This window comes from Paenibacillus sp. NPDC056722, from assembly GCF_042790635.1.
GTDB lineage: Bacteria > Bacillota > Bacilli > Paenibacillales > Paenibacillaceae > Paenibacillus_AQ > Paenibacillus_AQ agri.
On sequence record NZ_JBHTYV010000018.1, the window covers coordinates 1 to 55,231 of the forward strand.

73 protein-coding genes and 1 other annotated feature (1 of these 74 cut by a window edge) are annotated in these 55,231 nt (G+C 47.1%); of the genes, 4 read left to right on the forward strand and 69 right to left on the reverse strand.

All coding sequences use genetic code 11. The features are described from left to right. Positions 1-367: 367 nt before the first annotated feature. Both ACFRAM_RS26390 and ACFRAM_RS26395 read right to left on the reverse strand, forming a co-directional pair. Positions 368-598: a hypothetical protein gene (locus ACFRAM_RS26390; RefSeq protein ID WP_066367494.1), complete on the reverse strand. Its 231-nt coding sequence runs from the start codon at positions 596-598 to the stop codon at positions 368-370. A gap of 172 nt (positions 599-770) precedes the next feature. After that, positions 771-1,382, reverse strand: a complete 612-nt coding sequence (locus ACFRAM_RS26395) for a stage II sporulation protein M (protein ID WP_379469827.1) — start codon at positions 1,380-1,382, stop codon at positions 771-773. Positions 1,383-1,492: 110 nt separating this feature from the next. Between ACFRAM_RS26395 and pdaB the strand changes: the two genes are divergently transcribed. Beyond that, entirely contained in the window at positions 1,493-2,299 is an 807-nt protein-coding gene (pdaB, locus tag ACFRAM_RS26400; RefSeq protein WP_379469829.1) for a polysaccharide deacetylase family sporulation protein PdaB, read from the forward strand. Between the two features lie 62 nt (positions 2,300-2,361). On the opposite strand, the gene ACFRAM_RS26405 is transcribed toward pdaB, so the two are convergent. Next, positions 2,362-3,183 (reverse strand): PPK2 family polyphosphate kinase, encoded by an 822-nt coding sequence (locus tag ACFRAM_RS26405; protein ID WP_379469831.1) that lies wholly within the window; start codon positions 3,181-3,183, stop codon positions 2,362-2,364. 150 nt (positions 3,184-3,333) lie between these two features. Continuing rightward, on the reverse strand, positions 3,334-3,924 hold the full coding sequence (locus ACFRAM_RS26410; protein WP_379469913.1) for a KinB-signaling pathway activation protein: 591 nt from the start codon (positions 3,922-3,924) through the stop codon (positions 3,334-3,336). 129 nt (positions 3,925-4,053) lie between these two features. Here ACFRAM_RS26410 and gerD point away from each other — a divergent pair, with 129 nt between their 5' ends. Continuing rightward, positions 4,054-4,737 carry a spore germination lipoprotein GerD gene (gene gerD, locus ACFRAM_RS26415; RefSeq protein ID WP_175370331.1) on the forward strand — a complete coding sequence of 228 codons (684 nt, stop codon included), beginning with the start codon at positions 4,054-4,056 and terminating at the stop codon, positions 4,735-4,737. A 74-nt stretch (positions 4,738-4,811) separates the two neighbouring features. Here gerD and ACFRAM_RS26420 read toward each other — a convergent pair whose 3' ends face one another. The 40 genes from ACFRAM_RS26420 to ACFRAM_RS26615 all read right to left on the reverse strand — a co-directional run bounded on the left by ACFRAM_RS26420 (position 4,812) and on the right by ACFRAM_RS26615 (position 28,643). Then, on the reverse strand, positions 4,812-5,924 hold the full coding sequence (locus ACFRAM_RS26420; protein WP_379469834.1) for an Mrp/NBP35 family ATP-binding protein: 1,113 nt from the start codon (positions 5,922-5,924) through the stop codon (positions 4,812-4,814). 63 nt (positions 5,925-5,987) lie between these two features. Then, positions 5,988-6,761: an N-acetylmuramoyl-L-alanine amidase CwlD gene (cwlD, locus tag ACFRAM_RS26425; protein WP_379469836.1), complete on the reverse strand. Its 774-nt coding sequence runs from the start codon at positions 6,759-6,761 to the stop codon at positions 5,988-5,990. Between the two features lie 76 nt (positions 6,762-6,837). Then, positions 6,838-8,010 carry a sulfate adenylyltransferase gene (gene sat / locus ACFRAM_RS26430; protein ID WP_379469838.1) on the reverse strand — a complete coding sequence of 391 codons (1,173 nt, stop codon included), beginning with the start codon at positions 8,008-8,010 and terminating at the stop codon, positions 6,838-6,840. Between the two features lie 38 nt (positions 8,011-8,048). After that, positions 8,049-8,741: a phosphoadenylyl-sulfate reductase gene (locus ACFRAM_RS26435; protein WP_066367531.1), complete on the reverse strand. Its 693-nt coding sequence runs from the start codon at positions 8,739-8,741 to the stop codon at positions 8,049-8,051. A gap of 178 nt (positions 8,742-8,919) precedes the next feature. Continuing rightward, positions 8,920-9,312 carry a 30S ribosomal protein S9 gene (gene rpsI / locus ACFRAM_RS26440; RefSeq protein WP_175370335.1) on the reverse strand — a complete coding sequence of 131 codons (393 nt, stop codon included), beginning with the start codon at positions 9,310-9,312 and terminating at the stop codon, positions 8,920-8,922. Between the two features lie 20 nt (positions 9,313-9,332). Next, positions 9,333-9,770 (reverse strand): 50S ribosomal protein L13, encoded by a 438-nt coding sequence (gene rplM, locus ACFRAM_RS26445; protein WP_175370336.1) that lies wholly within the window; start codon positions 9,768-9,770, stop codon positions 9,333-9,335. A gap of 192 nt (positions 9,771-9,962) precedes the next feature. Next, a complete protein-coding gene (truA, locus tag ACFRAM_RS26450) occupies positions 9,963-10,754 on the reverse strand; it encodes a tRNA pseudouridine(38-40) synthase TruA (RefSeq protein ID WP_175370337.1) in 792 nt (263 codons plus the stop codon). A gap of 185 nt (positions 10,755-10,939) precedes the next feature. Further along, on the reverse strand, positions 10,940-11,305 hold the full coding sequence (rplQ, locus tag ACFRAM_RS26455; RefSeq protein WP_066367544.1) for a 50S ribosomal protein L17: 366 nt from the start codon (positions 11,303-11,305) through the stop codon (positions 10,940-10,942). A gap of 33 nt (positions 11,306-11,338) precedes the next feature. Next, the gene (locus tag ACFRAM_RS26460; RefSeq protein ID WP_175370338.1) at positions 11,339-12,283 is read right to left on the reverse strand and encodes a DNA-directed RNA polymerase subunit alpha; all 945 of its coding nucleotides are present in this window, start codon (positions 12,281-12,283) and stop codon (positions 11,339-11,341) included. Positions 12,284-12,413: 130 nt separating this feature from the next. After that, the gene (rpsK, locus tag ACFRAM_RS26465) at positions 12,414-12,809 is read right to left on the reverse strand and encodes a 30S ribosomal protein S11 (RefSeq protein WP_066367554.1); all 396 of its coding nucleotides are present in this window, start codon (positions 12,807-12,809) and stop codon (positions 12,414-12,416) included. A gap of 19 nt (positions 12,810-12,828) precedes the next feature. Then, a complete protein-coding gene (rpsM, locus tag ACFRAM_RS26470) occupies positions 12,829-13,197 on the reverse strand; it encodes a 30S ribosomal protein S13 (protein ID WP_066367557.1) in 369 nt (122 codons plus the stop codon). A 19-nt stretch (positions 13,198-13,216) separates the two neighbouring features. Beyond that, complete coding sequence (rpmJ, locus tag ACFRAM_RS26475; protein WP_003322638.1) at positions 13,217-13,330, reverse strand: 50S ribosomal protein L36; 114 nt, start codon at positions 13,328-13,330, stop codon at positions 13,217-13,219. 53 nt (positions 13,331-13,383) lie between these two features. After that, on the reverse strand, positions 13,384-13,599 hold the full coding sequence (gene infA / locus ACFRAM_RS26480; RefSeq protein ID WP_006212898.1) for a translation initiation factor IF-1: 216 nt from the start codon (positions 13,597-13,599) through the stop codon (positions 13,384-13,386). 2 nt (positions 13,600-13,601) lie between these two features. Then, positions 13,602-13,910, reverse strand: coding sequence for a KOW domain-containing RNA-binding protein (locus tag ACFRAM_RS26485; RefSeq protein WP_066367562.1), 309 nt, complete (start codon positions 13,908-13,910; stop codon positions 13,602-13,604). Between the two features lie 11 nt (positions 13,911-13,921). Further along, on the reverse strand, positions 13,922-14,674 hold the full coding sequence (map, locus tag ACFRAM_RS26490) for a type I methionyl aminopeptidase (RefSeq protein WP_175370339.1): 753 nt from the start codon (positions 14,672-14,674) through the stop codon (positions 13,922-13,924). A gap of 4 nt (positions 14,675-14,678) precedes the next feature. After that, positions 14,679-15,323: an adenylate kinase gene (locus ACFRAM_RS26495; protein WP_066367572.1), complete on the reverse strand. Its 645-nt coding sequence runs from the start codon at positions 15,321-15,323 to the stop codon at positions 14,679-14,681. Between the two features lie 96 nt (positions 15,324-15,419). Further along, a complete protein-coding gene (gene secY / locus ACFRAM_RS26500; RefSeq protein WP_175370340.1) occupies positions 15,420-16,718 on the reverse strand; it encodes a preprotein translocase subunit SecY in 1,299 nt (432 codons plus the stop codon). After that, complete coding sequence (gene rplO, locus ACFRAM_RS26505) at positions 16,718-17,158, reverse strand: 50S ribosomal protein L15 (RefSeq protein ID WP_066367583.1); 441 nt, start codon at positions 17,156-17,158, stop codon at positions 16,718-16,720. Before rplO ends, secY begins: the two co-directional genes overlap by 1 nt. A gap of 41 nt (positions 17,159-17,199) precedes the next feature. Then, positions 17,200-17,385 carry a 50S ribosomal protein L30 gene (rpmD, locus tag ACFRAM_RS26510; protein WP_175370341.1) on the reverse strand — a complete coding sequence of 62 codons (186 nt, stop codon included), beginning with the start codon at positions 17,383-17,385 and terminating at the stop codon, positions 17,200-17,202. A 14-nt stretch (positions 17,386-17,399) separates the two neighbouring features. Next, positions 17,400-17,897, reverse strand: coding sequence for a 30S ribosomal protein S5 (gene rpsE, locus ACFRAM_RS26515; protein ID WP_066367590.1), 498 nt, complete (start codon positions 17,895-17,897; stop codon positions 17,400-17,402). A gap of 27 nt (positions 17,898-17,924) precedes the next feature. After that, positions 17,925-18,293, reverse strand: coding sequence for a 50S ribosomal protein L18 (gene rplR, locus ACFRAM_RS26520; RefSeq protein ID WP_175370342.1), 369 nt, complete (start codon positions 18,291-18,293; stop codon positions 17,925-17,927). 83 nt (positions 18,294-18,376) lie between these two features. Further along, the gene (rplF, locus tag ACFRAM_RS26525; RefSeq protein WP_066367610.1) at positions 18,377-18,919 is read right to left on the reverse strand and encodes a 50S ribosomal protein L6; all 543 of its coding nucleotides are present in this window, start codon (positions 18,917-18,919) and stop codon (positions 18,377-18,379) included. Positions 18,920-18,949: 30 nt separating this feature from the next. Continuing rightward, positions 18,950-19,348: a 30S ribosomal protein S8 gene (gene rpsH / locus ACFRAM_RS26530; RefSeq protein WP_039877390.1), complete on the reverse strand. Its 399-nt coding sequence runs from the start codon at positions 19,346-19,348 to the stop codon at positions 18,950-18,952. A gap of 32 nt (positions 19,349-19,380) precedes the next feature. Continuing rightward, positions 19,381-19,566, reverse strand: coding sequence for a type Z 30S ribosomal protein S14 (locus ACFRAM_RS26535; RefSeq protein ID WP_036589425.1), 186 nt, complete (start codon positions 19,564-19,566; stop codon positions 19,381-19,383). Between the two features lie 48 nt (positions 19,567-19,614). Next, on the reverse strand, positions 19,615-20,157 hold the full coding sequence (gene rplE / locus ACFRAM_RS26540) for a 50S ribosomal protein L5 (RefSeq protein ID WP_066367613.1): 543 nt from the start codon (positions 20,155-20,157) through the stop codon (positions 19,615-19,617). 30 nt (positions 20,158-20,187) lie between these two features. After that, positions 20,188-20,541, reverse strand: a complete 354-nt coding sequence (rplX, locus tag ACFRAM_RS26545) for a 50S ribosomal protein L24 (protein WP_083205138.1) — start codon at positions 20,539-20,541, stop codon at positions 20,188-20,190. Positions 20,542-20,590: 49 nt separating this feature from the next. Further along, complete coding sequence (gene rplN, locus ACFRAM_RS26550; protein WP_066367616.1) at positions 20,591-20,959, reverse strand: 50S ribosomal protein L14; 369 nt, start codon at positions 20,957-20,959, stop codon at positions 20,591-20,593. Positions 20,960-20,997: 38 nt separating this feature from the next. Then, the gene (gene rpsQ / locus ACFRAM_RS26555; RefSeq protein ID WP_066367620.1) at positions 20,998-21,264 is read right to left on the reverse strand and encodes a 30S ribosomal protein S17; all 267 of its coding nucleotides are present in this window, start codon (positions 21,262-21,264) and stop codon (positions 20,998-21,000) included. A 43-nt stretch (positions 21,265-21,307) separates the two neighbouring features. Further along, the gene (gene rpmC / locus ACFRAM_RS26560; RefSeq protein ID WP_066367623.1) at positions 21,308-21,505 is read right to left on the reverse strand and encodes a 50S ribosomal protein L29; all 198 of its coding nucleotides are present in this window, start codon (positions 21,503-21,505) and stop codon (positions 21,308-21,310) included. Further along, complete coding sequence (gene rplP, locus ACFRAM_RS26565; RefSeq protein ID WP_066367625.1) at positions 21,495-21,929, reverse strand: 50S ribosomal protein L16; 435 nt, start codon at positions 21,927-21,929, stop codon at positions 21,495-21,497. The genes rpmC and rplP overlap by 11 nt, the downstream gene beginning before the upstream one ends. Before the next feature lie 2 nt (positions 21,930-21,931). Then, entirely contained in the window at positions 21,932-22,597 is a 666-nt protein-coding gene (gene rpsC / locus ACFRAM_RS26570) for a 30S ribosomal protein S3 (RefSeq protein ID WP_175370343.1), read from the reverse strand. A gap of 14 nt (positions 22,598-22,611) precedes the next feature. Beyond that, entirely contained in the window at positions 22,612-22,944 is a 333-nt protein-coding gene (gene rplV / locus ACFRAM_RS26575; protein WP_019908228.1) for a 50S ribosomal protein L22, read from the reverse strand. A 31-nt stretch (positions 22,945-22,975) separates the two neighbouring features. Next, on the reverse strand, positions 22,976-23,254 hold the full coding sequence (gene rpsS, locus ACFRAM_RS26580; RefSeq protein WP_019908227.1) for a 30S ribosomal protein S19: 279 nt from the start codon (positions 23,252-23,254) through the stop codon (positions 22,976-22,978). Positions 23,255-23,330: 76 nt separating this feature from the next. After that, the gene (gene rplB, locus ACFRAM_RS26585; RefSeq protein ID WP_066367631.1) at positions 23,331-24,161 is read right to left on the reverse strand and encodes a 50S ribosomal protein L2; all 831 of its coding nucleotides are present in this window, start codon (positions 24,159-24,161) and stop codon (positions 23,331-23,333) included. A gap of 27 nt (positions 24,162-24,188) precedes the next feature. Then, a complete protein-coding gene (gene rplW, locus ACFRAM_RS26590; protein ID WP_379469864.1) occupies positions 24,189-24,482 on the reverse strand; it encodes a 50S ribosomal protein L23 in 294 nt (97 codons plus the stop codon). Continuing rightward, positions 24,482-25,105, reverse strand: coding sequence for a 50S ribosomal protein L4 (gene rplD, locus ACFRAM_RS26595; protein WP_379469866.1), 624 nt, complete (start codon positions 25,103-25,105; stop codon positions 24,482-24,484). Before rplD ends, rplW begins: the two co-directional genes overlap by 1 nt. A 25-nt stretch (positions 25,106-25,130) precedes the next feature. After that, complete coding sequence (rplC, locus tag ACFRAM_RS26600; RefSeq protein ID WP_066367635.1) at positions 25,131-25,754, reverse strand: 50S ribosomal protein L3; 624 nt, start codon at positions 25,752-25,754, stop codon at positions 25,131-25,133. A gap of 41 nt (positions 25,755-25,795) precedes the next feature. Beyond that, positions 25,796-26,104 carry a 30S ribosomal protein S10 gene (gene rpsJ / locus ACFRAM_RS26605; protein WP_017692074.1) on the reverse strand — a complete coding sequence of 103 codons (309 nt, stop codon included), beginning with the start codon at positions 26,102-26,104 and terminating at the stop codon, positions 25,796-25,798. A gap of 245 nt (positions 26,105-26,349) precedes the next feature. Next, positions 26,350-27,699: a protoglobin domain-containing protein gene (locus ACFRAM_RS26610; RefSeq protein ID WP_379469870.1), complete on the reverse strand. Its 1,350-nt coding sequence runs from the start codon at positions 27,697-27,699 to the stop codon at positions 26,350-26,352. Positions 27,700-27,917: 218 nt separating this feature from the next. Continuing rightward, positions 27,918-28,643, reverse strand: a complete 726-nt coding sequence (locus tag ACFRAM_RS26615) for a Crp/Fnr family transcriptional regulator (protein WP_379469872.1) — start codon at positions 28,641-28,643, stop codon at positions 27,918-27,920. Between the two features lie 165 nt (positions 28,644-28,808). Here ACFRAM_RS26615 and ACFRAM_RS26620 point away from each other — a divergent pair, with 165 nt between their 5' ends. Beyond that, positions 28,809-29,255, forward strand: a complete 447-nt coding sequence (locus tag ACFRAM_RS26620; protein ID WP_379469874.1) for a V4R domain-containing protein — start codon at positions 28,809-28,811, stop codon at positions 29,253-29,255. Positions 29,256-29,287: 32 nt separating this feature from the next. Continuing rightward, the gene (locus ACFRAM_RS26625) at positions 29,288-29,629 is read left to right on the forward strand and encodes a cupin domain-containing protein (protein WP_379469876.1); all 342 of its coding nucleotides are present in this window, start codon (positions 29,288-29,290) and stop codon (positions 29,627-29,629) included. 164 nt (positions 29,630-29,793) lie between these two features. On the opposite strand, the gene tuf is transcribed toward ACFRAM_RS26625, so the two are convergent. From tuf to ACFRAM_RS26750, 25 genes are all read right to left on the reverse strand, one after another. Next, entirely contained in the window at positions 29,794-30,984 is a 1,191-nt protein-coding gene (gene tuf, locus ACFRAM_RS26630; RefSeq protein WP_066367658.1) for an elongation factor Tu, read from the reverse strand. A gap of 106 nt (positions 30,985-31,090) precedes the next feature. Beyond that, positions 31,091-33,169 (reverse strand): elongation factor G, encoded by a 2,079-nt coding sequence (gene fusA, locus ACFRAM_RS26635; RefSeq protein ID WP_379469881.1) that lies wholly within the window; start codon positions 33,167-33,169, stop codon positions 31,091-31,093. 47 nt (positions 33,170-33,216) lie between these two features. Beyond that, positions 33,217-33,687 (reverse strand): 30S ribosomal protein S7, encoded by a 471-nt coding sequence (rpsG, locus tag ACFRAM_RS26640; RefSeq protein WP_019908219.1) that lies wholly within the window; start codon positions 33,685-33,687, stop codon positions 33,217-33,219. A 43-nt stretch (positions 33,688-33,730) separates the two neighbouring features. Then, a complete protein-coding gene (gene rpsL, locus ACFRAM_RS26645; protein WP_066367672.1) occupies positions 33,731-34,150 on the reverse strand; it encodes a 30S ribosomal protein S12 in 420 nt (139 codons plus the stop codon). Between the two features lie 136 nt (positions 34,151-34,286). After that, positions 34,287-34,538: a ribosomal L7Ae/L30e/S12e/Gadd45 family protein gene (locus tag ACFRAM_RS26650; RefSeq protein ID WP_066367675.1), complete on the reverse strand. Its 252-nt coding sequence runs from the start codon at positions 34,536-34,538 to the stop codon at positions 34,287-34,289. Positions 34,539-34,718: 180 nt separating this feature from the next. Beyond that, on the reverse strand, positions 34,719-38,330 hold the full coding sequence (rpoC, locus tag ACFRAM_RS26655) for a DNA-directed RNA polymerase subunit beta' (RefSeq protein WP_175370350.1): 3,612 nt from the start codon (positions 38,328-38,330) through the stop codon (positions 34,719-34,721). A 114-nt stretch (positions 38,331-38,444) separates the two neighbouring features. Next, positions 38,445-41,990, reverse strand: coding sequence for a DNA-directed RNA polymerase subunit beta (gene rpoB, locus ACFRAM_RS26660; RefSeq protein WP_379469883.1), 3,546 nt, complete (start codon positions 41,988-41,990; stop codon positions 38,445-38,447). A gap of 424 nt (positions 41,991-42,414) precedes the next feature. Next, positions 42,415-43,011: a class I SAM-dependent methyltransferase gene (locus ACFRAM_RS26665; RefSeq protein WP_379469885.1), complete on the reverse strand. Its 597-nt coding sequence runs from the start codon at positions 43,009-43,011 to the stop codon at positions 42,415-42,417. Positions 43,012-43,153: 142 nt separating this feature from the next. After that, the gene (gene rplL, locus ACFRAM_RS26670) at positions 43,154-43,513 is read right to left on the reverse strand and encodes a 50S ribosomal protein L7/L12 (protein WP_175370353.1); all 360 of its coding nucleotides are present in this window, start codon (positions 43,511-43,513) and stop codon (positions 43,154-43,156) included. Positions 43,514-43,579: 66 nt separating this feature from the next. After that, positions 43,580-44,083, reverse strand: coding sequence for a 50S ribosomal protein L10 (gene rplJ, locus ACFRAM_RS26675; RefSeq protein ID WP_175370354.1), 504 nt, complete (start codon positions 44,081-44,083; stop codon positions 43,580-43,582). Between the two features lie 64 nt (positions 44,084-44,147). Continuing rightward, positions 44,148-44,300 (reverse strand) — a sequence feature (ribosomal protein L10 leader region). A gap of 68 nt (positions 44,301-44,368) precedes the next feature. Next, positions 44,369-45,061, reverse strand: coding sequence for a 50S ribosomal protein L1 (gene rplA / locus ACFRAM_RS26680; protein ID WP_379469887.1), 693 nt, complete (start codon positions 45,059-45,061; stop codon positions 44,369-44,371). Positions 45,062-45,141: 80 nt separating this feature from the next. Further along, positions 45,142-45,567, reverse strand: coding sequence for a 50S ribosomal protein L11 (gene rplK, locus ACFRAM_RS26685; RefSeq protein ID WP_175370356.1), 426 nt, complete (start codon positions 45,565-45,567; stop codon positions 45,142-45,144). 75 nt (positions 45,568-45,642) lie between these two features. After that, positions 45,643-46,176 (reverse strand): transcription termination/antitermination protein NusG, encoded by a 534-nt coding sequence (nusG, locus tag ACFRAM_RS26690; protein ID WP_066367701.1) that lies wholly within the window; start codon positions 46,174-46,176, stop codon positions 45,643-45,645. Positions 46,177-46,197: 21 nt separating this feature from the next. Continuing rightward, a complete protein-coding gene (secE, locus tag ACFRAM_RS26695) occupies positions 46,198-46,389 on the reverse strand; it encodes a preprotein translocase subunit SecE (protein ID WP_066367704.1) in 192 nt (63 codons plus the stop codon). 21 nt (positions 46,390-46,410) lie between these two features. Then, positions 46,411-46,560: a 50S ribosomal protein L33 gene (gene rpmG / locus ACFRAM_RS26700; RefSeq protein ID WP_076099620.1), complete on the reverse strand. Its 150-nt coding sequence runs from the start codon at positions 46,558-46,560 to the stop codon at positions 46,411-46,413. A 400-nt stretch (positions 46,561-46,960) separates the two neighbouring features. Continuing rightward, positions 46,961-47,605: an RNA polymerase sporulation sigma factor SigH gene (sigH, locus tag ACFRAM_RS26705; RefSeq protein WP_066367714.1), complete on the reverse strand. Its 645-nt coding sequence runs from the start codon at positions 47,603-47,605 to the stop codon at positions 46,961-46,963. A 166-nt stretch (positions 47,606-47,771) separates the two neighbouring features. Then, entirely contained in the window at positions 47,772-48,293 is a 522-nt protein-coding gene (locus ACFRAM_RS26710) for an NYN domain-containing protein (protein ID WP_379469890.1), read from the reverse strand. A 2-nt stretch (positions 48,294-48,295) separates the two neighbouring features. After that, positions 48,296-49,057 (reverse strand): 23S rRNA (guanosine(2251)-2'-O)-methyltransferase RlmB, encoded by a 762-nt coding sequence (gene rlmB, locus ACFRAM_RS26715; protein ID WP_175370358.1) that lies wholly within the window; start codon positions 49,055-49,057, stop codon positions 48,296-48,298. 37 nt (positions 49,058-49,094) lie between these two features. Then, a complete protein-coding gene (locus tag ACFRAM_RS26720) occupies positions 49,095-49,532 on the reverse strand; it encodes a Mini-ribonuclease 3 (protein WP_379469892.1) in 438 nt (145 codons plus the stop codon). After that, the gene (gene cysS / locus ACFRAM_RS26725) at positions 49,529-50,935 is read right to left on the reverse strand and encodes a cysteine--tRNA ligase (RefSeq protein WP_379469894.1); all 1,407 of its coding nucleotides are present in this window, start codon (positions 50,933-50,935) and stop codon (positions 49,529-49,531) included. The genes ACFRAM_RS26720 and cysS overlap by 4 nt, the downstream gene beginning before the upstream one ends. A 53-nt stretch (positions 50,936-50,988) precedes the next feature. Beyond that, positions 50,989-51,684, reverse strand: a complete 696-nt coding sequence (cysE, locus tag ACFRAM_RS26730) for a serine O-acetyltransferase (protein ID WP_066367735.1) — start codon at positions 51,682-51,684, stop codon at positions 50,989-50,991. A gap of 603 nt (positions 51,685-52,287) precedes the next feature. Then, a complete protein-coding gene (gene gltX, locus ACFRAM_RS26735; protein ID WP_379469896.1) occupies positions 52,288-53,751 on the reverse strand; it encodes a glutamate--tRNA ligase in 1,464 nt (487 codons plus the stop codon). Between the two features lie 52 nt (positions 53,752-53,803). Further along, positions 53,804-54,292: a 2-C-methyl-D-erythritol 2,4-cyclodiphosphate synthase gene (ispF, locus tag ACFRAM_RS26740; RefSeq protein ID WP_066367737.1), complete on the reverse strand. Its 489-nt coding sequence runs from the start codon at positions 54,290-54,292 to the stop codon at positions 53,804-53,806. Continuing rightward, positions 54,289-54,987 (reverse strand): 2-C-methyl-D-erythritol 4-phosphate cytidylyltransferase, encoded by a 699-nt coding sequence (gene ispD, locus ACFRAM_RS26745; RefSeq protein ID WP_379469898.1) that lies wholly within the window; start codon positions 54,985-54,987, stop codon positions 54,289-54,291. The genes ispF and ispD overlap by 4 nt, the downstream gene beginning before the upstream one ends. A 95-nt stretch (positions 54,988-55,082) precedes the next feature. Further along, positions 55,083-55,231: the end of a PIN/TRAM domain-containing protein gene (locus tag ACFRAM_RS26750; protein WP_379469900.1), read on the reverse strand. The gene runs 940 nt beyond the window's last position; 149 of the gene's 1,089 nt are visible here — the last part of the coding sequence; the start codon falls outside the window, past its right edge; the stop codon is at positions 55,083-55,085.

Below are 55,231 nucleotides of genomic sequence, written 5' to 3' on the forward strand. Positions count from 1 at the left end.
CTCCAAATTGGTATTTAGAAAGAGCGATTGCTCATTTTGAAACATCTGACGAGAATTAAAAATTCTCATTTTTGAACTCACTTTCGTGAATTCGACACTCACTCGTTGTTCAGTTTTCAAAGATCAATTTCTTGTTTGTCTGCCGCTTAATGTCTCAGCAGCGACCTTTATAATATATCATACTGTTGTGCTTTTTGGCAAGTGTTTTTTTGAAAAAAGTTTTTTTTCGTTTTTCTTGCCTGCGTTCACCTTTTTTGATAACCAAAAGGGGCGCGAGATATAATTTATCACGGCGCCCCCCTTTTAGTCAAGCTATTATTTTATATTTTTTCAGCTAATCTTGAACTCTTACTATAGCCTTTCTTTTTCAATGCTTGAACTGAGAAGACTTCCCGCCCCAAGCATATTTGGACAGCTCTTTCTGGGGAGCGAAACGCGCATACATACGAAATACTGTTTTGTATCGGTTGGCGATAGCATGCCTAATATTTTGGTCCAAGCGTTGATCGCTCAAGTCTAACAGCATCTCATCAAGCTCTTTGCGCAAAACATAGTCCAGTTCCTTGCACTCCTTCTCGTTGAACAACATCCCCAACATATGCTTGGCCTCCTTCGCAAGGGTTTCATTTTACAATTGCCTAAATACAGAAACTGATGGTTATGGAAAAGTAGTTCATTCCCCGGTATGGCACACTTTAAGTTGCTTACCTTTTATTTACCCACTTTCCCCAAATACATGACTCTAATGTTATGCTCATTTCCCAGATATTTTATGATAAAAGAGAAAATGTAATTGTGCTTTCGATAATAGCCGCAACAAATAGAAGGATAACGATCCATATAGAAGCCGTTAATGTCTGTCTCATAAAGAAAGACCACTCTTCTCCTCTAGTCCCGCTCCCCCCCGTTCTTCTAAACATACTCGCGACAACCTTAGCTCCAAACTGCAGTCCAAAAGCACAGGCAATAATAATAGCAGGGATCTCAATAATTCCGTGCGGCAGCAGACCTTTTACAATCAACGAGAACAAATCCTGGCCTTGAAGTGCCGACAAATGCACAATATAACCGATTACCGCACCATTGATTAGCAAGAATAACGCCGGCAGTATGCCAAACAATGCTCCGAGAAAGATAATAACGACACCTTTAATACTGTTGTTTAAAAATATAAATACAAAGAAGCTCCATTGAGGGTTAGACGACTCCTTTAGTGTTCCGCTAATTGTTCTGAGTCCCTCCAGTTGCTGCATAAGCAGCTTTTCCAAGCCTTCTGTGCCGATCCAGCCGAACACTACACCCAAGGCGAACAACAGTAGTGAGAACAATAATGCCTTTCGGATAGATTTAAGATCTTTGGCAAAAGTGAAGAACGATAGCATAGATACCTCCTGATATTAGTGATCTCCCTATCTCAAGGGTCATAACATGACGGTACGAGCATACATTTAGAACAAACAAGCATTTGCTGGGGAGAGGAGCGCTGTCATTTATGAATTCGTTTTATGTATTTAGCGGCAAGAAGATCAAAAGGTTCTTTTATATCTTCGCTGCTGCGCTGCTTGCTGCCGGTGTAGTGTATATCGAGAGGGGAAATATTACGGTGTTTTCTCAAGCCGCCCCCCCTTCCGCGATCTACAGTGTACCGACGGAGAAGAAGCTGATTGCCCTGACGTTCGATATTAGCTGGGGAGAGAAGAGGCCTGGACCAATTCTCAAGGTGCTGGAAGACAAAAAAGTGGATAAGGCAACTTTCTTCCTATCCTCACCATGGAGTAAAACTCACCCCGATATTGTGACAAGCATCAAAGATGCAGGCTATGAGATTGGAAGCCACGGGCATAAACACGTCAATTACAGTACACTTAGCAACGAGGAAATTCGCACACAAATTAGTACCGCTCACACCGTATTGACCGAGTTAACCGGGAAAGAACCGAATCTGATTCGTATGCCTAATGGCGATTTTGACAAAAGGGTGCTACAGGTGGCCACCGATCTCGGTTACAAAGTGATTCAATGGGACACTGATTCTCTAGATTGGAAAAATATCGGCGTAGATAATATCGTTAACCGCGTGACGAAAAAAGCTCATCCGGGAGATATCGTGCTTCTGCATGCCAGCGACTCCTGTAAACAGACACACGAGGCCCTCCCCAGAATTATTGATGAGCTGCGCGCCCAAGGTTATGAATTCGTTACTGTATCCGAGCTTCTGAGCCAAAGCAGCACTGAAGGCAAGGAAGTCCGGGATTCTGCTTGGCTGAATGACCGGCTGGAGGATGCAGCCGGCATGTAATACTTAAATGCCTTCCCTGTGGTACCGCTAATTGTATAAAAAGCCTATCCATTCCTCAAATTTTAATGATGTGGGGAAATGAGCTCCGAGATATTGGGTGTGGGGGTGTCCAATTTCGGATAACTCAGATCAAGACCCTCCAGCGTCTTCACTACAATGGATAGAGCCAAATAATTGCGGTACCACCGGTGATTGGCCGGAATCCAATACCATGGTGCTTTTTCTATACTGCTCTCCCGGAAAACATCTTCGTACGCCTTCTGGTAATCCCCCCAGTACTCCCGCTCCTGCAGATCACTAACATCAAATTTCCAGTGCTTCTTGGGATCATGGAGACGCTCCTGGATCTTCTCCATCTGCTTCTCCTTGGATATATGCAAAAAGAGCTTGACGATAGTCGTCCCTTCTTCAGCGAGCATTTCCTCAAACTGGCGGATATAGCGAAAACGGCGCTTCAACTCCTCTTTGCTCAGGCCGCCGTGTACACGAGGAACCAGCACATCCTCATAATGCGAGCGGTTGAACGCAGAAATGTAGCCTTTAGGTGGCGTCTTCTGATGTACTCTCCACAAGAAATCATGCGCCGCTTCGTCCAGAGTAGGCTTCTTAAAACTGGTGACTGTGAAGCCTTGAGGATTGAGTCCTGAGAATATATGCTTGACTGTTCCGTCCTTCCCGCTGGAATCCATACCTTGCAAGATCACAAGCAATGAATGTTTCTTTTGGGCAAAGAGAATGTCCTGCAGTTCCGCAAGCCGCTCTTTCAGCCGCTCCGTCTCCACGCTTGCCTCTTCCTTCGACTTGAACGTTCCCTTCTCACCCGGATCCAGTTTGCTTAGTGAGATTTCGTTTGTGTCTTTTATCATATAGCGCTTGATGCCCATATATTCCCCTCCCCATTAAGATGAATTCGCAATAAAAGCGTCTTTCTGAGATTACCCTCCAGTGTCCGTTTTTAACCGTTCTTCCCACATAAAATAAAAATCCCCGCCTCCTTGCAGGATAAGGAAACGAGGGATTGGGTACATTCTCCTTCAGGCAGCCTGGGGCTTCAAAACACGATGAAGCATCAAGATTTGGAAGGCATTGCAGGCGATCAAAGGAACAATAATAAATACGGTGGCACTGTCAACGCCAATACGAAGCACGCCGATGGTTTCTACGATAGTAATCGCTGTCATAAAGAAAAACGTGGGGATCCAGGCAGAGAAGTTCGTACTCCTTACCTTAAAGTAAGTCACTACAATAGCGGATAGCAGAATCATAATCCCCAAGAACAGGTCTGAGGTTACGTTTCGCTCCCCACCCACGACAGAGCGTAAGAAGACGAGCTCCAGCAAGGCGAGCACGGCCAACACCAGTTGTATGTACTGCCAGACTTTTCGCGGAAATACGCCAATGCCCATGTAGTTCAGAATCAGATAGGCGAAAAAGCCAAGCTGGGAATAGACGCTAACCAGCATTCCATACCCCAATAAAATAAGCGGGTACAGCAGAAAATCTACCGTACTTTTAAAATCAATCTTGCCATTCACTGCCTGCAGTGCAAGACCGGCAATGACAGCCCCGGCCGCTCCGATAAGCAGCGTAGTCCAAAATAAATAAAACCACTTTTTAATGCTCAGCCAGTTCACCCCCCTCATGTCAGATTTATTTTACCAAGGTTACCGTCAAAAAACCATTACTGTGTGACATTAAATGTATTCTCAAGCGGCATACTACATATCAAAATCCTACAAAGGAGGGCAGTGCCAATGAAATGGAGGACGATGGGCTTCGCCAGTTTAACATTGAGCTTGGTCCTGACCTTGACGGCCTGTGGAGGCGAGCAAAGCAGTTCTTCCTCAGGACAAGGCGGATACAAGGAAATGAAGACCATGGTTGTTGATATATTAAAAAGTGATGATGGGAAAAAGGCGGTCGAAGAGGCTCTTTCGAGTCCCAGCTCGGGAGGCGGTGAAGGCGGCGGAAGCGGAATGAGCATGAAGATGGTACCGCTTCAGACCACAGAACAAATTCGCGTGGCAGTCAAGGACACACTGACGGCGCCGGAGTACAAAAAGGAACTTGAGAAGATCATGACAGATCCGAAGTTCGCGGGTGAGTTCGCCAAAGCCATTAACGCACAAAGCAAAGAGCTTCATCAACAGCTGATCAAAGACCCCACGTACCAGAAATCGGTCGGGGAAATTATGAAGTCTCCAGAGATGACGAAGATGTATCTGGATCTCACCAAAACCCCAGACTACCGCAAGCAAACGATGACCATTATGCAGGATGCGATGCAGAATCCTCTGTTCCGCATGGAAGTGCTCAATCTTCTGAAGACCGTTGTCCAGGAAGAGCTTCAGCCTAAGGTCCAGAAGAAGGAAGGCGGTGGGCAAGGCGAAGGTGGAAAACAAGATGGTGGTGGCGGTGGCGACGACTCCGGATCTTAAATAATGCACAAATAAGAGGCCTTTCCCCACCAAATGGAGAAACGGCCTCTTTTTCATTTTAATGTGATGCGGTTTTATTCTTGCTCATATTTAGCAATCAGCTTGTCCGCCACTTCGGCAAACAACAAGGCTGCTGTTGTCTCTTCTTTATATACCGAAGGTGAGAAATCCGGCTCTGAGATATGATTATCCGGTGCTCCAAGTGGAATTTGAGCCAAAAGCTCAGTATGTAGAGTCTCCGCCAGTCTGGCACCGCCACCGCGTCCGAAGATATACTCCTTCTGTCCACAGCCCGAGCATTCGTAATAGGACATATTCTCGATCACCCCGATAACTTCATGATCCGTCTGCAAAGCCATAGCGCCCGCTCTGGCGGCTACAAAGGCTGCAGTGGCATGTGGGGTAGTCACGATAATCTCTTTACTCTGTGGAAGCATCTGATGCACGTCCAGGGCCACATCACCTGTTCCTGGGGGAAGATCCAGCAGCATGTAGTCTAATTCTCCCCAGCCTACATCACTGAAGAATTGACGCAGCATTTTGCCAAGCATCGGCCCACGCCAAATGACAGGACTGTTCTCACGGATAAAGAAACCCATGGACATCACTTTTACGCCAAAACGCTCCACAGGAATAATAGTCCCGTCATCAACCACCGGCCCTTCCTCAATGCCCATCATATCTGGAACACTAAAGCCGTAGATATCGGCGTCGATCAGGCCCACCTTCTTACCTTTACGTGCCAGGGCTACCGCCAAGTTAACAGTGACGGTCGATTTCCCTACACCGCCTTTACCACTAGCTACAGCAATAAATTTCACACCTGATTCCGGACTGATCAGTTCATGATCATCAAGACCGGCAGCATGGCCTTTTTTCAGCTTAACCTCGCGCTCCTCTTCGGACTCCTCGGAATTTCCACCCCTATGGAGCGAGCGCTCATAGTCTGTGGCATCCCTAAGCCGGATGTGCACGTTCCCCGCCCCGCCATTCTCCAGCAAATCACGCACTTGCTGTTCCAGCTCTATGCGTCTTTGCTCTTCTGAATCCAGACAGACAATGGACAGTGAGACACGATCCTCTTTAATCATAATATCGCGAATTAATTGCAGCTCGATAAGGCTTTTTCCGGTTTCCGGGTCTTTAATGTTCTGCAAAAGTTCCTGAATTTGTTCCCTGGTCAGCATGGAAAGCACCTCAGTTTCACTTCCGGACAGAATTGCTCCGGTGTTTTTTGTCTTATTATAGCATTACCTTTCTAAGGAAGAGTAGTCCTTGCCCGGCTGCTCTGATGCGTATCGGAGAATTCCCCGGTATATACTGGTTGCTACCTTGCGTTGATATACATCATCCCCAAGAAGCAAAGACTCCTGTGGATGTGATAGAAACCCGACTTCTACCAGCACAGACGGCATCTTCAGCGCCTTAAGCAGATACACCGTATTAACTGTCTTGGCCACACGATCCGTATTCTCCAGCGTATTCCTTAGCTCGGCCTGTACGAAATCCGCTAGTGGCTTGTTATCCTGGTTATTGGGATAGTAAAAAGTTTGTGCTCCGCTCCAGCGGTTGGAGGGAATGCTATTCATATGAACGCTGATAAATAAGTCCACCCGCTTCTCTTCAATCGTTCTGACCCGTTGCTTCAGGTCCTCTGTCTTGCGCTTCGCATAGCCCTTCGTATCATTCTGTGCCAAGTCGTAATCACCTTCACGGGTCATCACCACAATAGCACCGGCCTGCTGCAGATAATCCCGCAGATAGAGAGAAACGGACAGATTGATATCCTTCTCAATCAGCCCTTCTCGGCTGACAGCACCGCCATCCGGTCCCCCGTGGCCTGCATCTATAGCTATGACTTTACCGGACAGCGGCAGGCTCCAATAATTTGTTGTTTTAGCTGTAGGCATGTCATAGGCGATGATTCCGATCATCAATGCCAGTAAGGCTATGCCGAGCATGCCTTTTCTGATACTGCTCCATGCGATCCAAACCGAGACTTTACTCTGCTTTCGGCCAGACATAACAAAGACCCCCTCGTCCCGATAGATTCTACTCATCTATATGGGACAAGAGGGTCAATTATTACTGGCTTTGGATTTATCGAACGGAGGCTTCCGGTGACATCCCTTCAATTAACACCTGAGCGACCTCTGGACGGGTGAATTCTGGTGGCGGGCAAGTGCCCTCACGCAGCAACCCCCGAACTTTGGTGCCGGACAAGGTTAAATGATCTTCTCCTGGATGCGGGCAAGTTTTGTTCGAAGCCATATTGCCGCATTTTTTGCAGAAAAAACTATGTTCGAAGAATAATGGCGTTATCCCAAGTTCATCAGCGGTAAAGTTCGTGAAGATCTCTTGTGCTTCGTAAGTGCCATAGTAATCGCCTACCCCCGCATGATCACGTCCAACAATGAAATGGGTGCATCCGTAGTTTTTACGCACCATGGCATGGAAAATCGCTTCCCGTGGGCCTGCGTAACGCATGGCAGCCGGAAACACCCCAAGAAAAGTACGATCTTCCGGATAATAATTCTCCAAAAGAACCAAATAACTTTTCATCCGTACATTGGCTGGAACATCATCCGACTTGGTCTCGCCAACTAGCGGGTTCAGGAACAACGCGTCTACAACCTCCATAGCGCACTTCTGGATGTACTCATGAGCACGGTGCACCGGATTGCGTGTCTGAAAGCCTACAACCGTTCTCCAGCCCTTATCCGCGAATATTTTACGGGTCTCCGCAGGGTCGAAATAGAATTCTCCGAACTTCGCCGGTTGTGGACGGTTCAAAACAGTAATGGGTCCGCCAACATAAGTGGAGGGACGCGCCAATAGCTTGCTCACACCCGGATGCTCGGGGTCCGTAGTCTTGAAGACATGCTGTGCTTCAACAAGCTGATCCACGTTATATAGGCTCTCAACGTCCAGCACTCCGTAAATCACACCATCTTCCTGCCCTACCAGCGTGACCTGCTCTCCTACACTAAGGCCGGCCGCAACTTCTTCCTCCACAGCCAGTGTTATCGGAATGCTCCATACCGTACCATTCGCCAGACGCATATTCTGAACAACGGAATGGTAGTCCTGCTCATTCAGAAAGCCCGTGAGCGGCGAAAAAGCTCCCACTGCTATAAGATCAAGATCAGAGATTGTCCAAGTGTTAATATCGATCGTTTTGTTATGCACTGAGGCTTGCAGCAGTCTCTCGCGCTCTGCCCCTTCTGCTACGCGCCCGACCAGTGTTCCGCCATGCGGCAGTATTGAAGTCATCTATACTCTCCCCTTCTGTGTTGTTGCGGCAGTATGCCTCATTTGTGCAAACCGCATTCGGTTTTCTCCGACCCTGACCAACGTCCCGCACGCGGATCTTCACCTGGCATAACCTGTCTTGTGCAATACTCACAACCGATACTCGGGTAATTCTGGTCATGCAGTGGGTTATAGACCACATTATTCTCACGGATGTAGTTCCAGACATCTTCACTTGTCCAGTCAGCAATAGGATTGAATTTGACTAGGCCGAACTTATAATCGTACTCGACTTTTTTGGCATTGGCACGGGTAGGTGCCTGATCACGTCTAATTCCTGTTATCCATGCCTCATACTGAGACAAAATTCGCGTGAGCGGTTCAACTTTACGGATACCGCAACATTGATTGGGATCTGTACTCCATAGCGCATCACCGTACTGAAGTGCTTGCTCCTGCGGAGTGATTTGTGGAGCTACACGGACAAACTCCAAGCCATATTTCTCTGACATCACGTCTCTGGTTTCATAAGTTTCTTTGAAATGAAAATCGGTATCGAGGTAAAACACATCTGTAGAAGGGCTGACTTTTTGGAGCATATCCACCAAAACCACATCTTCTGCGCCAAAGCTGCAGGCAAACGTTATATTAGGAAAGGTGTCTACTGCCCAGCGAATAATTTCCTCGGGAGAGGCATTTTCCAATTCATCAGCCTTGATCTTGATCAAATCTTCCTTCTCAAGCAGATTCATATTTAATTCCCCCATCCTTATAGAAAAACCTTATTAATCCCAACTATTTTTATATGGAATAGTATATAACTTTCCCTGTAGATGTCAATGAAATTGGATGAAATAAACATTTGCCCAGAAAATAATAATATAAAAAGAAGACCCATCTCCAAAGGAAAAGGGTCTTCTTGTATAAATATTAACGTTTCGAGAACTGAGGAGCACGACGAGCTGCTTTAAGGCCGTATTTCTTACGTTCCTTCATACGTGGGTCACGAGTCAGGAAGCCGGCTTTCTTCAGCGATGGACGGAATTCAGGATCAGCTTTCAGCAATGCACGGGAAATTCCGTGACGGATTGCGCCAGCTTGACCAGAGATACCGCCACCATGAGCCAGTACGATTACATCGTAGCTGTTCAGGGTTTCAGTCAGGTTCAAAGGTTGTTTTACGATCAGTTTGAGTGTTTCCAAACCGAAATATTCGTTGATATCGCGTTTGTTAATGACAATGCGTCCTTCACCCGGTACAAGGCGAACACGTGCTACCGAATGTTTACGACGACCTGTCCCATAGTATTGTACTTGTGCCATGAAACTGTCCTCCCTTATTCTTATCCGCGAAGTTCGTAAACTTCAGGTTTTTGTGCTGCATGTGGATGCTCAGCGCCTGCATAGACTTTCAATCTCAACTTCATTTGATTGCCTTGACGAGTCTTAGGAATCATACCGTGAACAGCAGATTCAAGAACACGCTCAGGTTTAGTCTTAAGCAATTCACCAGCAGTAGTAACTTTCAATCCGCCCGGGTGCATCGAGTGACGATAGTACTTTTTGTTCTCCAATTTCTTACCAGTCAATTCAATTTTCTCAGCGTTGATTACAATTACGAAATCTCCTGTATCAACGTGTGGAGTGAATTGCGGTTTGTGTTTGCCACGGATCAAAGCAGCGGCTTCGCTTGCCAAACGACCAAGTGTTTTGCCTTCGGCATCAATGATGTGCCAATTGCGTTCAACTTCGTTTGGCTTCGCCATATAGGTGGTACGCATGAATGTTTCCTCCTTGTTCTCGTACGAAAATCATCTGTTTCGTATATCTTGTTTCTCATTGAATTACAATTGTGAATGTTAGTGTAAAGCAGTTGTGGGTGTAATCTTGATCGGGGCTGTGGGATAGCCATCAAGAAAACACAACTTTTATTCTACAGTATAAGCATCACAAGTGCAAGTGAAACTTAGGTTTCAATCAGCTTTTTTATAATCGGCCTCTTCATATTCTACGCTCCACAGCGTAAGCCCATTAGCCACAGCTGTAGGGCCTGCTGCACCACGATCACAAGCTGCCAGAATATGTGCTACTTTATCTGCAGGGCATTTCCCTTGACCCACATTGATCAGCGTTCCCATAATAATACGGACCATATGCTGCAAGAAACCACTCCCGGTAATAAAAACATGAATAACTCCCTGATCCCGGGGATTCGGCCTACACATACTTGTGTCTACCTCCATATGCGCCTCATAGATTGTTCGAACATGTGATGTCTTCGTCGAATGCCGTGAAGCAAATGAAGTAAAGTCATGTGTACCCAAAAGATGGGTCAATCCCTGCTGCATGGCTGATACATCCAGGATACCCGGATGATGCAGCTGCCAGCGTCTCTGAAAAGGATCCGGGAACTGATTCGCGTTAATCGTATACCGGTAGGTCTTGCGCTTTGCGCTTCTCCGGGAATGGAACGACAGCGGGACTTCTCTCGCTTCCGTAACCACAATATCCTGCGGCAATCTCGCATTCAGAGCCAGACACCAGCGTTCCAGCGGAATTTGCGAGGAGGTGATGAAATTGAACGGCTGGCCGTATGCATGTACTCCGGCATCCGTGCGTCCTGAAGCATGTATCTTGAGGTCTTCGCCCGTCAAGTGGAGTATAGCCTCTTCCAGCCGGTCTTGAATCGTATTGCCCTGTGGCTGGGTCTGAAAGCCATCATAAGTCGTTCCGTCATAATTGACCTTCATCAATAGATTACGCATTCCATTCTCCTTTACAAAAAAAAGAGCCCCTGCGGGAGCTCCTTCTACTCTAACAAGGCGATTCCCGCGGTTAGTTGTACGGCAGGGCCTATAAGCCCCTGCTGCACAATAACACTTTTCTTTCCCATGAACCATTTTCCGAGGAAAATGATCTCTGGGGTTGCCGGAAATCAATACCTCCGTTACTACGCGCGGTCTACCAGCTCAAGGTAAACCATAGGCGCAGCATCGCCACGGCGAGGTCCCAGTTTCATGATACGAGTGTATCCACCTGGACGCTCTGTGTAACGAGGAGCAATATCAGAGAACAATTTTTGGATTGCATCTTGTTCGCCATCAACAGTCTCACGACGTACAAATGCAGCTACTTGACGGCGAGCATGAAGATCGCCCTTTTTCGCTTTAGTGATTAGTTTCTCAGCGATGGAACGAACTTCCTTCGCCTTGGCTTCCGTTGTTTGGATACGCTCATACAAGAACAGATCCGTTACCAAGTCACGAAACAAAGCTTTACGCGCACTGGAATCACGGCCCAATTTTTGGTATGCCATTCTATTCCCTCCTTTACTATAGCAATCTGATCGCTATTCTTCTGTACGGAGTCCTAAACCGAGTTCCTCAAGCTTTTCCTGAACTTCTTCCAAAGATTTACGACCAAGGTTACGCACCTTCATCATATCTTCTTCTGTCTTCGTGGTAAGCTCCTGCACGGTGTTGATACCAGCGCGTTTGAGGCAGTTGTAGGAACGGACAGAAAGATCAAGCTCTTCGATTGTCATCTCAAGCACTTTTTCTTTTTTGTCTTCTTCTTTTTCAACCATAATTTCGGCGTCTTTCGCTTCATCCGTAAGTCCTACGAACAATACGAGGTGCTCGTTCAAAATTTTGGCTCCGAGGCTTACAGCCTCTTCCGGTCTGATACTACCATCTGTCCAGATCTCAAGCGTCAATTTGTCATAGTTGGTTACTTGGCCAACACGAGTGTTGTCAATGACGTAGTTAACACGAGAGATAGGTGTGTAGATGGAGTCAACCGGGATAACGCCGATTGGCTGGTCTTCGCGTTTGTTCCGGTCCGCTTGGACATAGCCACGACCACGGCCTGCAAAAATTCGCATGTGAAGTCTCGCACCAGGTCCCAGCGTTGCAATATGAAGATCCGGGTTCAGGATCTCAACGTCGCTGTCCGCACGGATATCACCTGCGGTCACGACGCCTTCCCCTTCAGCATCAATCTCGAACACTTTCTCCTCATCTGAATGAATCTTCAGGGAGAGAGCTTTCAGGTTCAAAATGATTTCCGTCACATCTTCCATTACGCCAGGAACGGTGGAGAACTCATGCAGAACACCGTCAATTTGGACCGAAGTCACTGCGGCTCCCGGCAGGGAGGACAACAGTATCCGGCGAAGCGAGTTCCCCAGAGTCGTGCCATATCCACGTTCCAGCGGTTCAACTACGAATTTCCCATAGGTTCCTTCTTCATTGGCTTCTACGGTCTCAATCTTCGGCTTTTCAATTTCTATCACGAGTGTACCCCTCCTTCAAACGTCGCTCCTATATGAAACTGTCACCCATCAGGTGCATCATGTAGTATGCCTAAACACCTATTATTAGCAGATGCGTCAGAATTATACCACAATCACGATACTGATTTCACTATACGCGGCGGCGTTTTGGCGGACGGCATCCATTGTGAGGAACTGGAGTAACGTCTTTAATGAGGTTAACTTCAAGACCAGCGGCTTGAAGGGAACGGATGGCTGCTTCGCGGCCCGCGCCCGGTCCTTTAACCATAACTTCAACGGATTTCATGCCGTGTTCCATAGCGGCTTTCGCTGCTGTCTCGGCTGCCATTTGCGCTGCATATGGAGTCGATTTACGGGAACCTCTGAATCCTTGGCCGCCGGAGCTAGCCCAGGAAATTGCATTACCGTGAGGATCCGTGATGGTAACGATGGTGTTGTTGAACGTGGAACGAATGTGTGCCACGCCACTCTCGATATTTTTACGGTCGCGACGTTTGGTACGTACGACTTTTTTCGGTTTAGCCATTGTCTCTTATCCCCCCTTATTATTTCTTTTTGTTTGCTACCGTACGACGCGGGCCTTTCCGGGTACGGGCATTCGTTTTAGTACGTTGACCGCGAACAGGCAATCCACGACGGTGACGAACACCGCGGTAACAGCCGATCTCAGTAAGACGCTTAATATTTAAGGAAATTTCACGACGAAGGTCACCTTCAACCTTAACGGACTTGTCGATCGTTTCACGCAGTTTGCTGACTTCATCTTCCGTCAAATCACGGACACGTGTATTAGCGCTAATGCCTGTTTCATTAAGAATTTTCTGGGAAGTCGTTTTACCGATTCCGAAAATATAAGTCAAGGCGATCTCAACGCGTTTGTCACGTGGCAAATCCACTCCAGCTATACGAGCCATTTTACGCTACACCCCCTTCTTAACCTTGTTTTTGTTTGTGTTTCGGATTTTCGCAAATTACCATAACAGTCCCTTTGCGGCGGATGACTTTGCATTTCTCGCAAATGGGCTTTACAGAAGGTCTTACCTTCATGCTAATTACCTCCTCAAAGTTTTGCGAAGCAAAACTTTTTTCGTAGTTCCCATCTATTTACGGTAAGTTATACGACCTTTAGTTAAATCATAAGGCGATAACTGCACGACCACTTTGTCTCCGGTCAATATACGGATAAAGTGCATCCGCAATTTACCGGATACATGGGCAAGTATTTGATGACCGTTTTCCAGTTCAACCTTAAATGTTGCATTCGGCAACGGCTCAATGACCGTACCTTCCACCTCAATGACATCTTCCTTAGCCACAGTTAGTCTCCTTTCTCTTTCGCGCTTATTCCTTCGGGATCACCATATTTAGTCACTGCAAAACGCAGCTTTCCATTGGTTACCCTTCCGGTCTCTTTCAAACTGTCCACAACCTCACTGCTGATGAAAGGTATGAGCTCCAGATGAAGAATATTCTTCTTCTTCGGCCCGTCAAACTTGCGTTTGTCCCCATCGGCAATGTATACAAATCTGCTGTCAACAACTGCGATAACAATGGCAGCCTCTCCGGCATCCTTGCCTTTGAGAATTCTCACCAATTGACCAACCTGCGGGCTGCTCCCAGTACTCAAATGAAGATCACCTACGCATTCAGTTTTGTGAAAATTTCCATGCCGTCCGGAGTAACTGCTACTGTATGCTCAAAATGGGCACACAATGAACCATCCACCGTAACGACCGTCCAGTTATCTTCCAGCGTTTTGACATACCGTTCACCCACGTTTACCATCGGCTCAATCGCCAGCACCATGCCAGGTTTAAGCCTTGGTCCGCGGTCCGCTACGCCATAATTAGGAATTTGCGGTTCTTCATGCAGTTCTGCCCCAATGCCATGACCAACATACTCGCGTACCACCGAAAACCCGGCTTCTTCAATGTATTTCTGTATGGCGTGGGAGATTGTAAACAAGCGCACATCCGGCTTAACTAACGCCAGTCCTGCGTACAGGGAGCCCTCCGTAACGTCCAGCAAACGCTGAGCCTCTTCGGAAATGCTGCCCACCCCGTAGGTCCAGGCGGAATCACCGTGATAACCGCGGTACTCTGCGCCGATATCCAGCGTAACGATATCGCCTTCGATCAGCTTGCGTTTACCCGGAAATCCATGCACCAATTGTTCATTGACTGAAGCGCAAATGCTGGCAGGAAAACCGTTGTAGCCTTTGAAAGACGGCACAGCACCTTGACTGCGAATGTATTGATCGGCGATTCTGTCGAGCTCTCCGGTTGTGATCCCTGGCTCAATGGCCTGTGATATCAATCGGTGACTCTCGGCAACAATTCGACCAGCTTCCCTCATAAAGGCAAGTTCCTGTTCGGACTTACATATGATCATTACACTAACCTCGCAGTAAAGACACTATTTCGGAAGAAACGACATCGATTTCGTTTTCCCCGTTCACCTGACGCAAAAGACCTTTATTTTCATAAAACGTGAGCAGAGGCGCTGTCTTGTTGTCGTACTCATCCAGACGCTTTCCTACGCTCTCTTCGTTGTCATCTGGACGTTGATAAAGCTCGCCGCCATCAATGTCGCAAATGCCTTCTTGCTTTGGCGGGTTGAAGATCAGATGATAGGATGCTCCACACACACTGCAAATTCGACGTCCCGTAAGACGTGCCATAAGCAGGCCGCGGTCAACATTCAAGTTGATCACATGATCCAAGGAAGTGTTCAAACGACTCAGGATTCCATCCAGCGCTTCCGCTTGCGAAAGGGTTCTTGGAAAACCGTCCAATAAAAAACCTTTTTCGCAATCGGACTGCTGAAGCCGTTCTTCCACGATTCCAATGGTCACATCATCTGGTACAAGCAAACCCTGATCGATATAGGACTTGGCCTTAAGTCCCACTGGAGTTTCCTGCTTGATTGCCAAGCGAAAGGCGTCTCCAGTTGAGATATGAGGAATACCAAGTTCCTTCACGACCACAGCTGCTTGTGTTCCCTTGCCTGCCCCAGGAGGGCCCATGAATAAAAAGTTCACGATTTCTCTCTCCCTCCAAAGTTCGCCACCAAGCAAGAAACAGCACAATAGGTGCCGGGAAGTCTTCGTTGCTTAAGCCTCACCGGAACCTATCGCCTATTTATTGATGAAGCCTTTGTAATGGCGTTTGATCAAATGGCTCTCAATCTGTTTCATTGTATCCAATGCCACCCCGATCACGATCAGAATCGATGTACCACCGATTTGAACCGAATCAGGCAACCCGGAGATCTTCCCGAAGAATACAGGAAGTACGGAAATCAGAGCCAGGAACAACGCGCCTGACATAGTCAGACGGGACATTACCTTGGTCAAGTATTTCTCCGTAGCTTTACCAGGACGAATTCCCGGAATGTATCCACCATTCTTCTTCATGTTGTCAGCCATCTGCTGTGGGTTCATCTGAACGAACGTATAGAAGAACGTAAATCCGATGATCATCACAATATACAGAACCATACCGAGGGGCTCATTAAACTTCAGGTTGCCAGCAACCCATTTTGCCCACTCATGTGTTGACCAGAAGCTGGAGAGTACAACTGGGAATTGCAGTAGGGATACAGCGAAAATGACAGGGATAACGCCCGCTGCGTTAATCTTCAGCGGAATATGCGTGTTCTGTCCACCATACATCTTGTTGCCGACTACGCGTTTGGCATATTGTACAGGAATTTTCCGTATACCTTGTTGTACAAAGATTACTCCTGCCACAATAGCCACAAGCACGATCACAACAATCACGACTTTAAGAATATTCAGGAACATCTGATCCGGCTGAATAAAGCTGGACTGAGCCGTAGCTGCTATATGTCCCGGAACGCCTGCGACGATTCCCGCAAAAATCAGGATCGAGATCCCGTTTCCGATACCCTTTTCAGTGATTTGTTCACCTAGCCACATCAGGAAGGAAGTACCCGCCGTCAGTATGATGGCAACCAGCAAGTAATCGGCAAACGTTGCATTCGGCATCATCTCAGCACTATAAATCCGGTTAAACCCGATAGACGTGGCAAAACCTTGGATCAAAGCTAATACTACAGTACCATAGCGCGTAATTTGGGCCAGTTGTTTTTTCCCGTGCTCCCCTTGTTTTGCCCATTCAGCAAACTTAGGAACAACATCCATCGACAGTAACTGCACGATGATGGATGCTGTGATGTACGGGTAAATACTGATCGCAAATATTGAGAAGTTCTTGAGCGCTCCTCCGGAGAAGGTGTTCAAAAGACTCATCAACGCTTCGCCTGTCTGATTAGCCGACTGCAAAACATCCTTGTTTACACCTGGAACCGGTACATACGATCCAATGCGGTAGATGATCAAAACGAACAGGGTGAATAGGATCTTTTTGCGCAAATCTTCAACATGCCATATATTCTTAAGCGTCTTGAACATTAGATCACCTCGGTTTTACCGCCGGCAGCCTGGATTTTCTCTACCGCAGATTGAGAGAACTTATTTGCTTGTACAGTCAATTTAACGGATAGTTCACCGTTGCCGAGGATTTTGATACCGCTCTTGGAGTTCTTGACAACGCCTGTTTCCAGCAACAATGCAGGAGTTACTTCAGTTCCTTCTGCGAAGTTGTTCAGATCTTCAAGGTTCACAATCGCATACTCTTTACGGGTAGGATTGATGAAACCACGTTTAGGCAGACGACGGTAGAGTGGGTTTTGACCACCCTCGAAGCCCGGACGAACACCACCGCCGGAACGGGAGTTTTGACCCTTATGACCGCGACCGGAAGTTTTACCGTTACCGCTACTAGGACCGCGACCAACGCGGTTGCGTTCTTTACGGGACCCTGGAGCAGGAGCAAGTTCATGTAACTTCATCGTTTGCACCTCCTTATTGTTGTTAATTTATTACGAAGGATTTAGCCTTCGATTTCAGTAACAGATACCAAATGGCTCACTTTGTTGATCATTCCGCGAATTGCGGGATTGTCATTGTGAACCACTGTCGAATTGAGTTTACGCAGGCCGAGCGTCTTAACTGTAACACGTTGTGTTTCAGGACGTCCAATTACGCTGCGTACGAGGGTAATCTGCAATTTTGCCATTGACGTTCCCCTCCTTAACCGCGCAGTTCTTCGACAGATTTGCCGCGAAGTTTCGCGACCTCTTCAATGCGCTTCAGACGGGAAAGACCCTCCAAAGTTGCATTGACCATATTCATGGAGTTCGAAGAACCCAAAGATTTTGTCAAGATGTCGCCAACGCCTGCCAATTCCAATACCGCACGAACTGGTCCGCCAGCGATAACGCCCGTACCTTCGGATGCTGGTTTCAGCAACACGCGTCCTGCGCCGAAGTGACCAGTAACCAAGTGAGGAATCGAAGTTCCTACGATTGGAATGTGAATCAGGTTTTTCTTAGCATCTTCAATGCCTTTGCGGATGGCTTCCGGTACTTCGCCGGCTTTACCGATACCCGCTCCGACGTAGCCGTTGCCATCGCCCACAACAACCAATGCACTAAAGCTGAAACGGCGTCCGCCTTTTACAACTTTAGCAACCCGGTTAATGTGTACAACTCTTTCTGTCAGCTCTAAACTGTTCGGATCTACACGCAAGTCGTTAACCTCCTTTTAAGAATTATTCTAGAATTCAAGACCAGCTTCGCGAGCTGCATCTGCCAATGCTTGAATCCGTCCATGGTACAAGTATCCACCGCGGTCAAATACAACCACTGCGTGACCTTTTGCTTTAGCGCGCTCAGCGATCAATTGACCTACTTTGCTTGCAGCTTCAACACTGCCGCCATTACCGATGCTACCGCTCAGTTCTTTATCAAGTGTAGAGGCAGATACGATAGTAACGCCTGTAACATCATCGATCAATTGAGCGTAAATGTGTTTCGAAGAACGGAACACATTCAAACGTGGACGCTCAGTAGTTCCCTGAATTTTCTTACGAACACGCAGGTGTCTTTTGAGACGAGCCTTGTTTTTGTCCTCTTTTGTAATCATGCTTCCCTTTCACTCCCTTCAGTTTGCCGTAAACAGCTTCACTTTAAGATGCACGGGGTATCTTACAATTAAGATTGGGCCGATTATTTCTTCTTACCGGCTTTACCTTCCTTGCGGATGATACGCTCGCCTTCATATTTGATACCTTTACCTTTATACGGTTCAGGTTCACGTACGGAACGGATTTTGGCAGCATAAGCGCCTACGCGTTCTTTGTCGATACCTTTAACGATGATCTTCGTGTTCGCAGGAACTTCGAACTCGATACCCGCTTCCGGTGTAATTTCAACCGGGTGGGAGTAACCAACGTTCAGAACGATTTTATCTCCGGATTTGCTTGCACGATATCCGACCCCAACCAGTTCCAGAGATTTCGAGAAACCTTCAGTCACACCACTCACCATGTTGTTGACAACGGAGCGGGTTGTGCCGTGAAGTGAACGATGCAATTTGTTATCCGACGGGCGAACAACAGTGATTTCGTTATTTTCAACCGTAATCTTCATGTCTTTATGAAGCTCACGAGTCAAAGTGCCTTTAGGGCCTTTTACTGTAATAACGGCGTTGTCCAAAGTGACATCTACACCGCTAGGTACTGCGATTGGTTTGCGACCAATACGAGACATGTGTTGCACCTCCTTATCTTGTGACGTTTATTACCAAACGTAGCAGACAACTTCTCCGCCCGATTTAGATTGACGAGCTTCTTTGTCGGTCATAACTCCCTTGGATGTGGAGATAATCGCGATTCCAAGGCCACCGAGTACACGAGGAACTTCATTGCTCTTCGTGTAAACGCGAAGGCCTGGCTTACTGATTCTTTTCAAACCAGAAATAACGCGCTCTTGGTTAGGGCCGTATTTCAAGAAGATACGGATAATCCCTTGTTTGCTATCCTCAACGAATTCAGCATCACGAATGAAGCCTTCACGCTTCAAGATGTCCGCGATTTGTTTCTTCATTGTAGAAGCAGGCATTTCTACTGTCTCGTGACGCACAATGTTAGCGTTACGAATACGAGTAAGCATATCTGCGATAGGATCAGACATAGTCATGTGTGTAAACCTCCTTCCCGTTTATAAACTTCTTACCAACTTGCTTTTTTCACGCCAGGGATCTGGCCTTTATAAGCTAATTCACGGAAACAAATTCTGCAAATTTTGAACTTTTGCAGTACCGAATGTGGACGACCGCAACGCTCGCAGCGTGTATATGCACGCACTTTAAACTTAGGCTCACGTTGTTGTTTAACTTTCATTGAAGTTTTTGCCACTTAGCCTGACACCTCCTAAACATTTTCGGAGAAATGGATTAACCGACTTTATTTTGCGAAAGGTGCTCCCAGTTGCGTAAGCAACTCACGGGATTCCTCATCAGTCTTTGCCGTCGTTACGATAACGATGTCCATACCGCGGACTTTATCCACTTTGTCATATTCGATCTCGGGGAAGATCAATTGTTCTTTAAGACCAAGCGTGTAGTTACCACGACCGTCAAAAGCTTTGGTCGAAATACCACGGAAGTCACGTACGCGTGGAAGCGTTACGTTGAACAATTTGTCCAGGAAGTAATACATACGCTCACCGCGAAGTGTTACTTTAACCCCAATCGGCATATTTTCGCGCAGTTTGAAACCGGCGATGGATTTTTTAGCTTTAGTGATAACTGGCTTTTGACCAGCGATCAATTGCATATCGTTAACTGCTGCATCAAGTACTTTGGAGTTTTGAACAGCGTCACCCACACCCATGTTGATGACAATCTTCTCGATCTTAGGTACTTGCATAACAGTCGAATAGTTAAACTTCTGCATCAAAGCAGGTGTAATTTCGTTCAGAAAACGTTCTTTCATTCTTGCTGCCATGAAGATTTAACCTCCTTTCCTTAAGGGTGATTAGTCGATAATCTCTCCGGATCTCTTAGCAACCCGTACCTTTTTACCGTTATCCAATACTTTGTAACCGATGCGGGTTACTTTACCACTCTTCGGATCAATGTGCATTACGTTGGACACATGGATCGAAGCTTCCTGCTCGATGATTCCACCTTGTGGATTCAACTGGTTCGGCTTTTGGTGTTTTTTCACCAAGTTCACGCCTTCTACCAGGACTCTGTTTTGGCGAGGATAAGCAGCGATGACACGGCCTTTTTTACCTTTGTCTTTCCCGCTGATCACAAGCACCACGTCGTCTTTTTTCACGTGCAGTTTATTGTTATGGGATTCCAGAACTTTTTTCACTCTAGGCATTTATTACACCTCCTATGACTAACCTTCGGTTTTATTAGAACCGTGTGTATTAGATAACTTCCGGTGCCAAGGAAACGATCTTCATGTAGTCTTTATCGCGAAGTTCGCGAGCAACTGGTCCGAAGATACGCGTTCCGCGTGGGCTTCTGTCGTCTTTAACAACAACAGCTGCGTTTTCGTCAAAAGAGATGTAAGATCCGTCTTTACGACGTACCGAACGTTTAGTACGAACAACTACTGCTCTAACTACATCACCTTTTTTGACAACGCCGCCTGGTGTTGCTTGTTTTACCGAGCAAACGATCAGATCGCCAATTGCTGCTGTACGGCGTCCAGTACCACCCAGTACGCGGATACACATCAGTTCCTTCGCACCAGAGTTGTCAGCCACATGCAAACGTGTAAATGGTTGAATCATTATATTTTCCTCCTTCCGGAAAGGCTTTGTTAGCTATCTTAGATAATAATCGCTTTTTCTACCACTTCAACCAGTCTCCAACGTTTGTCCTTAGACAATGGACGAGTTTCCATGACTTTAACGACATCACCAATCTTAGCTACATTCTCTTCATCATGTGCTTTGAATTTCTTCGTAGACTTGATGCGTTTGTGATACAAATTGTGCTTCTTATAGGTTTCAACAGCAATTACGATGGTTTTATCCATTTTGTCGCTGACTACTTTACCAACCAGCACTTTACGTGCATTACGCTCTTCACTCATAGTTAGCCTCCTTCCTGAATTCGGATACTATATCCGCCCTCACTTAACTAATCCCAAGTACTCTTTGATGGATAATGGTTTTAGCACGAGCTATTTCCTTACGCACATCACGAATCCGAGTCGGGTTGTCCAGTTGGCCAGTTGCCAATTGAAAACGGAGATTGAAAAGCTCTTCCTTGAATCCGGCGATCTTTTGTTCAATCTCGGCAGTGGTTAAGTTGCGAAGTTCATTAGCTTTCATTTGCTTCACCACCCACTTCTTCACGTTTCACAAACTTAGTTTTAACAGGCAGCTTGTGAGCGGCAAGACGCATAGCTTCACGAGCGATTTCTTCCGAAACGCCTCCGAGTTCGAACATAATCTTGCCCGGTTTAACTACGGCTACCCATTTCTCAACGTTACCTTTACCACTACCCATACGAACCTCAAGAGGCTTTTGAGTAATTGGCTTATCCGGGAAAATCTTAATCCACACTTGACCGCCACGTTTGATGTAACGTGTCATTGCGATACGTGCAGCTTCGATTTGACGGTTAGTGATCCAAGATGGCTCCAGAGCTTGCAGACCGTATTCGCCGAAGTTCAGCGTGGTGCCGCCTTTTGCCATACCTTTCATGTGACCGCGTTGTTGCTTGCGGTGTTTAACGCGTTTTGGTACCAACATGATTAGTTGCCTCCTTCCTGAGCAGCTTGTTTCTTAGCTGGGGGAAGAACTTCTCCACGGTAGATCCATACTTTTACGCCGATACGGCCGTAAGTTGTATGTGCTTCAGCCGTTCCGTAATCGATATCGGCACGAAGCGTATGAAGTGGAACTGTTCCTTCGCTATAACCTTCTGAACGGGCAATCTCAGCGCCGCCAAGACGTCCGCCAACTTGTGTTTTAATCCCTTTTGCACCGGAACGCATAGTTCTTTGAATTGCTTGTTTCAACGCACGACGGAACGATACGCGACGCTCCAATTGTTGTGCAATGCTTTCAGCAACCAGAATTGCATCCAATTCAGGGTGTTTGATTTCATTGATGTTGATGTGTACTTTCTTACCGCCGGCAATAGCAGTAACTGCGCTACGAAGAATTTCTACTTCTGCGCCGCCCTTACCAATAACCATACCTGGCTTAGCAGTATGAATTGTTACGTTCACACGGTTTGCCGCTCTTTCAATCTCGATGCGGGAAACAGCGGAATCTTTCAATTTGCCTTTAAGGTATTCACGGATTTTGACGTCTTCCATTAAAAGAGTACCGAAATCTTTACCTGCATACCATTTAGATTCCCAATCGCGAATAATACCGACCCGGAGTCCGACTGGATTTACCTTTTGACCCACACGTTATCCCTCCCTTATTTCTCAGATACCACCAAAGTAATGTGGCTTGTGCGTTTATTGATCCGGCTAGCGCGGCCCATGGCGCGTGGACGGAAACGTTTCATTGTAGGACCCTGGTTAACGAAAACTTCGCTAACGAACAAGCTGTTCACGTCCATAGAATAGTTGTGCTCAGCATTCGCAATTGCCGAGTTAAGCAACTTCTCAACCACTGGAGAAGCCGACTTCGGAGTGTGGCGAAGAATTGCAATCGCTTCTCCAACTTGCTTACCGCGAATCAAGTCAACAACCAATTTCGCTTTACGAGCAGAAATGCGCACCGATCTAGCATGTGCTTTTGCTTCCATTGTTTTCCCTCCTCTCGAACGAAGAACTTAATTATCTTCTTGTTTTCTTATCGTCACCCGCGTGGCCTTTGTAAGTACGTGTTGGCGCGAACTCGCCCAATTTGTGACCTACCATATCTTCCGTTACGTATACTGGCACGTGTTTACGGCCGTCATATACACCAAACGTATGTCCGATAAACTGAGGGAAAATAGTGGAGCGACGGGACCAAGTTTTAACAACGACTTTCTTGTCTGCCGCGTTCAGTTCCTCAACTTTTTTCAGCAGGTAACCATCGATAAATGGTCCCTTTTTCAAACTGCGACCCATGTATGAATCCTCCCTTCATGACAAATCTTCAAACCGCGAATCGACGCTTCGCGCTTAACTTACTGCCAGAAGCGTCTTATTTCGTGCGGCGGCGAACGATATATTTATCAGATGCCTTGTTTTTCTTACGCGTTTTGTAACCAAGGGTTGGTTTACCCCAAGGAGACATAGGCGATTTACGTCCGATTGGAGCGCGACCTTCACCACCACCGTGTGGGTGATCGTTAGGGTTCATTACTACCCCGCGAACTTCAGGACGTTGGCCAAGCCAGCGACTGCGTCCAGCTTTACCGATTTTGATCAATTCGTGATCTTCGTTACCTACGGAACCGATCGTTGCGCGGCAAACGCTCAGGATCTTACGAACTTCACCGGAGTTCAAGCGAACGGATACGTATTTTTCTTCTTTACCCAGCAATTGAGCTTCTGTACCTGCAGCACGAACCAATTGTCCGCCTTTACCTGGCTTCAACTCAATGTTGTGGATAACTGTACCAACCGGAATGTTTTCCAGTGGAAGGGTGTTACCAATTTTGATGTCGGCTTTAGGGCCAGACTCAATCTTATCCCCAACTTTAAGGCCTTTAGGAGCGATAATGTAGCGTTTCTCTCCATCAGCATAGTGGATCAAAGCAATATTGGATGTACGGTTCGGGTCATACTCGATTGTAGCAACGCTACCAGGTATGCCGTCTTTCGTACGTTTGAAGTCGATAATACGGTATTTACGTTTGTGTCCGCCGCCGTGGTGACGAACCGTAATTTTACCTTGGTTGTTGCGGCCCGCTTTTTTGCTCAGTGGCGCAAGCAACGATTTCTCTGGCTGGTTTGTTGTGATTTCTTCAAACGTAGACACGGACATTGCGCGTCTGGCCGGAGAGGTCGGTTTGTACTTTTTGATTGGCACTATATTTCCCTCCTTACTTTAAGAGTATTATTCTACCGCTTCAAAGAATTCAAGCGGCTTGCTGTCCGAGCTCAGCTTAACGATGGCTTTTTTCCACTCTGGAGTATATCCGGAGTATTTACCATAACGTTTCAGTTTGCCAGGTACACGCATTGTGTTCACACTAACTACTTTAACTTTGAAAATAGCCTCAACGGCTTTTTTGATTTCGGTCTTGTTAGCACGAATATCCACTTCAAAAGCGTATTTCAATTCGCTCATGTATTCGGAAGTGCGCTCCGTAATCACCGGACGTTTGATAATATCACGAGGATCTTTCATTACGCGAACACCTCCTCTACCTTCAGAACTGCTTCCTTGGTGATGATCAGTTTGTCGTACGACAGTACGTCAAGAACATTGATGCCATCAGCCGCTACGAATTTCACCCCAGGGATGTTACGAGCGGAAAGAGCTACGTTATCGTTGTAGCTGTCAGCTACGATCAACGCTTTGCGATCTACTTTCAGATTGTTCAGAATCGCTGCGAATTCTTTCGTTTTCGGAGCATTCAATGTCAAGCTATCCAATACGATAATGTCTTTATCGAGAACTTTCGAAGACAACGCGGATTTGATAGCCAAACGGCGAACTTTCTTAGGCAGTTTCCAGGAATAGCTACGAGGAGTTGGTCCGAAGACTACGCCGCCGCCTTTCCATTGTGGGGAACGAATGGAGCCTTGACGAGCACGACCTGTACCTTTTTGTTTCCAAGGTTTACGTCCGCCGCCACGCACTTCAGAACGTCCTTTAACTTTGTGTGTACCACGACGAAGGGAAGCTCTTTGCAGCAATACAGCTTCATGCAGCACGTGCACGTTCGGCTCAATACCGAATACTGATTCGCTCAGTTCAACTTCGCCAACTTCGCTACCACTGATATTAAAAAGTGTTACTTTTGGCATTTCATGTTCCTCCTTTCTTCAGGAATTATTTCTTAACGGTTTGTTTCACTTTCACAAAGCTGTTTTTCGGGCCCGGAATCGCGCCTTTAACCAGCAATACGTTACGTTCTACATCCACTCTGATGATCTCAAGCTTTTGAACCGTCACAGTTGTGTGGCCCATGTGTCCTGGAAGGCGTTTGCCCTTAGGAACACGGTTAGCTTGAATCGAGCCCATGGAACCTGGTCTTCTGTGGTAACGGGAACCGTGAGCCATTGGTCCGCGGCTTTGTCCCCAACGTTTGATAACACCTTGGAAACCTTTACCCTTGGTTGTACCAGTTACGTCAACAAATTCGCCTTCCGCGAAAATGTCAGCCTTAAGCTCTTGTCCAACCTCGAGTGCCCCGAGATCAACACCGCGAATTTCGCGAACGTAGCGCTTAGGTGTTGCATTTGCCTTTTTGGCGTGACCTTGTTCAGGCTTGTTGGAGCGACTTTCCTTCTTGTCGGAAAAGCCCAACTGCACTGCTTCATATCCGTCGATATTCAGGTCTTTCTTTTGCAGTACCACACAAGGTCCAGCTTCGATAACAGTAACAGGAATTACGTTACCTTCCGCAGTAAACACTTGAGTCATACCGAGTTTTTTTCCCAAGATACCTTTCATGTTGACACCTCATTTCTTTTCCTAAGTTCGTAAAGTTAGTATTACAATTTGATTTCGATATCTACACCGGACGGCAGATCCAAGCGCATCAAGGCGTCCACAGTTTGTGGTGTTGGGTTCACAATATCGATCAAACGTTTGTGAGTCCGTTGTTCAAACTGTTCACGGGAATCCTTGTACTTGTGCACCGCACGGAGAATAGTAATGATTTGCTTCTCAGTTGGCAGCGGGATCGGCCCGGATACACCAGCACCCGAACGTTTTGCTGTTTCAACGATCTTCTCTGCGGATTGATCAAGAATTCTGTGGTCGTATGCTTTCAAGCGAATACGAATTTTTTGCTTTGCCATTTTAGTCCCTCCTTCTATCGCCCAATTTGGTATCGGACATACTCCGTGAAAATTTTCCGACGTTCGTCCCCATGGCAAAGGGGCCGGGTGTGTCAGTAACCTCTCACATCATCGCAACGTCTCAGAACAACATTTATTATTATATAGAATAGGCGGATACTTTGCAAGCGAAAATAAAAAAACGCGCATAAATTTCTTATGCAGCGTTAATTTTGGTCATAAAACTGGTTTCTTCTATATATATGTTAAAGATTTTCCGTAGCTGATTTAAAAAACACTGCCGAGGACGCGGACTGGGCCGTTGTGGACCCGATTCCTTCAATCGTCTGGATTAGAGTTCTTATTTCCTCTTCTACCGTAACAATCTCCTGAGTACTGCTCTGCATGGCTTCCACAATTTCAGTGAAAAGTCGACTGGTCTCCATAGATTTCTGCTTACCACTTTTAGTGAGTTCCTGTACCTTACGGATCTCCTCCACCACCTGTTGACTGAGAAGGCCTGACTTGCTCGTTAGCTCCCCAATCAATACGACTGTGCTCTTGGTATCTTCCGCAAGCCGGCTGACCTCCTGTGCGACTACAGCGAATCCTCTTCCATGCTCACCAGCCCTGGCCGCCTCTATAGTAGCATTGAGAGAAAGAATCTTCGTTTGATCGGCAATCTCCTGTACGGCAGCCACAATCTTTTGGATCTGCTTAGAGGAACTGGAGAGTTCATTCACTGACAGCTCCATCGCCTCGCTCCGCTCATAAATATAATTAATCCGTTCTGTGAGATCACTCAAATGCTCTCGTCCATCCTGCGCCATCTCCTGCGACTCTTGGGCGGAAGCAGCCGTACGTTTGAATGTATCATTAACTTCATTACTACTGGCCACCAGTTGCTCTACAGCTGCGTTGGTATCAATACTGAGATCTACCAGTTCACCACTGAATTCAGCTATTTTCTGCTTCAGTTCATTTTTAACGGTCTGATATTGCAGTTCCTTCTCACGGATGTTCTCTTTCTCGTATTCTTCCAGCACTAGTTGTTGCTCCAGATTCAAGAGCTTAGTCACAGTCTGGACAAAGGCTACTCGTTCCTGATCGTTGCTTGATTCATTGTGGATAACAGTGATAAATACATTTTGGAGGTTCTGAAAAGCGGATAAATACCATTTGGGCTCCAGCCCAACTCTCTTGTGGATGTTTGCAATGTGGAGGCGTTTAGCAATATATTCTTCATTAACATTGCCGTCGAAGATTTCGATGATGTGGTCGCGCAGCGTCTTTTTCAGCCGCTCAATACTACTGTGTTCCTTAATGATGGCCTCTAACTTGCGGACGCCTAACACCGAGTCGTAGAAGTGATCAATGATGTAATCAATATTGCGTTCAAGAATCGGCTTAACCTGCTGCAGCTGAGATAAATCTTCTTTCGTAAGATCAATCATTCTCATTTGCTCATTAAGCTCCTTATGCCCTTCAAGACTGTGAAAAGTCTCATTAGCAGGCATTAAAGGAGCAGGATCATTTAAGGAATATATATCGGGCGGTTTCGCATTATTCCTTCGTGAAGCTAAAGTGTGCATAAAAGAAAACGGACATTTCCCCATAATAACACTCCCCAAATCCCTACCATTTTACAATGATTTATACTCTCATACTATCTTATCCATCAATGCACTGTAAAGAATTTTAAGTAGTTTCTTGTAGAATTATGTTGTAATAACGCAAATAAACAGATTATTTCTCTTCATATGTCGAAGTTTGCATTTTAAATACTTCATATCTCATTTAGCTTATCCTGTTATAGGACGTATCTTTTGATTCATTACATTTTTCTACCCGTTCCTATCTCGCTCATCCTAATTAAGGCATCCAAGTCTAAAATATCAATCACTCGTTTACGTACCGCAATCCATTTCCACTTAGCAAATAGATTGAGTTTTCGGCTTAGCGTTTCTGCGGTTGTTCCGATCATTGCTGCGATTTCTTTTTTGGACGCTGGCAAAAGAATCTTTCTTGGATGAGCCTCTTGTGCCAGAACTGCCCCATCCTTTGAATAGAAGTACATGAGGATTTTGGCCAGTCGCTGCTCCACCTCTAGCATATGCATTGCACCAGCCCAATCTTCCGCATAATGAAGCTGCTCACTCATCGACAGTAAGAAGTTATAAGCTAGTGTCGCATTACCGGCCAATAAAGGGAGAAACTGTTCTCTACGCAAGCAACATACCGTACCCTCTTCCAGCATCTCCGCATTAACATAACTCTCTGTGTTCTTCAGCATGGAGAACTGACCACAATAATCCCCTGGGAATAGAAACCGCAAAATATGCTCCTTTCCATCCCGGCTGCTTTGAGTAAGTTTAATCAATCCCGAGTGCAATACAAATAAAGAATCCGATGGCTCACCTTCAACGCATACCAGACTCCCCTTTCTAAAGTGCTTCGACTCAGTAATTCCCTCTATAAGCGCGACTTCTGTATCCCTTAGACCTTTAAATACCGGCACAAGCTGAACACAGGAAGATAAAGAACAACTAGAACAGGACATATAATCCCCTCCTTTATAGTGCTACTCCTACCATAACAAAGGGTTATCTTCATCCATGTGATCCTCCTCACGGTAATTTTGAACAATTGATCTATATCAAGGACTCCATTCCTTTAGGCTGTCACAATAGGCATATAGCAAAAACATTATCAGGAGGGAATGCTTATGCTGCAATACACCTTTGAGGATATGAAGAGAATGGAGCGGGCCCAACTAGGCAATATGGTTCCACTGGAGCTTTTTCGCACAATACGCCTGATCGGACTAAACCAGGGACTTCCTATGGAAGGCAAGGCAACAACACTGACGATTGGTCGCAAAATCGGTGAGAGTTTGCCTGTACAAAATTTAGACGAGCTGCTGCAGCTGTTTGAGGAATTGAAAATTGGCATTCCGCGCATTGTTTACAAGGATAATCACAAGATAAATATCGCTGTGGATGACTGTTTTTGCAAAGGACTACCTGTAATGGAGGAAAAAATGGTCTGTGATTTAAAAGGAGCAATCCTTGAGGGGGCTATGTCCAAAATCATGGGGCGAAAAACGACAGTCAGAGAGATCAAGTGTAACGTCAGCGGTCATGAACACTGTGAGTATGAGATCAGAATTTAACAAACCAACCTATAATGAAAGGAAGATCATATATGCAGAAGTTGTTATTATCCGAAGCTATCCAATACCAGGAGGGCTGTTTTACAAAAAGAACACTCTTTCAAGAAGGCGAAAGTATCGTGTTCGTACTTAATTTCCTGCCTGGACAACAATTGCCCTCACATACGCATCCAGGAACTGATGTCTACATTCTGGTGCTTGATGGCAACGGCACAGTCACTGTGAACGGAGTCGATGGGGAAGTCAACAAGGGGGAGGTTATCCACATCTGTGGAGAGGAAGCATTCGCTTTTCATAACAGCGGAGAAATACCGGCAAGTCTGCATGTCATATTATGCAAGATTCCAGATGCAGCCTATACTCGCAACTTATAAATATGTTGGTACTAAGAAAGCTCTGTTGCCGCATTCAGCGAAGCAGAGTTTTTTTGCATGTCTCTATGTATCTACGTATCAATGTATATATAAAAAACAGAGGATCTTCGTGAGAAGATCCTCTGTTCCTATGTTCAGGAACTATCCTAATGGATAGAGCCTAATTATTTTTGAATGGATGCTACAGCGCCGGCGCCAACTGTACGTCCGCCTTCACGAATGGAGAATTTAGTACCTTCTTCAATCGCGATTGGGGAGATCAGGGATACCGTTACAGTGATGTTATCACCAGGCATAACCATTTCAGTACCTTCTGGCAGGTTGATGATACCAGTTACGTCAGTTGTACGGAAGTAGAACTGTGGACGGTAACCAGTGAAGAAAGGCTTGTGACGGCCACCTTCTTCTTTTGTCAGAACGTAGATTTGAGCAGTGAACTCAGTGTGTGGCTTAACGGAGTTCGGTTTAGCCAATACTTGGCCACGCTCAATGTTGTTACGGTCTACACCACGAAGCAATGCTCCGATGTTGTCGCCCGCTTGAGCGGAATCCAGCAATTTACGGAACATTTCAACGCCCGTAACTACGGATTTCTTAGTTTCTTCGTGAATACCAACGATTTCGATTTCTTCGCCCACTTTAACTGTTCCGCGTTCTACGCGACCAGTTGCCACAGTACCGCGGCCAGTGATGGAGAATACGTCCTCGACAGGCATCAAGAAAGGCTTGTCAGTTTGACGCTCTGGAAGTGGAATGTACTCATCGATGATGTTGAACATTTCAACAACTTTTTGAGCCCATTCGCCTTCAGGGTTTTGCAGAGCTTCACGAGCGGAACCACGGATGATTGGAGTGTCGTCGCCTGGGAAGTCATACTCGCTCAGCAAGTCGCGAACTTCCATTTCAACCAATTCCAACAACTCTTCGTCTTCAACCATATCACACTTGTTCAAGAAGACAACGATGTAAGGAACGCCTACTTGGCGGGACAACAGGATGTGCTCGCGAGTTTGTGGCATAGGGCCATCAGCTGCGGATACAACCAGGATCGCTCCGTCCATTTGCGCTGCGCCAGTGATCATGTTTTTAACATAGTCGGCGTGACCAGGGCAGTCTACGTGTGCGTAGTGACGAGCAGGAGTTTCATATTCAACGTGAGCTGTGGAGATAGTGATACCACGCTCGCGCTCTTCAGGAGCTTTGTCGATTTGGTCGAATGCTACAGCAGCACCACCGTAAGTTTTGGACAATACAGTAGTGATTGCAGCAGTCAGAGTCGTTTTACCATGGTCGACGTGACCAATAGTACCGATGTTAACGTGCGGTTTGTTACGTTCAAACTTTGCCTTTGCCATTTGAACAGTTCCTCCTTAATATGGTTTCCTTTTTATTAGAGCCGTCCGCCTACAAGTATATCTGGATGACTGATTAGTTTACCGGACGGCAAGTTAAAACGGGTAATTATTCTCCGCCTTTGTTCTTAACGACGATCTCTTCCGCAATGGATTTAGGAACTTCTTCATAGTGAGAAAGCTCCATTGAGAATACGCCGCGTCCTTGAGTACCGGAACGGAGAGTTGTGGAGTATCCGAACATTTCGGAAAGAGGTACCTTCGCACGAATAATTTGAGCACCACCACGGGAATCCATACCTTCGATCCGTCCACGGCGGGAGTTCAACATACCCATTACGTCGCCCATGTATTCCTCAGGAACAGTTACTTCCACTTTCATGATTGGCTCAAGCAAGATAGGTTTACACTTCTCTTTAGCTGCTTTAAGCGCCATCGAACCGGCAATTTTAAATGCCATTTCGTTGGAGTCAACATCATGATAAGAACCATCTACGATGGTAGCCTTAACGTCTACAAGCGGGAAGCCTGCAAGTACGCCGTTTTTCATTTGCTCTTCAATACCGGCAAGTGCAGGAGCGATGTATTCTCTTGGTACAGAACCACCGACAACTTTACTTTCGAATTGGCTGCCAGTACCCGGCTCGAGAGGTTCAAATTCAACCCATACGTGACCATACTGACCGCGACCGCCGGATTGGCGAACGAATTTACCTTCAACACGTGCTGGAGCTTTGAATGTTTCACGGTAAGCAACCTGTGGTTTACCCACGTTGGTTTCTACCTTGAATTCGCGGCGCATACGGTCGATGATAATATCCAAGTGAAGCTCACCCATACCTGCCAGGATAGTTTGACCTGTTTCTTCGTCAGTGTGAGCGCGAAGAGTAGGATCCTCTTCTGTCAACTTACCGAGAGCAACACCCAATTTATCTTGGTCAGCTTTGGTTTTTGGTTCAACTGCGATTTCGATAACCGGATCAGGGAAGTTCATGGACTCCAAGATTACCGGATGTTTCTCATCACATAGTGTATCACCTGTACTTGTGTCTTTCAAACCAACGGCTGCCGCGATATCACCAGAATATACAATGGAGATTTCTTGGCGGCTGTTCGCATGCATTTGCAAGATACGGCCGATGCGTTCGCGCTTGCCCTTAGTAGCGTTAACTACATAAGAACCGGACTCCAGAACACCGGAGTACACGCGGAAGAATGTAAGTTTACCTACATAAGGGTCTGTCATGATTTTAAATGCCAATGCAGCAAACGGCTCTTCATCCGAAGAATGACGAACAGTTTCTGTACCGTCATCAAGGTGACCTTGAATCGCAGGTACGTCCACAGGAGATGGCAGGTAATCAACAACAGCATCCAGCATAAGCTGAATACCTTTATTTCGGTAGGAAGAGCCCGCGATTACAGGGAAAATCTTAACTTCAACTACGCCTTTGCGAATTGCAGCTTTGATTTCCGGAATTGTAATTTCTTCGCCTTCCAGATACTTCATAGTCAGATCTTCATCAAGTTCAGCAACTTTCTCGATCAACTCGGTACGCAGTTCCTCAACTTGGGCCAAATATTCTTCCGGAATATCCGTTACTTCGATGTTTTGGCCAAGATCATCTTTGAACATGTGTGCTTTTTGCTCAACAAGGTCGATAATACCAGTGAAATCACTTTCTGCACCAATTGGCAATTGAATAGCAACTGCATTGGCTTGAAGGCGATCACGCATAGTTTCGATTACGTTAAGGAAGTCCGCACCGATAATGTCCATTTTGTTTACATATGCGATCCGTGGAACGTTGTAACGGTCAGCCTGTCTCCATACGGTTTCAGACTGAGGCTCAACGCCCTCTTTCGCACTAAATACGCCTACTGCCCCATCCAATACACGCAGGGAACGTTCAACTTCAACAGTGAAGTCAACGTGTCCTGGGGTATCAATGATATTGATGCGGTGACCTTTCCACGCAGCAGTCGTAGCAGCGGAAGTAATCGTGATTCCGCGCTCTTGTTCTTGTTCCATCCAGTCCATTGTAGCTGCACCCTCGTGAACTTCACCGATTTTGTGCGTACGGCCTGTGTAGAAAAGAATCCGCTCAGTGGTAGTAGTCTTACCAGCATCAATATGCGCCATGATCCCGATATTACGTGTATTTTTTAAGGAGAACTCTCTTGCCATGGAATGGATCTCCTTCCAAAATAGAAGTTATTTGATTGACTAAAATCCTACCAACGGTAGTGAGCAAACGCTTTGTTCGCTTCAGCCATTTTGTGCGTGTCTTCGCGTTTCTTAACAGAAGCGCCTGTGTTGTTGGAAGCGTCGATGATCTCAGCCGCCAAACGCTCTTCCATAGTCTTCTCACCGCGGTTACGTGAATAGTTCACGAGCCAACGTAATCCCAAAGCAGTACGTCTTTCTGGCTTAACCTCGATAGGTACTTGGTAGTTCGCACCGCCGACACGACGAGCTTTGACTTCCAAAACCGGCATGATATTCTTGATGGCAGCTTCGAAAACTTCCATCGGCTCTTTACCCGTACGTTCTTGAATCAGCTTGAACGAATTGTACAGAATGCTTTGAGCGACACCTCTTTTACCATCCAGCATAATGCGGTTGATCAAACGAGTAACCAACTTGCTATTATACAATGGATCTGGCAGTACGTCTCTCTTAGTAACTGGACCTTTGCGTGGCATGGATATCCCCCTTTCTTAAATGGTTCTTACTCAAGTTTTAATCTTATTTCTTCACTTTAGGACGTTTTGCACCATACTTGGAGCGAGCTTGCATACGGTTAGCTACGCCAGCTGTATCCAGTGCACCACGAACGATGTGATAACGAACTCCCGCAAGGTCTTTAACTTTACCTCCGCGCAGCAATACAACGCTGTGCTCTTGAAGGTTGTGTCCGATACCTGGGATGTAAGCAGTCACCTCAAGACGGTTCGTCAAACGAACACGGGCATACTTACGAAGTGCGGAGTTTGGTTTACGTGGAGTCATTGTGCCTACACGAGTGCACACACCGCGTTTTTGCGGGGCGCTCAAATTTGTAGTCTCACGCTTCAGGGCGTTATACCCTTTTTGAAGAGCAGGAGATTTGGATTTGTCGATTTTGGCTTGACGGCCTTTACGAACCAATTGATTAATTGTTGGCATGTTGTGCCACCCCCTTCCTGAATTGATAACCTTCTTACGAACTTAAGTCCACAGACCCAGGTGGTTCATAAAAAGACAAATGAAAAGTCCTTGCCGCCGAAGTACACCCCGGTACAAAAACATTTCTAGATGCTTGCTATTGTTTTAAGACGGCTGCCATCGCAGCGCCCACTTCTATTCCGCAGGCCTTGCCCAAATTCAGCATCGTATCTACATAAGTGACCTTGACACCTTGTTTGTTACAAAGCATAACAATCCTGGAAGTAAGCCGTTGATCTCCGTCCTCTGCCACATATACTTCTGCGGCTTGGCCCATCTCCACCGCTTTGACGGTTTGCTTGGTACCGATCTTGACCTGAGCATCCTGTAATCCTCTATCTTCAGTCATGAAAGATCATTACCTCCAATGAACAAGAATAACAAGGCTACTCACGCACCTTAGACATATTAGCATTATCAGAAGGCCCTGTCAAGAAAATCAGCAATAAATTTATATATCCATACCAGGCAATCGCGTCACATCCTACAATGCAGAAGTGACGCGAATACACTGACAATGGTTATTCTATTACTCGGCAGGAACTGTCTCTAAAGATTCCAGTTCTTCTCCCGCGTTTGGATCAGAAAGTTTTACATTGCGGTAACGATTCATACCTGTACCGGCAGGAATCAGCTTACCGATGATAACATTTTCTTTCAGGCCGAGAAGTTTATCCACTTTTCCTTTGATGGCTGCATCTGTGAGCACGCGTGTTGTTTCTTGGAAAGACGCGGCAGACAGGAAGGAGTCCGTTTCAAGGGAAGCCTTGGTAATACCGAGCAGTACCGGTTTGGCAACTGCAGGCTCATTACCCGACAGGATAGCTTCTTTGTTCGCTGCTTCATATTCATGAATGTCCGCAAACGCACCTGGCAGGAGATTGGTATCCCCGGCATCAATAATGCGGATTTTGCGCAACATTTGTTTGATCATAACTTCAATGTGCTTATCGTTGATCTCAACGCCCTGGTTACGGTATACACGCTGTACTTCTTGCAGAATGTAGTTCTGTACCCCGCGGATCCCTTTGATACGCAGCATTTCTTTAGGGTCAATCGAACCGTCTGTCAGCTCATCGCCAGCTTCAATCTCCTGGCCTTCGCTCACGCGCAGCCGTGATCCGTAAGTGATGGAGTAAGTTTTGGATTCAGCTTCACCTTGAACCTCGATTTCACGACGGTCTTTGGTTTCACGAATCTCCTTGATTACACCATCAATCTCGCTGATTGTTGCCTGACCTTTAGGGTTACGGGCTTCAAACAACTCCTGAATACGCGGCAAACCTTGTGTGATATCGTCTCCCGCAACACCACCAGTGTGGAACGTACGCATGGTAAGCTGTGTTCCTGGTTCCCCGATGGACTGTGCCGCGATGATACCAACTGCTTCACCGATTTCCACGTGCTTACCTGTTGCCAGGTTACGTCCGTAGCACTTCTTGCAGACACCGTGACGGGCACGGCAGCTCAGTACGGAACGAATTTGCAGTTTGGTTACGCCAGCATTGACGATCGCTTCCGCTTTGTCGGAATCAATCAGGTCATTGCGGTGTACAATGATTTCGCCAGTTTCCGGATGACGAACAGTCTCGAAGCAGTAACGACCTTCAATACGGTCATACAGATCCTCGATAACCTCTTTACCATCCTGAATACGGCTAACAGTGAACCCTTTATCTGTACCACAATCTTCTTCACGAACGATAACATCCTGTGCTACGTCAACGAGACGACGAGTCAAGTAACCAGAGTCCGCTGTACGCAGCGCTGTATCGGCCAGACCTTTACGCGCTCCGTGCGTGGAGATAAAGTACTCCAAGACGGTAAGACCTTCACGGAAGTTCGCTTTGATTGGGAGTTCAAAAATTCGTCCGGATGGTGTTGCCATCAGTCCGCGCATACCACCAAGCTGAGTGATCTGCGATTTGTTACCCCGTGCCTTCGAATCTACCATGAGCATGATGGAATTGTAACGGTCCATTGATTTCAAGAGGATATTCGTAAGCTCGTCTTTGGTCTTCGACCAGATCTCAATGACACGGTCATACCGTTCGTCATTAGTGATCAAACCACGGCGATATTGGTTAGCAACTACGTCAACCTTCGCGTCGGAATCCTTCAGAATTTGTGCTTTTTCCTCAGGTACAACAACGTCGGATACGGCAACCGTTACACCGGAACGAGTGGAGTATGTGAAACCAAGCTGCTTGATCTTATCCAAGATCACAGATGTTTTGGTCGTGTGATAAGTCTCGAAACAACGAGCGATGATAAGCCCAAGATATTCCTTACCTACAGCACCGGCATCTGGAGCATTCATGATGCGCTCAAGAACGTCGGCACCTTTTTCATAGATGAAATACTTATCAGGCGTACCATGGAGCAGGTTTGTTTTAGTTGCTTCGTTAATATACGGGAAACTGCTCGGATAGATTTCGTTAAAGATAATCTTTCCGACGGTTGTAATCATCAACGCATTTTGTTGTTCTTCAGTAAAGCATGTTTTGTTAAGTGCCTTAACTGGAATAGCAACACGGGCATGCAGACCTGCAGTTCCACGCTGATAAGCTGAAACGGCTTCGTTTACGGTACGCAAAATCATACCGCTGCCCTTTTCTTCCTTGTTGTCCATGGTCAGGTAGTAAGTACCAAGGACCATATCCTGGGAAGGCGTAACAACCGGTTTACCGTCTTTAGGGTTAAGAATGTTACCAGATGCCAACATGAGGATGCGGGCTTCAGCTTGAGCTTCTGCTGACAGAGGAACGTGTACCGCCATTTGGTCACCATCGAAGTCGGCGTTGTAAGCCGTACATACGAGCGGGTGAAGACGGATAGCATGACCTTCTACCAGAATCGGTTCAAACGCCTGGATACCGAGACGGTGAAGCGTAGGGGCACGGTTAAGCAGAACCGGGTGCTCTCTGATTACTTCTTCAAGCACATCCCATACTTCAGGACTAACGCGCTCAACTTTACGTTTTGCGCTCTTTATGTTGTGGGCAAGCCCTTTATTAACCAATTCTTTCATTACAAACGGCTTGAACAGTTCCAGCGCCATTTTCTTAGGCAGGCCGCATTGGTACATCTTGAGGTACGGTCCTACGACGATAACGGAACGTCCAGAGTAGTCAACCCGTTTACCGAGCAAGTTCTGACGGAAACGTCCTTGTTTACCTTTCAGCATGTGGCTGAGGGATTTAAGAGGACGGTTACCAGGACCGGTTACCGGACGGCCACGACGACCATTGTCGATCAGGGCGTCAACAGCTTCCTGGAGCATCCGTTTTTCGTTCTGCACGATAATATCAGGAGCACCGAGATCAAGCAGTCTCTTCAGACGGTTGTTCCGGTTGATTACACGGCGATACAAATCATTCAAGTCAGACGTAGCAAAACGGCCACCATCCAATTGAACCATTGGGCGAAGCTCCGGTGGAATAACCGGGAGCACATCCATGATCATCCAATCAGGTTTGTTGCCGGAGTTGCGGAAAGCCTCGATAACTTCCAGGCGTTTGATCGCCCGGTTACGGCGTTGGCCTTGGGCCGTACGCAGTTCTTCTTTGAGGAATTCCAATTCCTTGTCGATGTCGATATCTTGAAGAAGCTTTTTAACAGCTTCTGCACCCATACCGGCCTGGAACCCGTAGCCGTATTTCTCACGGTAGCTGCGGTATTCTTTTTCAGACAGCAATTGCTTCTTCTCAAGCGGAGTTTCACCTGGGTCAGTTACAACATAGGAAGCGAAGTAAATGATCTCTTCCAGGGATCTTGGAGACATGTCCAGTGCCAGACCCATCCGGCTAGGAATACCTTTGAAGTACCAGATATGCGATACAGGAGCTGCTAATTCGATATGTCCCATACGTTCGCGACGCACTTTCGCACGTGTAACTTCTACGCCACAACGGTCACAGACAACACCCTTATAACGGACGCGTTTGTATTTACCGCAATGACATTCCCAGTCTTTTTGTGGTCCAAAGATACGCTCACAAAAAAGACCCTCTTTTTCCGGTTTCAATGTACGATAGTTAATGGTTTCCGGTTTTTTAACTTCTCCGCGGGACCAAGAACGAATTTTCTCCGGAGATGCGAGTCCGATTTTCATAAATTCAAAATTGTTAACGTCCAACAAGGAGCAACCCTCCTTAACCTAATCCTGATTTAGTACCGCTGGCCCTCCCTTGATCATGACAATCAAAAGAGGGCGCGGTCCTTTTGTAATGGAATTCCAACGTTTCGGGATCTATTAATCTACTCCGACTTCTGAGCCTTCCAAGTTGAGGCTGAGCTTGTCGCCTGACGTATCGTCCTCATCATCCAGTTCTTTCATCTCGATCTCCTGCTCATCACCGCTCAGGATTTTAACATCCATACCCAGTGACTGCAGTTCCTTGATCAATACTTTGAACGACTCAGGAACGCCTGGTTCAGGTACGTTCTCGCCTTTGACGATGGATTCGTACGTTTTCACACGGCCGACCACGTCATCGGATTTCACAGTCAGAATTTCTTGCAAGGTATAAGCAGCACCGTAAGCTTCAAGCGCCCACACTTCCATCTCCCCGAAGCGCTGACCACCGAACTGAGCTTTACCACCCAGCGGCTGTTGCGTAACGAGAGAGTAAGGTCCAGTAGAACGAGCATGAATCTTATCGTCAACCATGTGCGCCAGTTTGATCATGTGCATGACACCAACCGTAACTTCACGCTCAAAGCGTTCTCCAGTCCGGCCATCATACAGAATGGTCTTACCATTACGCTGCATGCCTGCTTCTTCCATAGTGTCGAAGACGTCATTCTCACGCGCACCATCGAATACCGGTGTAGCGATGTGAATACCAAGACGCATAGCAGCCATACCGATATGCACTTCGAGCACCTGCCCGATGTTCATCCGCGATGGAACGCCCAGCGGGTTGAGGACAACCTGTACTGGCGTACCGTCCGGCAAGAACGGCATGTCTTCTTCTGGCAGGATACGGGCAACGACACCCTTGTTACCGTGACGTCCGGCCATCTTGTCACCTTCAGAAATCTTACGTTTCTGAGCGATGTACACACGAACCAGTTGATTCACACCCGGTGGCAGCTCATCGCCGTTCTCGCGTGTAAATACTTTAACGTCAACGATAATACCATCACTACCGTGAGGAACGCGCAAGCTCGTATCACGAACTTCACGTGCTTTCTCACCAAAGATTGCATGTAGCAGGCGTTCTTCAGCTGTAAGCTCCGTTACACCCTTAGGTGTTACTTTACCCACGAGAATGTCGCCAGCACTGATTTCCGCACCGATGCGGATGATGCCGCGCTCGTCTAGATTGCGCAATGCTTCTTCCCCAACGTTTGGAATATCACGAGTGATTTCTTCAGGTCCGAGCTTCGTGTCACGGGCTTCGGATTCGTATTCCTCGATATGGATCGAAGTGTATACATCCTCTTTAACCAGTTTTTCACTCAGCAGGATCGCATCCTCGTAGTTGTAACCTTCCCAAGTCATGAACGCAACAACTACGTTGCGGCCAAGAGCCAATTCGCCCATTTCTGTGGAAGGTCCGTCTGCCAGGATATCACCTTTCTTAACAACGTCGCCTCTCTTAGCCAGAGGACGTTGATTAATACAGGTACCTTGGTTCGAACGCATGAATTTGTGTAATTTATATTTAACGATATCGCCTTTAACTTCTTTGCCTTCGACACTCTCGACACGGCGCAGCCAAATTTCATTGGCAGAAGAACGTTCGATGATACCGTCATATTTGGAAACGATACATACGCCTGAATCCTTGGCAGATTTATGTTCCATTCCTGTACCCACGAGTGGAGCCTTAGGAATAAGCAGTGGAACTGCCTGACGTTGCATGTTGGATCCCATCAGTGCGCGGTTGGAGTCATCGTTCTCAAGGAACGGAATGAGCGCCGTAGCGACCGATACAACCTGCTTAGGTGATACGTCCATGTAATCGACGCGATCACTAGGCATGGATGTAATGTTATCCGAATCTTTGTTGTAACGAACGATAACCATGTCTTCTTTGAAAGAACCGTCTTCTTCCAACAGAACGTTGGCCTGTGCGACAACGTAGTTGTCCTCTTCATCCGCAGTCAGGTAATCAATTTGCTCAGTAACCTTACCTGTCTTCGGATCAACCCAACGGTACGGAGCTTCAATAAATCCGTATTCGTTGATGCGAGCGAAGGTGGACAAGGAGTTGATCAAACCGATGTTCGGGCCTTCCGGCGTTTCGATTGGACACATCCGGCCATAGTGACTGTGATGGACGTCACGAACCTCAAAGCCCGCGCGTTCCCGCGTAAGACCGCCGGGTCCGAGTGCGGAGAGACGACGTTTGTGGGTCAACTCTGCAAGCGGGTTGGTCTGGTCCATAAACTGGGACAGCTGGGAACTACCGAAGAACTCTTTAATCGATGCGATAACCGGACGAATGTTGATAAGCGCCTGTGGTGTAATCGCATTGGCATCCTGAATGGACATTCTCTCACGTACTACACGTTCCATACGGGACAAACCGATACGGAATTGGTTCTGCAAGAGCTCGCCGACTGAACGCAGACGACGGTTACCCAAGTGGTCGATATCATCCGTATTGCCGATACCGTGCAGCAAATTAATAAAATAGCTGATTGAGGAAATAATATCAGCCGGAGTAATATGCTTGACCGCTTTGTCAATGTTCCCATTGGCAATCAGCTTGATTACCCGACCTTCTTCAATCGGCGAATAAACGTCGATCGTCTGAAGCGGGATATCTTCGCTATCAAGTACTCCGCCAGTTACGCGGTAGTTCTTGTGGGCAACATCTTTCTCAAAATGCGGGATCAGCTCATCAAGCAGACGACGGTCTACCATTTGTCCTGCTTCAGCTAGGATTTCGCCAGTGGTCTCATCCACCAAAGGCTGTGCCAGACGCTGATTGAACAGACGGTTCTTGATGTGCAGCTTTTTGTTGATCTTGTAACGACCTACATTAGCTAGGTCATAACGTTTTGGATCAAAAAAACGTGCAACCAGCAAACTCTTAGCATTATCTAGAGTAGGCGGTTCGCCCGGACGAAGACGCTCATAGATTTCGATAAGCGCTTTTTCCGTAGAGTCCGTATTGTCTTTATCCAGCGTATTGCGAATATATTCATCATTACCAAGCAATTCCAGAATCTCAGCATCACTGCCGAAACCTAATGCACGCAGAAGCACAGTAACCGGAATTTTACGGGTCCGGTCAATCCGGACATACATGATGTCCTTCGCGTCGGTTTCGAGCTCCAGCCATGCGCCGCGGTTAGGAATTACTGTAGCGGTGTAGGTTTTCTTGGCGTTCTTATCTACTTTTGTGCTGAAATAGACGCTTGGAGAGCGAACCAACTGGCTGACAATAACCCGTTCCGCACCATTGATAATAAACGTGCCGGTCTCCGTCATCAGCGGGAAATCCCCCATGAACACTTCCTGCTCTTTGACCTCACCGGTCTCCTTATTGATGAGACGCACCTTTACCCGAAGAGGAGCCGCATATGTTACGTCACGCTCTTTAGCGTCATCAACCGTATATTTCGGTTCACCCAGGCTGTAATCAATGAACTCGAGTACCAAATTACCAGTGAAATCCTGGATCGGCGAGATGTCCTGAAACATTTCCCGCAATCCCTCTTCCAAAAACCAATCATACGATTTTTGTTGGATCTCGATCAGGTTCGGGACCTCGAGAACCTCGTTAATTCTCGCATAGCTTCGCCGAGTGCGTCGACCATACTGAACAAGATGTCCTGCCAACTTTACTCACCCCTCATGTCTACTCACTTAAAAATTGATTGCGAACCCTTGTTTGGAACCGTATAATGGAACCATAACAGCAGGATCCAGCCCTAAATAAAGAAAGGCCCTTATCGAAAATCTTCGAAAAAAGAGCGCATTTATTTACGGCGAAAATACTCCTTATCCAGTAGATTTGCCCAAAACGTACATATTATACGTCAGCAAGCAACAGTTTATGCATTTGTCTTCACTATCAAGGCTTCGATATACCACCACAGACAATGAAGTACACTTTCGCAAAAACACGCCGTACGGCATGCGCTTGCCGGCCGACAATATATCACTTGACATTTCAGCAAACTAAAGACATGGAGCCTATCTTAATACTGACATTTTATAATAATACCACTATCAGTATCTCATGTCAACGGCCAAATGCCTTTTATTTTTGAGCTCTCAGAATTCGGTAGCCTCTGTCTTTCCCCACTTCTTCCACTAGCGAGAATAAACTCTCCAGCTTAGCCACTGCCGACGGTGAACCTTGTTTCTTCTGAATGACCACCCACAAGCTTCCGCCTACTTTCAGGTGCTCATAAGCTTCTTCAAAGATTTGATGAACTACTGCTTTTCCCGCCCGAATCGGGGGATTGGTAAGGATCACATCGAATTCCTGGCCCTTCACTACGCTGAGCACGTCGCTTTCCATTACCGTAACATTCCTTATCCCGTTCTGCTGCGCATTCTCGCGCGCCAGTTCAACTGCACGGCTGTTGATATCGATCATCGTTACATGCCCCTCTGGGACAAGATGTGCTGCACTGATTCCAATAGGTCCATACCCACAGCCGACATCAAGTACAGCCGAACCATCCGGGATCTCCATCATTTCTATCAGCACGCGACTACCATAATCAATATCGCCTTTGGAGAAAACACCGGCATCGCTGGTAAAGCTAAGGCTCTTCCCTCTGAGAACGGTATTAATCGTACGTCTGTTGTGACGCACTTCGGGCTGCTGCGAATAATAATGCTGCGACATGTCGCTCCTCCCTTTTCCTTAAACCATTAAATATAAAGACATTCCCTATTCATACAGCAAACCCCTTGAACATGTTCAAGGGGTCTTTTGTAAGCCGGAAGGAATGACTTCGCTTCCGAACGCTGTACTTGAAGCTTTAATACTATTTCAATTCTACAGCTGCGCCAGCTTCTTCCAATTTTGCTTTGGTAGCTTCTGCATCTTCTTTGCTTACTTTTTCTTTGATTGGTTTTGGTGCGTTGTCTACGAGGTCTTTAGCTTCTTTCAAGCCAAGGCCTGTGATTTCGCGAACGATTTTGATAACGTTGATCTTGGAAGCACCAGCGCTAGTCAGGATTACGTCGAATTCGCTTTGCTCTTCAGCAACAGCTGCTGCTGCGCCACCTACAACAACTGGAGCTGCTGCAGTTACGCCGAATTCGTCTTCAATTGCTTTAACCAGGTCGTTCAGTTCCAATACGCTCATGCCTTTAATTGCTTCCAAGATTGCTTCTTTACTCATGATTGAACCTCCATTTTATATTTAAATTTGTTTGTGTTAATGAATTACACTGCAAAGAGCAAAGGCTTACGCGCTTTGTTCTTCTTTCTCAGCGACAGCTTTAACTGCAAGTGCGAAGTTACGCACTGGAGCTTGAAGCACGCTAAGCAGCATGGACAGCAAACCATCGCGGGATGGAAGCTCTGCCAGTGCCTTGATTTGGTCCGCGTCGATGACACGTCCTTCTACTACGCCGCCTTTCAATTTCAAAGCGTCGTTTTTCTTGGCGAACTCGTTCAAGATCTTAGCCGGAGCTACTGCATCAGTTTCACTGAATGCGATCGCTGTAGGACCAGTCAGAACTTCGTCCAACTCAGTCAATTCAGCCGCTGCAGTTGCACGGCGAAGCAATGTGTTCTTCAGGACTTGAAAGTCAACGCCAGCTTCACGAAGCTGCTTACGCAGTTCAGTTACTTGCGCAACGTTCAAACCGCGGTAGTCCGCAACAACAGTAGTTACGCTACCTTTAAACTTAGCAGTAACAACATCTACTGCATCTTGTTTAGCTTGAATTACTTTTGCATTTGCCAATGTATACACCTCCTGAAAATTTATGTGACGGCGTTCTATCCGAAAGATTCCGCGCCGTTCCTACGCAGGCATTAGAAAAGCCTCCGCAGAATCACGAAGGCTTGATAAAACGATAGTTACACGGCATGCCGGGCAACCTCTTGTTTCTATCACAACACCTCGGTAGGAAATTAAGCCTTAGGGCACCTACTGTCTACGGTAAGCATATTCAAGTTCAAAAATGATACCTTAGTTCGTCACAACTGTTATAGAATATCAAAGATGACTACAAGAGTCAATCCCTAATTATCTGAAAACAGTAGTGTTTACACGAGCGCTTGGTCCCATAGTGGAAGAAATCGAAATGCCTTTCAGGTATACACCTTTAGCAGCAGCCGGTTTCGCACGGTTCAAAGCGTCGATAAGAGCTTTAAGGTTATCATTCAATTTTGCTTCGTCAAAGGACACTTTACCGATTGGCGCGTGAATTTGACCAGCTTTATCGAGACGGTATTCGATTTTACCGGCTTTGATTTCTTGCACAGCCTTGGTAACATCGAATGTAACTGTACCTGCTTTAGGGTTAGGCATAAGGCCTTTACCACCGAGCAGACGTCCCAGTTTACCGACTTCACTCATCATATCAGGTGTAGCTACGCAGACATCGAATTCAAACCAGCCTTGTTGGATTTTGTTGATCATATCTTGATCGCCTACAAAATCAGCACCAGCAGCTTCCGCTTCTTTCGCTTTTTCACCTTTTGCAAATACAAGCACGCGTTGTGTTTTACCTGTGCCGTGAGGCAGGACAACAACACCACGAACAGCTTGGTCTTGTTTACGTGGGTCTACACCCAGACGCACTGCTGCTTCAACGGTTTCGTCGAATTTTGCAGTCGCAGCCTTTTTCACAAGCTCTACAGCTTCTGAAGGCTCGTAAGTTGCTTCGCTGTTAATCAGCTTAGCAGCTTCTTGGTATTTCTTACCATGTTTAGCCATGAAATGTTCCTCCTTTGTGGTAATAGCGGAATTTCCTCCCACGTATTGCGGTCATACTCGACCATTGCATCGAATACTTATTAGTCTTCGATTGTGATCCCCATACTGCGGGCAGTACCTTCAACCATAAGCATAGCAGCTTCTACAGTAGCAGCGTTAAGGTCGGGCATTTTTTGCTCAGCAATTTCACGAACCGCTGCACGATTCAGCTTAGCAACTTTTTTCTTGTTTGGTTCACCGGATCCTTTTTCTACTTTAGCAGCGATGCGAAGCAGAACGGCAGCCGGAGGAGTTTTGGTGATGAATGTAAAGGAACGGTCTTCAAATACTGAAATTTCAACCGGGATGATCAGGCCAGCCTGGTCAGCAGTACGAGCGTTAAATTCCTTACAGAATGCCATGATGTTGACACCCGCTTGACCAAGCGCCGGACCTACTGGTGGCGCAGGGTTCGCTTTCCCTGCAGGAATTTGCAGTTTCACCATTTTAATAACTTTTTTAGCCATGAGTGACACCTCCTTGCGTCAATAGTGGTCTTCGAACGCATTTAGCGCTCTCCCACAAGAAACCCTTGCGTTTTGTTATATTTTCTCCACTTGAGTGAAATCCAACTCCAGCGGGGTTTCCCGTCCAAACATGTTAACGTGTACCTTGATCTTGCTCTTGTCAGCCAAAATTTCTTCCACGGAGCCCACAAAATTCGCAAAGGGACCAACCATAATACGTACGGATTCCTTGATTTCGAAATCAATCTTCGTCTTAGGTTCAACCATACCCATATGCTTCAGAATTTGTTCTACCTCTTCTGGAAGCAGTGGTGTAGGTTTGGAACCCGAGCCTGTCGAACCAACAAATCCAGTAACGCCCGGTGTATTGCGAACAACATACCAGGAATCATCAGTCTGAACCATTTCCACCAAAACATATCCGGGGTAAACTTTACGCATGACAGTTTTTTTCTTGCCATCCTTGTTTACCAGTTCTTCTTCCATAGGAACAAGAACACGGAATATTTTGTCTTCCATGCCCATGGACTCAACGCGCTTTTCCAAATTGGCTTTGACCTTATTCTCATACCCAGAATAGGTATGAACGACATACCATCTTTTTTCCATACCAAGCCACCTGGAACCTCTCTAAATAATCGCTTCAATCACAGCGGAAATACCGATGTCCAGAACCCAGAAGTAAACAGCGACAACTATAATTGTACCGACAACGATCAATGTATAGTTCTTCAATTCCTTACGACTAGGCCAGCGAACTTTTTTGAGTTCACTCCAGCTTTCAGTGAAAAAGGAAAACAAGGACTTGAAACTACGTTTCACGCCGACTACACCTCCCAAAGACTATCTGGTTTCGCGATGAGGAGTTTGCGAGTTACAATACTTGCAAAATTTCTTCATCTCCATGCGGTCGGGGTGATTTCGCTTGTTTTTGGTTGTCGCATAGTTTCTTTGTTTGCAACTTGTACAAGCCAAAGTGATAATTACCCGCATGATGTGCACCTCCCGAAGACGTCCTTCTAACGGTAAAATTAGAAGACGCAAAATTGATCCTAAAAAATGCCGCGAATTTAGGCCTACCTAAAACACTTTAGCATAATGTCAAGGCCTGTGTCAACGAAAGAATTGCCCTACTGCACTGGGTATTTCCGGGTGTTGTCGTCACGTGAGGTACCCTGCCTTTGGTCTTGTCTTTTCCACTGGTTTTCGCTGTCATCCTTATCATTATGGAGCATTCCGACTGTGAATAAACCTGTCTGCACGGCGTTCTAGCATTTTACTGCAAAAGTTAAGAATCTTCCGTTCCGGCTACTATAGCAAAATAATCAACCGGAATTTAGAATTCCACTAAAAAAAGACTCGTTTACCCGAGTCTCTTCTGTCCATTATATCATCAATTGTCACGCACTTCCAGATATCTTTCCAATTTGCGCTTCACTCGCTGTAAAGCATTGTCGATGGACTTCACATGCCGCTTCAAGTCCTCGGCAATTTCCTGATAGGAACGGCCATCCAGATAGAGCATCAGCACTTTACGCTCCAGATCACTAAGGATCTCCGCCATCTTGTCTTCCAGCCCGATGAATTCCTCCTGATTAATAATCAGCTCTTCGGGATCAAGCACCTGAGACCCACAGATCACATCCATCAGTGTCCGGTCGGAATCCTCATCATAAATAGGCTTGTCCAGAGATACGTAGGAATTGAGCGGAATATGCTTCTGACGAGTTGCCGTCTTGATCGCAGTAATAATCTGTCTTGTGATGCACAGCTCTGCAAAAGCTTTGAAAGAAGACAGCTTGTCTCCCTTGAAATCACGAATGGCCTTGTACAGGCCGATCATGCCTTCCTGGACAATATCTTCGCGGTCAGCCCCGATCAAAAAGTAGGAACGCGCTTTGGCACGTACAAAATTACGGTATTTGTTAATTAAATGCTCCAATGCGCCACTGTCGCCACCACGGAAAGCCTCGACAATATCTTCATCGCTTATGAAATCATACTCGGACAGCATTATTTCCTTGAGGTCGACACTCACCAAGAATCCCCCCGGCTGCAACGCAAGACACATCGTTACTTCGCGAAATATACGAACAGTATATATTATGTTACCTAAAAACGTCAACCGAAGTTTCCCCAAAAACAATCATGAATAGCATTATATGGGTTTACAATGACATTTCCGGGTCAATTTCCGTATTTTTTCATTGCCGCCGCCAATTCTCCAGCCTGCTGCGCACATCGGGGGGCAATTTATCCTCTAGAGAATGCCTTATTGAACCAGTGCTTCCCGGCTCTATAGCTTTCTTGACTTCCTTCTGATTATCCTCTACTTCAAGCCGTAATTCCCTTGCGGAAATCCGCAGTGCGCCTTGCGCAAAAATAACATGCTGTTCCACAAAATCACTGGTGGCCACATAAATCTGCCGGCGGCGATGACTGTATTCTCCAACCAACCGTTCGATGCATTCATCGGCGGTTTCCTTTTCTTTCGTGAAATAGACCTGAACTTTGCCCTGCACAAACGACCGTCCCAGCCCCGGAACGCGGTATGCATCAAAAACGGCGATGACCCGGCGGCCCGAATATGCCTGATAATCCGCCAGCAGATCCAGAAGTCTGTCACGCGCTTCCTGCATACCCTTCTTCGACAATGCCGCAAGGTCCGGCCAGCCGCCAATCATGTTATATCCGTCTACTAGTAGCACATCGCGCCAGTCGGCCATAGCTATCCCTGCTGACGCCGGCGGCGCAGCGCTTCGTACATCACTACGCCCGCAGCAACGGAAGCGTTAAGAGAATTGATTTTTCCGGACATCGGCAACTTGAGCAGGACATCGCATTTTTCCCGAATCAGACGCCCCATTCCCTTGTTCTCATTACCGATTACAACAGCTACCGGTCCTGTGAAAATATCAGAAGCGTACAGATCCTGGTCGGTATCGACATCGGTACCCACTACCCATATACCCTGTTCCTTCAGGCGATCGATAGTCTGTCCAAGATTAGTCACACGCGCTACCGGAACATATTCCACCGCACCCGCTGAAGTTTTGGAAACCGTCGCAGTAATTTGCGCAGAACGGCGCTTCGGTACAATAACACCATGAACGCCGGTGCAATCTGCAGTACGCAGAATGGAACCGAGGTTATGAGGATCTTCAATTTCATCTAGCAAAATGAGAAAAGGAGCTTCTCCTTTGGCTGCCGCCACGGCCAGCAAGTCTTCAACCTCTACATAAGCAAACGGTGCCGCTTGTGCAACTACACCCTGGTGCTGCACACCTGGAGCTAATTGGTCCAGCTTACGCTTGTCCACATGCTGAATCACAATACCCGCTTTGCGGGCTTCAGCTACGATTGGTGCAGTCAGATGCTTTTGCGCCGTTTCGGCGATCCATATTTTATTCAAAGTACGGCCTGCACGCAGCGCCTCTAGCACAGAATGCTTTCCGGCCAATATTTCTTCCTCTGTCTTCAATTCTTCCATTTTTATTGCCTCCTGTTTATGGTCATTCCTAATCAGATCATGGCCGGTTCTGCATAAACTCTATGCCGATGTGCACAATTTCCTGTAATCTTGCCTGCTGTCCCGTATAGTATAAATACCCGATCAAACATTCAAAAGCCGTAGCATGACGGTATTCCAACACATTAGCGTTCTTTGGGATCGTTCCCGACTTCGCATTACGCCCTTGGCGGGCAATATTCTGCTCTTCTTCAGTCAGTACCGGTTCCAGATGAGCAAGGATGGCACACTGCGCCTTGGCTGACACCAGTCCCGTTGCCGTACGATGCAAATGATTGGGCCGCAGATTCGGCAGGGATACGAGGTATTGCCGGACGGCAACCTCATAAATAGCATCACCTACATACGCTAGTACGACAGGTGAGAGGAGCCGCGCCGGCTTGGATGAATCATACGGAAACCATCCTGCAAAGTTCATTGTTTCTTCATCACTCATTTACGCCGCCACCGCATTCCCTGCGGAGTGTCTTCAAGCAGAATTCCCATCGCGCTCAGTTCATCGCGAATCTCATCAGAACGAGCCCAGTTCTTATTCGTGCGTGCCTCTGCCCGTTCAGCAATCAGCCGTTCCACTTCCTCCCCTGCTACTTCTTCTTCAGCTTCAGACGTCAAGATCAGCACCTTGTTCATCTCTTCAAAAGCCTTCAGCAGCGCAGCCAGATCGGCAGCAGCAGCGTGATTATCCGCCAAAGTCAGGTTCGCCAGGCTCACCCAATCAAATACAGCTGTAATGGCATCTGGCGTATTGAAGTCATCCTGCATCTTGGCATGGAACACCGCCAGAATACTGTCAATCTTATCATTGATTTCTTTATTTGCGGTAGCTCCGTCCGCCGTTCCGGCTAGTTCCAGGCGATGCTTCACATTGCTTACCGCACCGGATATCCGCTCCACACTTTTCTCTGCCGAGGCCAACGCATCCGTCGTGAAGTTCAGCGGGTTGCGGTAGTGTGTGGAAAGCATGAAGTAGCGGATCGCTCCCGCCTTGAAGCGCTCACGGATATCCTTTACCAAGAGGCCGTTTCCGAGTGATTTCGACATTTTCTCGTCACCAATATTAAGGAAACCATTATGCATCCAATAATTAGACAGCGGCTTGTCGGTCAGCGCCTCAGTCTGTGCGCATTCGCATTCATGGTGCGGGAACTGCAGATCCTGTCCACCACCGTGGATATCCATAGTGTCACCGAGGAACTCACGCGCCATAGCCGAGCACTCGATGTGCCAACCTGGGCGACCTGCTCCCCATGGACTTTCCCAATATACTTCTCCAGGCTTCGCCGCTTTCCAGAGTACAAAATCTTCGGGTTTCTCCTTGCGGACATCCACTTCTACCCGAATCCCAAACTGCAGTTCCTCCAGGTTCTGACGCGACAGCTTGCCGTAATCCTTGAACTTCGCCGTACGGTAGAACACGTCCCCGCCGCTTTCATAGGCATAGCCCTTATCTTCAAGATCCTTAATGAACCCGATGATGATCCCCATACTATCCGTTACTCGCGGATTCAATGTGGCCGGCTTGACATCCAGTCCTTTGAGATCCTCGTAGTAAGCTGCTATGAACATTTCCGCCACTTCGGCCACCGTAATGTTCATCTCTTCTGCCTTGCGGATCATCTTGTCATCGACATCCGTGAAGTTCGTAACATACCGAACCTCGTTGCCGAGCTGCTCCAGATAATTACGAACGGTGTCGAATACGATAACCGGACGGGCATTACCGATATGCATATATCCGTATACAGTAGGACCGCATACGTACATTTTCACCTTGCCCGGTTCCTGCGGTACAAACTGTTCCTTACTGCGCGTCATAGTATTGTAAATTTGCAAAGCCATCTCATTCCAATCCCTTCTGTTATCGCCGGTTCCCCTTTTGAATACCGGTAAACTTAAATTTCATAATCGCCAATGTACTGCTGGCTTTCGAGACGCCGCTGCTCGGCCTTCTGTTTGTCTTCTGTACCGCCCAGCTGCTCCCTTATCTCTTCAATCTCCTTCTGCAAAAAGCGGAGTGAATCGACAAGCGGATCTGGCATCTTCGTATGATCGAGTCGATCCGATACGCGTTCCCCGTTGCGTTTGACCACACGACCCGGATTCCCTACAACCGTGCTATTGTTCGGCACTTCGCGCAGGACGACCGCATTGGAGCCTATATTAGAATTGTCGCCGATTCGGAAGGATCCTAATACCTTCGCACCGGAACCAATGACTACATTATTACCTATTGTAGGATGGCGTTTGCCTTTTTCCTTACCTGTTCCCCCCAGCGTGACCCCTTGATAAATGATGACATCGTCACCAATCTCACAGGTCTCGCCGATGACAATACCCATGCCATGGTCAATAAACAGCCTGTTGCCGATAACAGCCCCGGGATGAATCTCTACGCCGGTCATAAATCTGCTGAATTGCGACACTATGCGCGCGAGTGTATAAAAATGACGCTTGAAAAAATAATGAGCGAGCCGATGACCCCAAATAGCGTGCAGACCTGCATAGGTGAAGACAACCTCAAACCAGCTTCGGGCCGCGGGATCATTGTCAAAAACAGCCCGAATGTCCGACTTGATATGCTTAAACATCGCGCTCCCCTTCTCTTGACTTCCTTGCCTCCTGCTTACAGGTCTGCGCGGAAGATAATGTCTTCAGGAACAACACCCTGTCTGTCTCTCTCTATAAAAAGCTTCTATAAGACCTACTCGGGAATGTCCCAATTCCTTCAAAGACTCTCTGCTCCAGCATATGCTGCATTACCTACTTTGACTGCCCGCATACAAACAATCATTTCCTATGCCACAATGGAAAATCAATAAAAAACGCCCCTGCAGCATAATGCTGCAGAGACGTTAAAACGCGGTTCCACTCTGCTTGGACGAGTTCTCGACTGCCGTGAATATCATAGCAGCAGGTTCTCCGTCCCCCTTGGCGTCCATAACGGGGACGTGCCGGCGCAACCTAACGAACCCTTGCAAAAGGACGCTCAGCCGTGCAGCTCACAGGCGCATGTTCCGTGGCAGACAAATGAATAACTCTCAGCCTGAAAAGGTTGAACTCTTCGCGGTTATTCTCTCTGGCAATTGCCTTATTGCACGTACTTTTCCTGATCACAGCTATTATAGTATTCTTCTATCTTAGCGAAAAGATGAAGGACTGACAAGGGGCAGTCCGCAATCGCCCAGCAGCGCCTAGGCTCCTTTAACTTGCGATTTCAAGCGTTCAATGACCCGGTTTTGACCCAGCAGGGCAATCGTGGCATTGAGATCACGGCCATGAGTTTGTCCTGTCAATGCGACACGGATCGGCATGAACAGCGCTTTACCCTTATTTCCGGTCTCCTTCTGTACTTCCTTGATCAAAACAGCGATATGAGCTGCATTGAACTCGGAGGCACCCTCAATCTTCGCCAAGAATGCAGATAGCACTACAGGGACCGTATCTTCCGCCAGTACCTGAGCGGCTTCCGCTTCCAGCTCCAGGTCACTGCGGAAGAACAACTCTGATAGGCCTACAATATCGGAAGCCGACACTAGTTGTTCCTGATAAAGAGCTACCAGGCTTTCCGCCCAGGCCTGCTCTTCTTCATTAAGCTCAGCAGGAAGTCTTCCCGCTTGCTGCAGATGAGGAATGGCCAGCGCGGCAATCCGCTTCGGATCGGCATTTTTAATATAATGGTTGTTCAAGTGGGCCAGCTTGTTTGTATCGAACACAGCTGGACTCTTGGACAGTCTGTCCGACGTAAAGATACGGATGAGTTCTTCCTGGCTGTAGATTTCCTCTTCCCCTTCTGGCGACCAGCCGAGCAGAGAAATGAAATTGAACATCGCTTCCGGCAAATATCCGAGCCCATCATACTGCTCAATGAACTGAATAACCGACTCATCGCGCTTGCTGAGCTTCTTGTGGTTCTCGCCAACAATCAACGTCATATGTCCGAATAGCGGCGGTTCCCAGCCCAGTGCTTCATAAATCATCAGCTGGCGTGGCGTGTTGGAGATATGGTCTTCTCCGCGCAGCACATGCGAGATTTTCATTAGATAGTCGTCCACCGCAACCGCGAAGTTGTAAGTTGGGATTCCATCTTTTTTCACAATAACAAAGTCGCCCATTTCCTTCGTATTGAAAGAAATATTACCTTTAACGATATCATCAAAAGTGTACGTACGGTCTTCCGGCACCCGGAAACGGATGCTGGCTACACGCCCTTCGGCTTCAAACGCAAGGCGCTGCTCCTCGCTCAGATCACGGTGCTTACCGGAATAGCGCGGAGTCTCGCCCCGAGCCATCTGCTCTTCGCGCTCTGCTTCCAATTCCTCTTCAGTGCAGTAGCAGCGATAAGCCAGTCCACGGTCCAACAGGTCCTGCCAGTGAACACGGTACAAATCGAGCCGCTCAGTCTGACGGTACGGTCCATATTCGCCGCCCACATCAATACTTTCATCCCACTCAATACCCAGCCACTTCAAGTATTTCAGTTGGCTTTCCTCGCCGCCGGCGATATTGCGTTTCACGTCCGTATCTTCGATCCGGATAATGAATTTCCCGCCCTTATTGCGGGCGTACAGATAATTAAACAACGCCGTTCTGGCGTTTCCGATATGTAAATGTCCCGTAGGGCTCGGTGCGTAGCGCACCCGGATTTCATCCGCCATTTCAATCCCTCCGCTCATGTTGTTAGAAGTTAAAATCTCTGGTTCAGCCATCTCATGATGATATCACATCTTTAAGCAGACAGACAATAGATTGGGCTGCTATCCCCTCGCCGCGTCCGGCAAAGCCGAGCTGCTCAGTTGTGGTTGCTTTAACATTGACCTGAGTGCTCTCTGCTCCCAGTGCACGCGCGATAATTTCCGTCATTTGTGGAATATACGGTGCCATCTTCGGCTTTTGGGCAATAATAGTGGAATCGATGTTCCCAAGCTTGTATCCCCGCTCCCGCGCAAGCGCCCACACCTCTTCTAACAGTTTCAAGCTATCAGCGTCTTTGAAAGCCGGATCGGTATCCGGAAAATGACGGCCAATATCCCCGAGACCCAGTGCGCCCAGAATGGCGTCACTTACCGCGTGCAACAGCACATCGGCGTCCGAGTGGCCCAGTAGCCCCTTTTCATATGGAATGGTCACTCCACCGATAATGCATGGCCTGCCTTCCACCAACTGATGCACATCAAACCCTTGTCCTACAGCAATCATTTGTCTCCCTCTCCCCTGGTTCTTTCTGTGAATTCCGCAAAATCAAGATCTTCACGCGTCGTAATCTTAATATTCCTGTAACTGCCCTCTACTACAGACACAGCAATACCGGCGCGTTCGGCCAGACTGGAATCATCTGTACCAAGAAATCCATCCTGCTCTGCCGCTTCATAGGCCATCAGCAAATCAGACAGACGAAAAGTCTGCGGGGTCTGAATCGCCCACAGACTTCGCCGATCCGGTGTAGACACCACGGCCCCCCCGCTGTCCACCTGCTTGATCGTATCCTTGACCGGAACGGCCAACACAGCGGCTCCGCTCTGAAGCGCCTGCTGGTAACAGGCCTCAATCTCACGAGGATGCACGAACGGCCGGACACCGTCATGGACCATTACCCATTCGGTGCTCAGTTGGAGTAGTCCTCTGTACACCGAGTGCTGTCGCTCGGAGCCGCCTGGAACAATCGCCTTGACCTTGTCCAGCTTATAGGATGCTATCCATTCCCGGCATCGCTCCATATCCTCAGCTCCAGTAACGAGGACGATCTCCGAGATCCGCTCATGCCGCTGAAACACCTCCAGCGTATGTACAGCAATCGGTTTGCCCTCCAGCAGCAAGTACTGCTTGCTTTCTGCCGTTCCCATCCGTGTTCCTTTGCCTGCCGCTACAATCACGACGCCCACACTGTTTGACATTCCTTAAGCTCCTGTCTTTCACGTATACCCCCATCATAACGTGTTTGACCGGCATTTCCAACCCATTTCAGACCTTATACAAGTGATGTTCAGGCTTATTGTGCCTTCTCCAGCAGCTTCGGCTTGGCAAAGATCATCCGGCCGGCCGAGGTCTGAAGAACACTGGTCACCAGAACTTCCATCGTCGTACCAATATATTCACGTCCGCCTTCTACGACAATCATCGTTCCGTCATCGAGATAAG

Coding starts and splice junctions, on each gene's coding strand:
- ACFRAM_RS26390 (WP_066367494.1), bottom strand. CDS start 598: ATGTTGGGGATGTTGTTCAACGAGAAGGAGTGCAAGGAACTGGACTAT.
- ACFRAM_RS26395 (WP_379469827.1), bottom strand. CDS start 1,382: ATGCTATCGTTCTTCACTTTTGCCAAAGATCTTAAATCTATCCGAAAG.
- pdaB (WP_379469829.1), top strand. CDS start 1,493: ATGAATTCGTTTTATGTATTTAGCGGCAAGAAGATCAAAAGGTTCTTT.
- ACFRAM_RS26405 (WP_379469831.1), bottom strand. CDS start 3,183: ATGGGCATCAAGCGCTATATGATAAAAGACACAAACGAAATCTCACTA.
- gerD (WP_175370331.1), top strand. CDS start 4,054: ATGAAATGGAGGACGATGGGCTTCGCCAGTTTAACATTGAGCTTGGTC.
- ACFRAM_RS26420 (WP_379469834.1), bottom strand. CDS start 5,924: ATGCTGACCAGGGAACAAATTCAGGAACTTTTGCAGAACATTAAAGAC.
- cwlD (WP_379469836.1), bottom strand. CDS start 6,761: ATGTCTGGCCGAAAGCAGAGTAAAGTCTCGGTTTGGATCGCATGGAGC.
- sat (WP_379469838.1), bottom strand. CDS start 8,010: ATGACTTCAATACTGCCGCATGGCGGAACACTGGTCGGGCGCGTAGCA.
- ACFRAM_RS26435 (WP_066367531.1), bottom strand. CDS start 8,741: ATGAATCTGCTTGAGAAGGAAGATTTGATCAAGATCAAGGCTGATGAA.
- rpsI (WP_175370335.1), bottom strand. CDS start 9,312: ATGGCACAAGTACAATACTATGGGACAGGTCGTCGTAAACATTCGGTA.
- rplM (WP_175370336.1), bottom strand. CDS start 9,770: ATGCGTACCACCTATATGGCGAAGCCAAACGAAGTTGAACGCAATTGG.
- truA (WP_175370337.1), bottom strand. CDS start 10,754: ATGCGTAATCTATTGATGAAGGTCAATTATGACGGAACGACTTATGAT.
- rplQ (WP_066367544.1), bottom strand. CDS start 11,305: ATGGCATACCAAAAATTGGGCCGTGATTCCAGTGCGCGTAAAGCTTTG.
- rpsK (WP_066367554.1), bottom strand. CDS start 12,809: ATGGCTAAACCGAAAAAAGTCGTACGTACCAAACGTCGCGACCGTAAA.
- rpsM (WP_066367557.1), bottom strand. CDS start 13,197: ATGGCTCGTATAGCTGGAGTGGATTTGCCACGTGACAAACGCGTTGAG.
- rpmJ (WP_003322638.1), bottom strand. CDS start 13,330: ATGAAGGTAAGACCTTCTGTAAAGCCCATTTGCGAGAAATGCAAAGTC.
- map (WP_175370339.1), bottom strand. CDS start 14,674: ATGATCATATGTAAGTCCGAACAGGAACTTGCCTTTATGAGGGAAGCT.
- secY (WP_175370340.1), bottom strand. CDS start 16,718: ATGTTCAAGACGCTTAAGAATATATGGCATGTTGAAGATTTGCGCAAA.
- rplO (WP_066367583.1), bottom strand. CDS start 17,158: ATGAAGTTACATGAACTTGCTCCTGCTCCAGGGTCCCGTAAAGAACGC.
- rpmD (WP_175370341.1), bottom strand. CDS start 17,385: ATGGCAAAATTGCAGATTACCCTCGTACGCAGCGTAATTGGACGTCCT.
- rplR (WP_175370342.1), bottom strand. CDS start 18,293: ATGATTACAAAAGAGGACAAAAACAAGGCTCGTCTCAAAAGACACCTG.
- rplF (WP_066367610.1), bottom strand. CDS start 18,919: ATGTCTCGTATTGGTCGCAAACCAATCGCAGTACCTAGCGGTGTAGAT.
- rpsH (WP_039877390.1), bottom strand. CDS start 19,348: ATGACTATGTCTGATCCTATCGCAGATATGCTTACTCGTATTCGTAAC.
- rplE (WP_066367613.1), bottom strand. CDS start 20,157: ATGGCAGCAAGAATGAAAGAACGTTTTCTGAACGAAATTACACCTGCT.
- rplX (WP_083205138.1), bottom strand. CDS start 20,541: ATGCCTAGAGTGAAAAAAGTTCTGGAATCCCATAACAATAAACTGCAC.
- rplN (WP_066367616.1), bottom strand. CDS start 20,959: ATGATTCAACCATTTACACGTTTGCATGTGGCTGACAACTCTGGTGCG.
- rpsQ (WP_066367620.1), bottom strand. CDS start 21,264: ATGAGTGAAGAGCGTAATGCACGTAAAGTGCTGGTTGGTAAAGTAGTC.
- rpmC (WP_066367623.1), bottom strand. CDS start 21,505: ATGAAAGCTAATGAACTTCGCAACTTAACCACTGCCGAGATTGAACAA.
- rplP (WP_066367625.1), bottom strand. CDS start 21,929: ATGTTGGTACCAAAACGCGTTAAACACCGCAAGCAACAACGCGGTCAC.
- rplV (WP_019908228.1), bottom strand. CDS start 22,944: ATGGAAGCAAAAGCACATGCTAGATCGGTGCGCATTTCTGCTCGTAAA.
- rpsS (WP_019908227.1), bottom strand. CDS start 23,254: ATGGGTCGCAGTTTGAAAAAGGGACCATTTATCGATGGTTACCTGCTG.
- rplW (WP_379469864.1), bottom strand. CDS start 24,482: ATGAAAGATCCTCGTGATATTATCAAACGTCCGGTGATTACGGAGCGC.
- rplD (WP_379469866.1), bottom strand. CDS start 25,105: ATGCCAAAAGTAACACTTTTTAATATCAGTGGTAGCGAAGTTGGCGAA.
- rplC (WP_066367635.1), bottom strand. CDS start 25,754: ATGAAAGGTATCTTGGGAAAAAAACTCGGTATGACTCAAGTGTTTACT.
- rpsJ (WP_017692074.1), bottom strand. CDS start 26,104: ATGGCAAAGCAAAAAATTCGTATTCGCTTGAAAGCATACGACCACAGA.
- ACFRAM_RS26610 (WP_379469870.1), bottom strand. CDS start 27,699: ATGGGGAAATGTCCGTTTTCTTTTATGCACACTTTAGCTTCACGAAGG.
- ACFRAM_RS26615 (WP_379469872.1), bottom strand. CDS start 28,643: ATGTCCTGTTCTAGTTGTTCTTTATCTTCCTGTGTTCAGCTTGTGCCG.
- ACFRAM_RS26620 (WP_379469874.1), top strand. CDS start 28,809: ATGCTGCAATACACCTTTGAGGATATGAAGAGAATGGAGCGGGCCCAA.
- ACFRAM_RS26625 (WP_379469876.1), top strand. CDS start 29,288: ATGCAGAAGTTGTTATTATCCGAAGCTATCCAATACCAGGAGGGCTGT.
- tuf (WP_066367658.1), bottom strand. CDS start 30,984: ATGGCAAAGGCAAAGTTTGAACGTAACAAACCGCACGTTAACATCGGT.
- fusA (WP_379469881.1), bottom strand. CDS start 33,169: ATGGCAAGAGAGTTCTCCTTAAAAAATACACGTAATATCGGGATCATG.
- rpsG (WP_019908219.1), bottom strand. CDS start 33,687: ATGCCACGCAAAGGTCCAGTTACTAAGAGAGACGTACTGCCAGATCCA.
- rpsL (WP_066367672.1), bottom strand. CDS start 34,150: ATGCCAACAATTAATCAATTGGTTCGTAAAGGCCGTCAAGCCAAAATC.
- ACFRAM_RS26650 (WP_066367675.1), bottom strand. CDS start 34,538: ATGACTGAAGATAGAGGATTACAGGATGCTCAGGTCAAGATCGGTACC.
- ACFRAM_RS26665 (WP_379469885.1), bottom strand. CDS start 43,011: ATGTCGCAGCATTATTATTCGCAGCAGCCCGAAGTGCGTCACAACAGA.
- rplL (WP_175370353.1), bottom strand. CDS start 43,513: ATGAGTAAAGAAGCAATCTTGGAAGCAATTAAAGGCATGAGCGTATTG.
- rplA (WP_379469887.1), bottom strand. CDS start 45,061: ATGGCTAAACATGGTAAGAAATACCAAGAAGCTGCTAAGCTGATTAAC.
- rplK (WP_175370356.1), bottom strand. CDS start 45,567: ATGGCTAAAAAAGTTATTAAAATGGTGAAACTGCAAATTCCTGCAGGG.
- nusG (WP_066367701.1), bottom strand. CDS start 46,176: ATGGAAAAAAGATGGTATGTCGTTCATACCTATTCTGGGTATGAGAAT.
- rpmG (WP_076099620.1), bottom strand. CDS start 46,560: ATGCGGGTAATTATCACTTTGGCTTGTACAAGTTGCAAACAAAGAAAC.
- ACFRAM_RS26710 (WP_379469890.1), bottom strand. CDS start 48,293: ATGGCCGACTGGCGCGATGTGCTACTAGTAGACGGATATAACATGATT.
- rlmB (WP_175370358.1), bottom strand. CDS start 49,057: ATGGAAGAATTGAAGACAGAGGAAGAAATATTGGCCGGAAAGCATTCT.
- ACFRAM_RS26720 (WP_379469892.1), bottom strand. CDS start 49,532: ATGAGTGATGAAGAAACAATGAACTTTGCAGGATGGTTTCCGTATGAT.
- cysS (WP_379469894.1), bottom strand. CDS start 50,935: ATGGCTTTGCAAATTTACAATACTATGACGCGCAGTAAGGAACAGTTT.
- cysE (WP_066367735.1), bottom strand. CDS start 51,684: ATGTTTAAGCATATCAAGTCGGACATTCGGGCTGTTTTTGACAATGAT.
- gltX (WP_379469896.1), bottom strand. CDS start 53,751: ATGGCGGATGAAATCCGGGTGCGCTACGCACCGAGCCCTACGGGACAT.
- ispF (WP_066367737.1), bottom strand. CDS start 54,292: ATGATTGCTGTAGGACAAGGGTTTGATGTGCATCAGTTGGTGGAAGGC.
- ispD (WP_379469898.1), bottom strand. CDS start 54,987: ATGTCAAACAGTGTGGGCGTCGTGATTGTAGCGGCAGGCAAAGGAACA.